The organism is Campylobacter parajejuni, from assembly GCF_046764905.1.
Taxonomy (GTDB): Bacteria; Campylobacterota; Campylobacteria; order Campylobacterales; family Campylobacteraceae; genus Campylobacter_D.
In genome coordinates, this window is the sequence record NZ_JBKORB010000003.1 from 112,505 (window position 1) to 168,962 (window position 56,458).

The 56,458-nt window shown below is 33.9% G+C and carries 59 protein-coding genes (2 of these 59 cut by a window edge); 27 read left to right on the forward strand and 32 right to left on the reverse strand.

Going from position 1 to position 56,458, the window contains the following annotated elements; genetic code table 11:
* On the forward strand, nt 1-193 hold the 3' portion of the coding sequence (locus ACLL8X_RS03850; protein WP_411989623.1) for an enoyl-ACP reductase. Its footprint begins 587 nt before the window's first position; only the last 193 of its 780 coding nucleotides appear in the window; its start codon lies beyond the left edge, outside the window; the stop codon is at nt 191-193.
* Between the two features lie 23 nt (nt 194-216).
* Here ACLL8X_RS03850 and ACLL8X_RS03855 read toward each other — a convergent pair whose 3' ends face one another.
* The 3 genes from ACLL8X_RS03855 to ACLL8X_RS03865 all read right to left on the reverse strand — a co-directional run bounded on the left by ACLL8X_RS03855 (nt 217) and on the right by ACLL8X_RS03865 (nt 1,477).
* On the reverse strand, nt 217-522 hold the full coding sequence (locus ACLL8X_RS03855; RefSeq protein WP_411989624.1) for a hypothetical protein: 306 nt from the start codon (nt 520-522) through the stop codon (nt 217-219).
* A gap of 9 nt (nt 523-531) precedes the next feature.
* Nucleotides 532-1,128, reverse strand: a complete 597-nt coding sequence (locus ACLL8X_RS03860; RefSeq protein WP_411989625.1) for an MBL fold metallo-hydrolase — start codon at nt 1,126-1,128, stop codon at nt 532-534.
* 130 nt (nt 1,129-1,258) lie between these two features.
* Entirely contained in the window at nt 1,259-1,477 is a 219-nt protein-coding gene (locus ACLL8X_RS03865) for a hypothetical protein (RefSeq protein WP_411989626.1), read from the reverse strand.
* 198 nt (nt 1,478-1,675) lie between these two features.
* Here ACLL8X_RS03865 and ACLL8X_RS03870 point away from each other — a divergent pair, with 198 nt between their 5' ends.
* The 7 genes from ACLL8X_RS03870 (at nt 1,676) to ACLL8X_RS03900 (ending at nt 7,656) form a co-directional block, all read left to right on the forward strand.
* Entirely contained in the window at nt 1,676-2,419 is a 744-nt protein-coding gene (locus tag ACLL8X_RS03870; protein WP_411989627.1) for an NAD+ synthase, read from the forward strand.
* Nucleotides 2,409-3,344, forward strand: coding sequence for a tetraacyldisaccharide 4'-kinase (locus tag ACLL8X_RS03875; protein ID WP_411989738.1), 936 nt, complete (start codon nt 2,409-2,411; stop codon nt 3,342-3,344). Before ACLL8X_RS03870 ends, ACLL8X_RS03875 begins: the two co-directional genes overlap by 11 nt.
* Complete coding sequence (gene thrC / locus ACLL8X_RS03880; RefSeq protein ID WP_411989628.1) at nt 3,331-4,743, forward strand: threonine synthase; 1,413 nt, start codon at nt 3,331-3,333, stop codon at nt 4,741-4,743. The genes ACLL8X_RS03875 and thrC overlap by 14 nt, the downstream gene beginning before the upstream one ends.
* Nucleotides 4,740-5,459 carry a 3-deoxy-manno-octulosonate cytidylyltransferase gene (gene kdsB / locus ACLL8X_RS03885; protein ID WP_411989739.1) on the forward strand — a complete coding sequence of 240 codons (720 nt, stop codon included), beginning with the start codon at nt 4,740-4,742 and terminating at the stop codon, nt 5,457-5,459. The genes thrC and kdsB overlap by 4 nt, the downstream gene beginning before the upstream one ends.
* A gap of 60 nt (nt 5,460-5,519) precedes the next feature.
* On the forward strand, nt 5,520-6,482 hold the full coding sequence (locus tag ACLL8X_RS03890; protein WP_411989629.1) for an alpha/beta hydrolase fold domain-containing protein: 963 nt from the start codon (nt 5,520-5,522) through the stop codon (nt 6,480-6,482).
* 79 nt (nt 6,483-6,561) lie between these two features.
* Nucleotides 6,562-7,332 (forward strand): transporter substrate-binding domain-containing protein, encoded by a 771-nt coding sequence (locus ACLL8X_RS03895; RefSeq protein ID WP_411989630.1) that lies wholly within the window; start codon nt 6,562-6,564, stop codon nt 7,330-7,332.
* 99 nt (nt 7,333-7,431) lie between these two features.
* Nucleotides 7,432-7,656 carry a hypothetical protein gene (locus tag ACLL8X_RS03900; protein ID WP_002780361.1) on the forward strand — a complete coding sequence of 75 codons (225 nt, stop codon included), beginning with the start codon at nt 7,432-7,434 and terminating at the stop codon, nt 7,654-7,656.
* Here ACLL8X_RS03900 and fliP read toward each other — a convergent pair.
* Nucleotides 7,653-8,387 carry a flagellar type III secretion system pore protein FliP gene (fliP, locus tag ACLL8X_RS03905; RefSeq protein ID WP_411989631.1) on the reverse strand — a complete coding sequence of 245 codons (735 nt, stop codon included), beginning with the start codon at nt 8,385-8,387 and terminating at the stop codon, nt 7,653-7,655. The genes ACLL8X_RS03900 and fliP overlap by 4 nt on opposite strands.
* 139 nt (nt 8,388-8,526) lie before the next feature.
* Between fliP and glmU the strand changes: the two genes are divergently transcribed.
* Genes glmU through truA form a run of 7 tightly spaced genes read left to right on the forward strand, consistent with a single transcriptional unit; the run spans nt 8,527 to nt 14,750 of the window.
* Complete coding sequence (gene glmU / locus ACLL8X_RS03910) at nt 8,527-9,816, forward strand: bifunctional UDP-N-acetylglucosamine diphosphorylase/glucosamine-1-phosphate N-acetyltransferase GlmU (protein WP_411989632.1); 1,290 nt, start codon at nt 8,527-8,529, stop codon at nt 9,814-9,816.
* The gene (gene coaBC / locus ACLL8X_RS03915) at nt 9,813-10,967 is read left to right on the forward strand and encodes a bifunctional phosphopantothenoylcysteine decarboxylase/phosphopantothenate--cysteine ligase CoaBC (RefSeq protein WP_411989633.1); all 1,155 of its coding nucleotides are present in this window, start codon (nt 9,813-9,815) and stop codon (nt 10,965-10,967) included. Before glmU ends, coaBC begins: the two co-directional genes overlap by 4 nt.
* Entirely contained in the window at nt 10,964-11,581 is a 618-nt protein-coding gene (locus ACLL8X_RS03920; RefSeq protein WP_411989634.1) for a hypothetical protein, read from the forward strand. The genes coaBC and ACLL8X_RS03920 overlap by 4 nt, the downstream gene beginning before the upstream one ends.
* Nucleotides 11,582-11,583: 2 nt before the next feature.
* A complete protein-coding gene (uppS, locus tag ACLL8X_RS03925; RefSeq protein WP_411989635.1) occupies nt 11,584-12,252 on the forward strand; it encodes a polyprenyl diphosphate synthase in 669 nt (222 codons plus the stop codon).
* The gene (locus ACLL8X_RS03930; RefSeq protein ID WP_411989636.1) at nt 12,249-13,019 is read left to right on the forward strand and encodes a prepilin peptidase; all 771 of its coding nucleotides are present in this window, start codon (nt 12,249-12,251) and stop codon (nt 13,017-13,019) included. The genes uppS and ACLL8X_RS03930 overlap by 4 nt, the downstream gene beginning before the upstream one ends.
* A complete protein-coding gene (locus tag ACLL8X_RS03935; protein WP_411989637.1) occupies nt 13,009-14,028 on the forward strand; it encodes an LptF/LptG family permease in 1,020 nt (339 codons plus the stop codon). Before ACLL8X_RS03930 ends, ACLL8X_RS03935 begins: the two co-directional genes overlap by 11 nt.
* On the forward strand, nt 14,025-14,750 hold the full coding sequence (truA, locus tag ACLL8X_RS03940) for a tRNA pseudouridine(38-40) synthase TruA (RefSeq protein WP_411989638.1): 726 nt from the start codon (nt 14,025-14,027) through the stop codon (nt 14,748-14,750). The genes ACLL8X_RS03935 and truA overlap by 4 nt, the downstream gene beginning before the upstream one ends.
* Here the strand turns inward: truA and ilvA are convergent.
* Entirely contained in the window at nt 14,747-15,958 is a 1,212-nt protein-coding gene (gene ilvA / locus ACLL8X_RS03945) for a threonine ammonia-lyase (protein ID WP_411989740.1), read from the reverse strand. The two genes, truA and ilvA, sit on opposite strands and share 4 nt — an antisense overlap.
* Nucleotides 15,959-16,257: 299 nt before the next feature.
* Between ilvA and ACLL8X_RS03950 the strand changes: the two genes are divergently transcribed.
* Nucleotides 16,258-16,677 carry a copper resistance protein CopD gene (locus tag ACLL8X_RS03950; protein ID WP_411989639.1) on the forward strand — a complete coding sequence of 140 codons (420 nt, stop codon included), beginning with the start codon at nt 16,258-16,260 and terminating at the stop codon, nt 16,675-16,677.
* Here the strand turns inward: ACLL8X_RS03950 and trmA are convergent.
* Genes trmA through ACLL8X_RS03975 form a run of 5 tightly spaced genes read right to left on the reverse strand, consistent with a single transcriptional unit; the run spans nt 16,664 to nt 23,944 of the window.
* Nucleotides 16,664-17,707, reverse strand: coding sequence for a tRNA (uridine(54)-C5)-methyltransferase TrmA (trmA, locus tag ACLL8X_RS03955; RefSeq protein WP_411989640.1), 1,044 nt, complete (start codon nt 17,705-17,707; stop codon nt 16,664-16,666). The two genes, ACLL8X_RS03950 and trmA, sit on opposite strands and share 14 nt — an antisense overlap.
* Nucleotides 17,707-19,416: a Na+/H+ antiporter NhaC family protein gene (locus ACLL8X_RS03960; protein WP_411989641.1), complete on the reverse strand. Its 1,710-nt coding sequence runs from the start codon at nt 19,414-19,416 to the stop codon at nt 17,707-17,709. Before ACLL8X_RS03960 ends, trmA begins: the two co-directional genes overlap by 1 nt.
* Nucleotides 19,416-20,162 (reverse strand): SDR family NAD(P)-dependent oxidoreductase, encoded by a 747-nt coding sequence (locus ACLL8X_RS03965; RefSeq protein ID WP_411989642.1) that lies wholly within the window; start codon nt 20,160-20,162, stop codon nt 19,416-19,418. Before ACLL8X_RS03965 ends, ACLL8X_RS03960 begins: the two co-directional genes overlap by 1 nt.
* Nucleotides 20,159-21,385: an ankyrin repeat domain-containing protein gene (locus ACLL8X_RS03970; RefSeq protein WP_411989643.1), complete on the reverse strand. Its 1,227-nt coding sequence runs from the start codon at nt 21,383-21,385 to the stop codon at nt 20,159-20,161. The genes ACLL8X_RS03965 and ACLL8X_RS03970 overlap by 4 nt, the downstream gene beginning before the upstream one ends.
* Before the next feature lie 18 nt (nt 21,386-21,403).
* Entirely contained in the window at nt 21,404-23,944 is a 2,541-nt protein-coding gene (locus ACLL8X_RS03975) for a bifunctional aconitate hydratase 2/2-methylisocitrate dehydratase (RefSeq protein ID WP_411989644.1), read from the reverse strand.
* 53 nt (nt 23,945-23,997) lie between these two features.
* On the opposite strand from ACLL8X_RS03975, the gene ACLL8X_RS03980 reads away from it, so the two are divergent.
* The gene (locus tag ACLL8X_RS03980; RefSeq protein ID WP_411989645.1) at nt 23,998-24,450 is read left to right on the forward strand and encodes a methylated-DNA--[protein]-cysteine S-methyltransferase; all 453 of its coding nucleotides are present in this window, start codon (nt 23,998-24,000) and stop codon (nt 24,448-24,450) included.
* Here the strand turns inward: ACLL8X_RS03980 and ACLL8X_RS03985 are convergent.
* The 5 genes from ACLL8X_RS03985 to mobB are packed head-to-tail and all read right to left on the reverse strand — an operon-like array spanning nt 24,442 to nt 28,801.
* The gene (locus ACLL8X_RS03985; RefSeq protein ID WP_411989646.1) at nt 24,442-25,383 is read right to left on the reverse strand and encodes a hypothetical protein; all 942 of its coding nucleotides are present in this window, start codon (nt 25,381-25,383) and stop codon (nt 24,442-24,444) included. The two genes, ACLL8X_RS03980 and ACLL8X_RS03985, sit on opposite strands and share 9 nt — an antisense overlap.
* Before the next feature lie 2 nt (nt 25,384-25,385).
* Entirely contained in the window at nt 25,386-27,266 is a 1,881-nt protein-coding gene (metG, locus tag ACLL8X_RS03990) for a methionine--tRNA ligase (protein WP_411989647.1), read from the reverse strand.
* A 9-nt stretch (nt 27,267-27,275) separates the two neighbouring features.
* Nucleotides 27,276-27,473 (reverse strand): hypothetical protein, encoded by a 198-nt coding sequence (locus ACLL8X_RS03995; RefSeq protein ID WP_411989648.1) that lies wholly within the window; start codon nt 27,471-27,473, stop codon nt 27,276-27,278.
* Entirely contained in the window at nt 27,466-28,308 is an 843-nt protein-coding gene (locus tag ACLL8X_RS04000) for a class 1 fructose-bisphosphatase (protein ID WP_411989649.1), read from the reverse strand. Before ACLL8X_RS04000 ends, ACLL8X_RS03995 begins: the two co-directional genes overlap by 8 nt.
* Before the next feature lies 1 nt (nt 28,309).
* Entirely contained in the window at nt 28,310-28,801 is a 492-nt protein-coding gene (gene mobB, locus ACLL8X_RS04005) for a molybdopterin-guanine dinucleotide biosynthesis protein B (RefSeq protein ID WP_411989650.1), read from the reverse strand.
* Nucleotides 28,802-28,899: 98 nt separating this feature from the next.
* On the opposite strand from mobB, the gene ACLL8X_RS04010 reads away from it, so the two are divergent.
* Nucleotides 28,900-29,385, forward strand: a complete 486-nt coding sequence (locus ACLL8X_RS04010) for a hypothetical protein (protein WP_411989651.1) — start codon at nt 28,900-28,902, stop codon at nt 29,383-29,385.
* Here ACLL8X_RS04010 and ACLL8X_RS04015 read toward each other — a convergent pair.
* From ACLL8X_RS04015 to gltX, 3 genes are read right to left on the reverse strand one after another with little or no spacing between them, the layout of a single operon-like run.
* Nucleotides 29,282-30,907 (reverse strand): lytic transglycosylase domain-containing protein, encoded by a 1,626-nt coding sequence (locus tag ACLL8X_RS04015; protein WP_411989741.1) that lies wholly within the window; start codon nt 30,905-30,907, stop codon nt 29,282-29,284. The two genes, ACLL8X_RS04010 and ACLL8X_RS04015, sit on opposite strands and share 104 nt — an antisense overlap.
* Entirely contained in the window at nt 30,901-31,182 is a 282-nt protein-coding gene (locus ACLL8X_RS04020) for a YggT family protein (protein WP_411989652.1), read from the reverse strand. The genes ACLL8X_RS04015 and ACLL8X_RS04020 overlap by 7 nt, the downstream gene beginning before the upstream one ends.
* Before the next feature lie 2 nt (nt 31,183-31,184).
* Nucleotides 31,185-32,480, reverse strand: a complete 1,296-nt coding sequence (gltX, locus tag ACLL8X_RS04025; protein ID WP_411989653.1) for a glutamate--tRNA ligase — start codon at nt 32,478-32,480, stop codon at nt 31,185-31,187.
* Nucleotides 32,481-32,567: 87 nt separating this feature from the next.
* Between gltX and ACLL8X_RS04030 the strand changes: the two genes are divergently transcribed.
* Nucleotides 32,568-33,689 (forward strand): metallophosphoesterase, encoded by a 1,122-nt coding sequence (locus tag ACLL8X_RS04030; protein ID WP_411989654.1) that lies wholly within the window; start codon nt 32,568-32,570, stop codon nt 33,687-33,689.
* A complete protein-coding gene (locus ACLL8X_RS04035) occupies nt 33,686-34,486 on the forward strand; it encodes a phosphatidylserine decarboxylase (protein ID WP_411989655.1) in 801 nt (266 codons plus the stop codon). Before ACLL8X_RS04030 ends, ACLL8X_RS04035 begins: the two co-directional genes overlap by 4 nt.
* Here the strand turns inward: ACLL8X_RS04035 and ACLL8X_RS04040 are convergent.
* From ACLL8X_RS04040 to ACLL8X_RS04070, 7 genes are read right to left on the reverse strand one after another with little or no spacing between them, the layout of a single operon-like run.
* Nucleotides 34,476-34,757: a FlhB-like flagellar biosynthesis protein gene (locus ACLL8X_RS04040; protein ID WP_411989656.1), complete on the reverse strand. Its 282-nt coding sequence runs from the start codon at nt 34,755-34,757 to the stop codon at nt 34,476-34,478. The genes ACLL8X_RS04035 and ACLL8X_RS04040 overlap by 11 nt on opposite strands.
* Nucleotides 34,754-36,955 carry a flagellar hook-length control protein FliK gene (gene fliK / locus ACLL8X_RS04045; RefSeq protein ID WP_411989657.1) on the reverse strand — a complete coding sequence of 734 codons (2,202 nt, stop codon included), beginning with the start codon at nt 36,953-36,955 and terminating at the stop codon, nt 34,754-34,756. The genes ACLL8X_RS04040 and fliK overlap by 4 nt, the downstream gene beginning before the upstream one ends.
* Nucleotides 36,948-38,135 carry an MFS transporter gene (locus ACLL8X_RS04050; protein WP_411989658.1) on the reverse strand — a complete coding sequence of 396 codons (1,188 nt, stop codon included), beginning with the start codon at nt 38,133-38,135 and terminating at the stop codon, nt 36,948-36,950. Before ACLL8X_RS04050 ends, fliK begins: the two co-directional genes overlap by 8 nt.
* Nucleotides 38,113-38,610, reverse strand: a complete 498-nt coding sequence (locus tag ACLL8X_RS04055) for a hypothetical protein (protein ID WP_411989659.1) — start codon at nt 38,608-38,610, stop codon at nt 38,113-38,115. The genes ACLL8X_RS04050 and ACLL8X_RS04055 overlap by 23 nt, the downstream gene beginning before the upstream one ends.
* Complete coding sequence (locus tag ACLL8X_RS04060; protein WP_411989660.1) at nt 38,610-38,921, reverse strand: AtpZ/AtpI family protein; 312 nt, start codon at nt 38,919-38,921, stop codon at nt 38,610-38,612. Before ACLL8X_RS04060 ends, ACLL8X_RS04055 begins: the two co-directional genes overlap by 1 nt.
* Complete coding sequence (gene hemL / locus ACLL8X_RS04065) at nt 38,918-40,192, reverse strand: glutamate-1-semialdehyde 2,1-aminomutase (protein WP_411989661.1); 1,275 nt, start codon at nt 40,190-40,192, stop codon at nt 38,918-38,920. The genes ACLL8X_RS04060 and hemL overlap by 4 nt, the downstream gene beginning before the upstream one ends.
* Nucleotides 40,189-40,536: a c-type cytochrome gene (locus tag ACLL8X_RS04070; protein ID WP_411989662.1), complete on the reverse strand. Its 348-nt coding sequence runs from the start codon at nt 40,534-40,536 to the stop codon at nt 40,189-40,191. Before ACLL8X_RS04070 ends, hemL begins: the two co-directional genes overlap by 4 nt.
* Before the next feature lie 77 nt (nt 40,537-40,613).
* Between ACLL8X_RS04070 and folD the strand changes: the two genes are divergently transcribed.
* Nucleotides 40,614-41,462, forward strand: coding sequence for a bifunctional methylenetetrahydrofolate dehydrogenase/methenyltetrahydrofolate cyclohydrolase FolD (gene folD, locus ACLL8X_RS04075; RefSeq protein WP_411989663.1), 849 nt, complete (start codon nt 40,614-40,616; stop codon nt 41,460-41,462).
* 9 nt (nt 41,463-41,471) lie between these two features.
* A complete protein-coding gene (lepB, locus tag ACLL8X_RS04080) occupies nt 41,472-42,320 on the forward strand; it encodes a signal peptidase I (RefSeq protein WP_411989664.1) in 849 nt (282 codons plus the stop codon).
* A gap of 13 nt (nt 42,321-42,333) precedes the next feature.
* Here lepB and ACLL8X_RS04085 read toward each other — a convergent pair whose 3' ends face one another.
* The 6 genes from ACLL8X_RS04085 to ACLL8X_RS04110 all read right to left on the reverse strand — a co-directional run bounded on the left by ACLL8X_RS04085 (nt 42,334) and on the right by ACLL8X_RS04110 (nt 50,986).
* Entirely contained in the window at nt 42,334-43,494 is a 1,161-nt protein-coding gene (locus ACLL8X_RS04085) for a molybdopterin molybdotransferase MoeA (protein ID WP_411989665.1), read from the reverse strand.
* The gene (gene murA, locus ACLL8X_RS04090) at nt 43,491-44,747 is read right to left on the reverse strand and encodes a UDP-N-acetylglucosamine 1-carboxyvinyltransferase (protein ID WP_411989666.1); all 1,257 of its coding nucleotides are present in this window, start codon (nt 44,745-44,747) and stop codon (nt 43,491-43,493) included. Before murA ends, ACLL8X_RS04085 begins: the two co-directional genes overlap by 4 nt.
* Before the next feature lie 208 nt (nt 44,748-44,955).
* Complete coding sequence (locus ACLL8X_RS04095; protein WP_411989667.1) at nt 44,956-47,157, reverse strand: autotransporter family protein; 2,202 nt, start codon at nt 47,155-47,157, stop codon at nt 44,956-44,958.
* Nucleotides 47,158-47,590: 433 nt separating this feature from the next.
* Complete coding sequence (locus ACLL8X_RS04100; RefSeq protein ID WP_411989668.1) at nt 47,591-48,157, reverse strand: anthranilate synthase component II; 567 nt, start codon at nt 48,155-48,157, stop codon at nt 47,591-47,593.
* Nucleotides 48,154-49,932 carry a chorismate-binding protein gene (locus ACLL8X_RS04105; RefSeq protein WP_411989669.1) on the reverse strand — a complete coding sequence of 593 codons (1,779 nt, stop codon included), beginning with the start codon at nt 49,930-49,932 and terminating at the stop codon, nt 48,154-48,156. Before ACLL8X_RS04105 ends, ACLL8X_RS04100 begins: the two co-directional genes overlap by 4 nt.
* A complete protein-coding gene (locus ACLL8X_RS04110; RefSeq protein WP_411989670.1) occupies nt 49,922-50,986 on the reverse strand; it encodes a tyrosine-type recombinase/integrase in 1,065 nt (354 codons plus the stop codon). Before ACLL8X_RS04110 ends, ACLL8X_RS04105 begins: the two co-directional genes overlap by 11 nt.
* Nucleotides 50,987-51,629: 643 nt before the next feature.
* On the opposite strand from ACLL8X_RS04110, the gene ACLL8X_RS04115 reads away from it, so the two are divergent.
* From ACLL8X_RS04115 to ACLL8X_RS04135, 5 genes are all read left to right on the forward strand, one after another.
* Nucleotides 51,630-52,292 carry a thiol:disulfide interchange protein DsbA/DsbL gene (locus ACLL8X_RS04115; protein WP_411989671.1) on the forward strand — a complete coding sequence of 221 codons (663 nt, stop codon included), beginning with the start codon at nt 51,630-51,632 and terminating at the stop codon, nt 52,290-52,292.
* A complete protein-coding gene (gene dsbI / locus ACLL8X_RS04120) occupies nt 52,289-53,032 on the forward strand; it encodes a protein-disulfide oxidoreductase DsbI (RefSeq protein ID WP_411989672.1) in 744 nt (247 codons plus the stop codon). Before ACLL8X_RS04115 ends, dsbI begins: the two co-directional genes overlap by 4 nt.
* Nucleotides 53,033-53,149: 117 nt before the next feature.
* A complete protein-coding gene (locus ACLL8X_RS04125; RefSeq protein ID WP_411989673.1) occupies nt 53,150-55,012 on the forward strand; it encodes an aryl-sulfate sulfotransferase in 1,863 nt (620 codons plus the stop codon).
* 83 nt (nt 55,013-55,095) lie between these two features.
* The gene (locus tag ACLL8X_RS04130; protein ID WP_411989674.1) at nt 55,096-55,731 is read left to right on the forward strand and encodes a thiol:disulfide interchange protein DsbA/DsbL; all 636 of its coding nucleotides are present in this window, start codon (nt 55,096-55,098) and stop codon (nt 55,729-55,731) included.
* A 169-nt stretch (nt 55,732-55,900) separates the two neighbouring features.
* A complete protein-coding gene (locus ACLL8X_RS04135; RefSeq protein ID WP_411989675.1) occupies nt 55,901-56,041 on the forward strand; it encodes a hypothetical protein in 141 nt (46 codons plus the stop codon).
* On the opposite strand, the gene ACLL8X_RS04140 is transcribed toward ACLL8X_RS04135, so the two are convergent.
* Nucleotides 56,029-56,458: the 3' portion of a hypothetical protein gene (locus ACLL8X_RS04140; RefSeq protein WP_411989676.1), read on the reverse strand. 203 nt of this gene lie beyond the right edge of the window; 430 of the gene's 633 nt are visible here — the last part of the coding sequence; the start codon falls outside the window, past its right edge; its stop codon occupies nt 56,029-56,031. The two genes, ACLL8X_RS04135 and ACLL8X_RS04140, sit on opposite strands and share 13 nt — an antisense overlap.

Sequence of the window (56,458 nt, forward strand, 5' to 3'; positions counted from 1 at the left end):
CATTGAAACGGATGCTTTAAGAGCTTTTACGAATTACGAAGAGGTTAAACAAGCTACTATTAATTTAAGCCCTTTAAATCGTATGGGACAGCCTGAGGATTTAGCTGGTGCCTGTCTTTTTCTTTGTTCAAGTAAGGCTAGTTGGGTAACAGGACATAGTTTCATCGTTGATGGTGGAACGACATTTAAATAAAAGAAAAATCTTGTAGATTTTTCTTAATCCAGCTTGAGTTTCCAGCCTAAAAAGGCACTTAAAAGTGTAAGTAAAAAGATAAAATTTAAAGTTAAATTGCCAAAACCTATAAATCCTATGGATAAAACACTATAAAAAAATCCCCCCACAGCCGAATAAATGCAAATCGTGCTTAAAGAGCCATTTTCTGCCATTTTTTTACATGGGCAGATTTTATAAAATTTTTTTTCATTAAATTGCTTTTTGTTTTTGTTTCCTAAAAATAAACCCAAAAATGCAAAGAGATTTAAAAAGATAAAGGCATATAATAAAATTCTATCTAAATCCACGCCCTATCCTTAGAAATATCTAAGCCAAGAAGGCAAATGGATTTGCTCTTCTTTTAAAGTAGTTTCTTGTCCGTGTCCGGGTAAAAGTCTAAAATCATCTTTATAAGCCATAACCTTTTCTAGACTTTGTTTCATTAAATTGGCATCAGAATAAGGAAAATCCCATCTACCTATACTTCTATAAAACAAAAAATCCCCGCTAAACATTAAATTTTCGCCCACAAGTTCTATCATAGTGCAACCGGGTGTGTGTCCGGGCAGGAAATGGAATTTAAAATCGCACCCTGTGATATTTAGCACCTTTTCATTCTCAATCAAAACATCAGCTTCGCTTACTTCAAAGCCGTAAGAAAAAGGGTCTTTTAGCATAAATTCATCGTTTTTATGGATATAAAGGGGGACGCTAAATTCCCTTTTGATTTTGGCATTATCCCAAATATGGTCAAAATGCCCGTGAGTATTGAGAATGGCTAGGGGATTTTTGACATTTTGCTTGACAAAATGAAAAGCTTCTATGCCCGGGTCTATAATAAATTCCCCCTTCCTTGTAAATAAAATATAGCAATTTGTCTCATATGCCCCGCAAGACTGTCTTAAAATATCCATAATTAAAACTCCCTAAAGTAAAAATTTTAAAATTATATATTTTTTTCCTATGCTTTGCAAATTTAGAAGATAAAGAATGAAACTAGAATTTAAAAAATATTTAAAAAGGGGAAAATTCCCCTTGTAAATTTTAAGCGGATATATCCACTAGCTTAGAGCTTTTATAGCGGTCTTTTTTAGCATTTGAAGCTGTATTTTCATCGCTTTCATTAGTAGCTTCATTTTTGTTTTTACTCTCTTTACTTTCTTTTTCTTCAGCCTCTAAAGAAAGTTTTAGCACATTTTTACCCATTTTGGTTCTACCATAATTTTCAGTTTCAAAAGTGCCACAATCAGTTACCATTATCATACAAACTCCTTTTTGTAATCTTTGAGCTTAATTCGCTCATAAAAATCATAAAAAAAGAAAAATAAATTTATTATAAATATATTTAAAAATTCAAACTTTTTTATTTTGTAGTTTCATTTTTACACAAATTTTTATAAGATTTAGAATTTTTAAAAGAAAATAAAATATAATTTAAGCATTCATTTTAAAGGCACATTAATGGATGATAAAATTAAAAAAATTGAAAATTTCATACAAGAAAAAATAAAAAATTCTCAAACTCAAGGTGCGATTTTAGGACTTAGCGGGGGTATTGACTCAGCCTTAGTTGCAATGCTTTGCAAAAGAGCTTTAAAAGATAAGGTCTTTGCTCTTTTAATGCCCACTCAAAGCTCAAATAAATCCCATTTTCAAGACGCCTTAAGGCTTTGTGATAGCTTAGAACTTGAGTATAAAATCATAGAAATTCAAAACATTTTGGACGCTTTTTTAAAGCAAAGTGAAAATACCACCGCACTAGCCTTAGGAAATTTTGCGGCTCGTATTAGAATGAGTTTGCTTTATGATTATTCTTCTTTGAAAAATTATCTTGTAGTCGGCACTTCCAATAAAAGCGAATTAATGCTAGGCTATGGCACTATTTATGGGGATTTAGCTTGTGCTTTTCAGCCTTTAGGCTCTCTTTATAAAAGCCAAATTTACGCCTTGTCAAAACACCTTCATTTGCATGAAAATTTCATCACAAAAACTCCCAGTGCTGATTTGTGGGAAAATCAAAGCGATGAAGCGGATTTGGGCTTTAGCTACGCACAAATTGATGAAGGGTTAAAAGCCTTAGAAACAAGAGATGAAAAAGTTCTTGCAAGGCTAAATCCTGCTTTAATCTCAATGCTTCAAACAAGAATGCAAAAAAATGCTTTCAAAAGAAAAATGCCTGAAATTTTGGAGCTTGATAATGGATGAAAAAAAATACACCCTGTGGCTGGATAATTATTTTTTTAAGCCCAGTTTTTTGCAAAAATGCCTAGCCTTAGTGCTTTTGCCCTTAAGTTTTATTTATGCTTTTTGTGCGATTTTAAACACTTTTTTTCGCAAGAAAGTTGATTTTAAAAGACCTATTATTAGCGTGGGAAATTTAAGTTTTGGTGGCAATGGCAAAACCCCGCTTTGCAAGGCTATTGCAAGGGAATTTGAAGGGGTTTTTATCGTGCTTAGGGGCTATAAGAGAAAAAGCAAGGGCTTAGTGCTTGTTAAAAAAGAAGATAAAATACTTTGTGATTTAAGCCAAAGTGGGGACGAGGCTATGGAGTATGCCTACGAAAAGAGCATTAAGGGCGTTTTGGTAAGCGAAGATAGGATAAAGGGCATTGAAAAAGCCTTTGAGTTGGGAGCAAAAATCGTCTTGCTTGATGATGCTTTTTCTAAATTTCATATTAAAAAAATGGATATTTTGCTTCAAAGCAGTATCAAGCCTTATTTTAATTTTACCCTGCCAAGCGGGGCTTATCGTTTGCCTAAATTTTATGAAAAAAGGGCTGATTTTATCGCTTTGGAGGGCAGGGATTTTGTGCGTTATTCTTACACTAAGGAAAATCCTAAGGCTATCTTAGTTACAGCCATAGCCAAGCCTTTTAGGTTGCATGAACATTTTATTAAGGCTAGGGCTTGTTATTTTTTTAAAGACCATTATGAATTTAAAAAAGAAGAGCTAGAAAATTTGCTTAAAAAACATCATTGCGATACACTTATGCTTACTTTTAAGGATTTTGTTAAGGTTAAAGACTTTGGCTTTAAAACCCAGCTTATAGAATTAAATATAGAATTAAAATCCCCATTAAGACAAAGCTTAAAAACTTATATCAAGGAGTTTGAATATGCACTTAGTTGAAAGCACAAATGCGAATAACAAAATAGATTTTAAACAAGCACTCATTAATCCCAATGCCCCGCAAGGTGGGCTTTACTCGCCTTTAACCCTGCCTCTTTTTGATGGAGAGAAATACTCTGCTTTGTCCTATAAGGATTTTGCTTTGAAATTGATTGAAAGCTTTGGTTTTGGCTATGAAGATTTGTTTAAAAAAGCCTTAAAAAGCTATGAAAATTTTGACGATAAGCACTGCCCTATAAGGCTTAGAAAAATCAAGGATAAGCTTTATATCAATGAGCTTTATCACGGACCCACTCGTGCCTTTAAGGATATGGCTTTACAGCCCTTTGGAGTGCTTTTGAGTGAATTTTCAAAGGATAAAAATATTCTTATTATTTGTGCTACAAGTGGCGATACAGGACCTGCTACGCTTAAAAGCTTTGAAAAGGCGAGTAATGTTAAGGTGGTTTGTATATATCCAAAGGGTGGCACAAGCAGGGTTCAAGAGCTACAAATGAGAGCCCTAGATAAGGATAATTTAAAGGTTTTTGCTATAAAAGGCGATTTTGATACAGCCCAGGGCACCTTAAAACAATTGCTTCATTCTAAGGATTTTCAAAATAAAATTAAGGCTTTAGATTATGAGCTTTGTGCGGCAAATTCTGTGAATTTTGGTCGTATTTTATTTCAAATCATTTATCATTATTATGCGAGTTTAAAGCTTTATGCTGAACTAAAAGAAAGTGCTGAAATCATCATTCCTAGCGGGAATTTTGGCAATGCTTTGGGGGCTTTTTATGCCAAGCAAATGGGGGCTAAAATTGCAAAAATCAAAATCGCTTCAAATGCCAATAATATTTTGAGTGAATTTTTTAACACAGGCATTTATGATTTGCAAGGCAAAATTCTTAAAAAAACCCTTTCTCCAGCTATGGATATACTTGTTTCTTCCAATGTTGAGAGGCTTTTGTTTGCCAAATTTGGCGATAAAAGAACCCATGAGCTTATGAGTTTGCTCAAAAATAAAAGGGTTTTTAAGCTTGAAAAAGAAGAATTGCAAAGCCTGCAAGAAGATTTTGAAGCGGATTTTTGCACAGATGAAGAAGTTATAGAATTTATAAGAGCCAATAAGCTTTTAATAGACCCGCACACCGCTACTTGCTTTAAGCTTGTAGATACTACTAAAACGCAAATTATCACAGCCACAGCCGAGTGGAGTAAATTCACTCCTAGTATGATAAAGGCTCTTTATGATAGAGAATGCGTAGATGAAAAGAGTGATTTAGAGCTTATTGCTAGGGATTTTGACTTAGAAGCTAAGGAGGATATTTTGAATTTATTTGATATGAAAAAAGAAAATGAGCAAGTTTTTGACCCAGCTAAAATACAAGAAGCCATTTTAGAATGGGTGCAAAAATGATTATCATCCCTGCAAGATTGAAATCAAGCCGTTTTAGTGAGAAAATTTTGTGCGACATAGGGGGGCTGCCTATGTTTATCTTCACGGCTAAACGCGTGAGTGAAATTGATGAGCTTTGTATAGCTGTGGATGATGAAAGGGTGCTTAAAATCGCTAGGGATTATGGTTTTAAGGCTGTGCTTACAAGTTTAGAGCATAAAAGCGGCACGGATAGGATTAATGAAGCTTGTGAGCTTTTGGGACTAAATGAAAATGAGCTTATTATCAATGTTCAAGCTGATGAGCCCTTTATTGAGCTTGAGAATTTGGCTAAATTTAAGGACTTTGCTAGTTCTTGTGTAGGCAAGGATGCCTTTATGGCGAGTTGTTTTAAAAATATAAGTGCTAAAGAAGCTAAAGATTCCAATTTAGTCAAGGTGGTGTGCGATGAATTAGGCTTTGCCTTATATTTTTCTCGCTCAAAACTTCCCTTTGAAAGAGAGACTTATACTAAAAATTTCAAAGGACATTTGGGAATTTATGCTTATAGAGTAGGGGCTTTAAAGGAGTTTTGCTCTTTTGCAAGTTCAGCCTTAGAAAATGCTGAAAAACTTGAGCAATTAAGAGCCTTAGAAAACGGCAAGAAAATCAAAATGCTAGAGCTTCAAACTAGGAGTATAGGTATAGATACTAAAGAGGATTACCAAAGAGCTTTGGAATTTTATAAGAAATTCTAATTTGCAAATTGTTTTTTTCGTTAAAATGCTTTTTCAATTTTAAATTTACAAGGAGAAAAGATGAAAAAAGTAGTTGTGTTAGCAAGTGTGCTTGGAGCTTTATTTGCAAATAGTATTGATAAAAATGTGCTTTATGAAGGTGCTAGGGTGCTTGAAGTCAGTAAAAAGAGTGATAGGATTGATGAGTTTAATGACATAGTTTATAAGCAGGTTAAAACAAGAGATTCTGTAAAAGAACTGCACTTAAGCATACTCGCACCCCAAAACGATACCCTTAAACCTGCTATTATTTTTTATACAGGCGGAGGTTTTCAAAGTGCTTCATATCACCGCTTTATCCAAATGCGTATGGCTTTAGCCGAAGCAGGTTTTGTGGTGGTTTCAGCGCAATACCGTGTGATACCTGATACCTTTCCTGCACTCATAGAAGATGCTAAAGCGGCGATTCGTTATGTGAAGGCTCACGCTAAAGAATACGGCATAGATTCTAAACGCATAGGAATTTTAGGCGATAGTGCAGGTGGCTATGTCGCCCAAATGATGGGACTGGCTAAGGATAAAAAATACGATGTGGGAGAAAATCTTAATCAAAACTCACAAGTGCAAGCTGTGGCGACTCTTTATGGAATTTCAAATCTTTTAAGCATAGGCGAAGGTTTTTCTAAAGAAGTGCAAGAAGTGCATAAGTCTAAGGCAGTAACTGAAGCTTTAATGCTTAATGGTGTAGCGTTTAAAGATTTTAGCGGAGCTGCCATAGATGCAGATGAGAAAAAGGCTTTAGCCGCTTCGCCACTTGGAAATTTAGATGGCAAAAAACCGCCCTTTTTGATTATGCACGGCGATAGCGATACTTTGGTCTCTCCTATGCAGAGCAAAAGACTTTATGTTGCTTTAAGGGCTAAAAAAATTCCTGTGGATTATGTGGTGGTAAAAAATGCTGAACACGCTGATGATTTATGGTATCAACAAGTAGTTTTTGATGAAGTGATACGATTTTTCAAGCAAAACTTGACTAAAAAATAATTTTTTCCTTTAAAAGGGCTTAAAAAATTTAAGCTAAATTTTGATATTATTTTTCAATTTTTAAAAAAAGGGTGGAAGAATGAAAAAAATTACATTTTTTTTGACTTTGTTTTTTGCTCTAAGTTTAGTAGCAAAAGATTTGGTAGTAGGTATGGAGCTGGGTTATCCTCCTTTTGAGATGAGTGATACTAAGGGTAAGCCAAGCGGAGTGAGTGTGGATTTTTTAGAAAAATTTGCTAAAGAAAATGGCTTTAATTTAGTGGTGCAAAATATAGCTTGGGATGGACTTATCCCGGCTCTTAAGACCAAAAAGGTTGATTTGATTATGTCTTCTATGACCATTACAGATGAAAGAGCTAGGGTGGTGGATTTTACCAAACCTTACGCACAGGCGAATTTGGCGATTTTAACCCCTATAAATTCAGGCGTAAGTTCCATAAAAGATTTGGATGAAAAGGGTAGAATTTTAGCCTTAAAGCGTGGTTCTACGGGTCATTTGTATGCAGTTAAAAATCTTAAAAATGCGACTTTGCATTTATTTGATAAAGAAAATGCGGCAATTTTAGAGGTCATTCAGGGCAAGGCAGATGGCTTTTTTTATGACCAACTTAGCATTTACAGGGCTTGGCAAAAACACCAAGACAGCACCAAAGCTATTTTAAGTCCTTTTCAAGAAAAACCAGAATTTTGGGGTATAGCTGTAAGAAAGGGCGATGAAGCTTTGAAGAATAAGCTTGACAATTTCATCGATGAGAGCAAGAAAAATGGCTTTTTAGATTCTTTGGGTGATAAGTATTTAAAAGACATTAAAGAAGTTTTTAAGCAAAATAATATCACTTTTTTCTTGTAGGCTTAAATTTTGATATAGAGCTATACTCTGTGATAGCAGTTTAAATTGATATGATAATCACAACTTGGCACTAAGCTTAGTTTTTGGGTGTGTTTTACAATGTTGGAATTTATTTTTACTCTTATTTTAGATTTTACTTTTTATTCTATCAAGACCCTAGAAAAAGTCTTTCTAGGGCGAACAGCCTTAGTAATTCTTTTTGTTGTTTTTATAGCTCTTTTTTGCGTTAAAGGCTTGTTTTTGTATATACTTTTAGCTTTAGAATTATTTTTGCTTTTGTATCTTTTTCTTGGAATTTTGTTTTTAAGATTTTATAAATCTTAGCTTACAAAGCTTTCTACCAGTCTTTGCACGAGCAAATTCCAGCCATCAACCAGCACGAAAATCAGTAATTTAAAGGGCAGTGAAATCATTACAGGGGGCAACATCATCATACCCATAGCCATCAAAACCGAACTTACAACCATATCAATAACCAAAAAAGGCAAATAGATTAGAAAACCTATTTCAAAAGCAGTTTTGAGCTCTGAAATCATAAAGGCAGGCACTAGCACACTCAAAGGCACATCATCTATACTCTTAGGATTGGGTAAATTGCGTATGCGATAAAAAAGGGCTAAATCTTTTTCACGCGTGTTTTTAAGCATAAAATCCTTAAAGGGCTTTACTCCACGCACAAAGGCTTCTTCATAGCCTATTTGCTCGGCTAAATAGGGTTTAATGCCTTCATTATAGGATTTTGTCGCCACAGGCTCCATAATAAAAAAGGTCAAAATCAAAGCTAGGGTTACTAAGATGGTATTAGGTGGCATACTTTGCGTTCCCATAGCTTGTCGCAAGAATGAAAATACCACAATAAGACGCAAGAAAGAAGTCATCACAAAGATAATGCTAGGAGCGAGTGCAAGTATGGTTAAAACGATGACGATGTTGAGCGTGGTTACGAGTTGGTTGGGTGTATCAGGAGCGCTTAAGCTTAAATTTACCGTGGGAATAGTCGCTTCTGCAGCAAATAAACTCATATTTAAAAATAAAAATAATAATATTTTTTTCAAATTTCCAAAACCTTTTTTGTAGCTTTATAAAGCTTAAATTCTATCTTTTAATGACTAAAAACTAGTTTAAGGGCTTAGAATTTTAACTTTAAACTGCTAAAATAGCATTCTAAATTTCTTAAGCAACAAAGGTAAAATAATGAAAACTTCTATTTTGATTTTAGCAGCAGGATTAGGCACTAGAATGAAATCACAAAAGCCAAAGGTTTTGCAAGAGCTTTGTCAAAAAAGTATGATTTTACACATTTTAAAAAAGGCTTTTGCAATAAGCGATGATGTGAGCGTGGTTTTAGCCCATCAAAAAGAACGGGCCCAAAAAGAAATTTTAAAGCATTTCCCCAAAACGCAAATTTTAGAACAAGATTTACAAAATTATCCCGGAACTGCTGGAGCTTTAAGGGACTTTGAGCCTAAAAATGATAGGGTTTTAATCCTTTGTGGCGATATGCCTTTGGTAGAGCAAACAAGTTTAAAAGCTTTGTTAGACAATAACGCAAAATTAAATTTAGCAGTTTTTAAAGCAAGAGATTCTAAGTCTTATGGTAGGGTTATCATAAAAGATGATAGGGTTGAAAAAATCGTTGAATTTAAAGACGCAAACGCCCAAGAAAGAGAGATAAATACTTGCAATGCAGGCGTTTATGTGATTGATTCAAAGCTTTTAAAGGAGCTTTTGCCTTTGATTGATAACCATAATGTCGCAAAAGAATATTATTTAACCGACCTTGTAAAATTGGCAAAAGAAAAAGATGTGATGATTAAAGCGGTTTTTGTGGATGAAGATGAATTTATGGGGATAAATGATAAATTTGAGCTTAGCGTGGCTGAAAATTTTATGCAAGAAAAGATTAAAAAATACTGGATGCAACAAGGCGTGATTTTTCATTTACCCCAAAGCACTTTTATAGGCGTGGATGTCGAATTTGTAGGCGAGTGTGAAGTGTATGAAAATGTAAGGATTGAAGGTAAAAGCAAGATTATAAACTCCATCATTAAAAGTTCAAGCGTGATAGAAGATTCCACCGTAGAAAATAGCGATGTAGGACCTTTGGCACATTTGCGTCCAAATTGTGAGCTTAAAAACACTCATATAGGTAATTTTGTTGAGTGTAAAAATGCGAAGCTAGATGGAGTGAAGGCTGGGCATTTAAGCTATTTGGGCGATTGTGAGATAGATAAGGGGACTAATATAGGCTGTGGGACTATCACTTGTAATTATGACGGGCTTAAAAAGCACAAAACCCTTATAGGAAAAAATGTTTTTGTAGGTTCAGATACACAATTTATCGCCCCTGTAAAAATCGAAGATGAAGTGATTATCGCAGCTGGAAGCACGGTCAGTGTCAATGTAGAAAAAGGCGCTTTGTTTATCAACAGAGCAGGGCATAAGATGATAAAAGATTATTATTACAAGAAATTTCAAAAATGAAAACCATACTCTTAGCCATTAGCGGTAGCATAGCTTTTTACAAGGCTTATGAGCTTATTTCTTTATTCAAAAAAGAAGGCTTTAGGGTGAAAGTTTTGCTTTCTAATGGAGTCTTAAAATTTGCTAGTAAAATGAGCTTTGAAGCCTTAGCTGATGGGGTGCTTTGCGAAGAAAATGAAAATTGGCAAAACTCGAACAATCACATAGCTTTTAGCAAGGATGCTAATCTTGTTTTGTTTGCCCCTGCAAGTGTGAATTCCATCAATAAACTCGCACTTGGAATTGCGGATAATCTTTTTATCCAAACTTTAATCGCATCAAAAGCTCCACTCATCATAGCTCCTGCAGCCAATTCGGCTATGTATTTGCACTTTAGCACACAAAATTCTTTAGAGCTTTTAGCTAAAAATGGTGCTTTCATCATTCCTCCCACTCAAAAAATTCTAGCTTGTAAGGATGAAGGTGTGGGAGCTTTAGCTGAAGTTAAGGATATTTTTAATATCAGCAAAAGAGAGCTTTTAAAAGAAAAATTTTGGCAGGATAAAAGCGTCATCATCACAGGTGGAGGCACAAGAGAAAAGATTGATGAAGTGCGTTGTGTGAGTAATTTTTCAAGTGGAAAAATGGCAAAAGCTCTAGCTGATGCTTTTTATTTTTTAGGAGCTAGGGTAAAATTTTTAAGCTCTGTGGATTTTGATACGCCCTATGAGCTTTGTAAATTTGAAAGCTCTAAGGATTTAAAGGCATTGTTGGAACAAAATTTAGAATGCGATTTTTTGATTATGGCAGCAGCGGTGAGTGATTTTGTGCCTAAATTTCATCAGGGAAAAATTAAGAAAAATGACTATTTACAAGGCTTTGATTTGCATTTAAGCTTAAATGAAGATTTGCTTAAAACTTGTCAATTTAAGGGCAAAAAAATAGCTTTTAAGTTGGAATTTGAACCTCAAAATGCCTTAGAAAATGCTAAAAAAGCCTTAAAGGACAAAAAGCTTGATATGGTTTGTCTTAATATAATGAATGAAAAAAATTATTTTGGAAGCAATCAAAATGAGCTTTATTTCATCACTTTGCAAAATGAGTATAAAAGTGCTTTGCAAAGCAAGAAAAATTTGGCTTTTGAGCTTATAAAAGAGTGTGAAAAATTATGAATAAGATTAATGCAACCTTGCCCATACATATGAAAGTTTTGGCTAAATCAGGCTTTTCGCACTACACGCTTTTGCTTAATCAGAAAAAAATTCAGACCAAAAGTATGATAGAACTTGAAATTGGTGCTGAGTATTTGGCTGAACTTTATATGCAAAATGGCGGGGTTATACAATTTAAACATCTTTCTAAATGTCCTAATTTTAAGCCTTTTGAAGAGGGACTTGCTTTGATTGTGGGTATTTTGGAAAATAAAATTAACTATAAGAGTTTCATCTTAGAAAATCTTTTAGAATGCAAAAACCCAGAGCGTTATCAAATTTTAAAAGAAATGCTCTTTGCAAGTTTTGAAAATATTTATCATATACCCTTTGTTTTTGAGAATAAATCCTGCTTGTTTCAAATGCGTAAAAAGGCGAAATATTTGGAAATTTATTTATATTTTGGCGTTTTTGGGGCTTTAAAAATTCTTATGGATAATCACGGCGTTAGTATCTTCACTCCTTTTGCCAAGGTGCAAAAATTCTTAAATGAGCATTTGGATTTTAATGTAGAGCAAGAAAATAAGATTGAGCCTTTATTTGTTTTTAAGAAATTTTTTGATTTTAAGGGGTGAAAATGAATGAATTAAAACATCTTGCTGTTGTGATGGATGGCAATAGGCGTTGGGCTAGGGCTAAGGGCTTTTTGGCAAAACTGGGTTATTCGCAAGGGGTTAAAACTATGCAAAAACTGATGGAAGTTTGTATGGAAGAGGGCATTTCAAATTTAAGCCTTTTTGCCTTTAGCACGGAAAACTGGAAGCGTCCTAAGGATGAAATAGACTTTATTTTCGAGCTTTTAAATCGTTGTTTAGATGAGGCTTTGGAAAAATTTGAGAAAAACAATGTGCGTCTAAGAGCCATAGGAGCTTTATCGCTTTTAGATGAGCCACTAAGAGAAAAAATCGCTTGGGTGGAAGAAAAAACCAAGCATTGTAATAGCCTTTGTGTGAATTTAGCTATTAGTTACGGAGCAAGAGATGAGATTATAAGAGCGGCTAGGCGTGTGCTTGAGAAAAAACTTGAGCTTAATGAAGAAAATTTAACGCAAAATTTAGATTTGCCTTTAGATGTGGATTTGATGCTTCGTGTTGGAAATGCTAAAAGGCTTTCAAATTTCTTGCTTTGGCAGTGTTCGTATGCGGAAATTTATTTTAGCGAAACCTTGTTTCCATCACTTACTAAAAGGGAATTTAAAAGGATTATTAAAGAATTTAGAAACAGAGAAAGAACCTTTGGTAAATGATAGTTTTTTTGATGATTTTAGGAGCGGCGTTGGGTTCTTTTTGTGCGAGTTTAGCCACTAGGATAAGTCAAAAAAAAGCCCTTTTTACACGGCGTTCTTTTTGTTTTTATTGCGAGAGAAAATTAAAATTTTATGAGCTTATTCCTATTTTTTCGTATATTTTTTTAAGAGCAAAATGCAAAAGTTGCAAGCATACTTTGCCCCTTTCTTTGCTTATAAGTGAAATTTTAGGAACGATTTTGCTTGTTTTAGCGTATTTTTTAAGCCATAATTTTTATGAATTTTTATTTTTGTCTTTGTTTTTATTTAATTTATTCTTGCTTTCTTTGATTGATATAAGACTAAAAGCCGTGCCTCAAGCCTTGCTTTGGAGTGCTTTTTTATTTGCCTTTTTTTATGCTTTTAAAGAGAGTGAAATTTTATATCTTTTTATTTTTAAAGAATTTAACGAAGGCTTTTTACTCAATGCCTTTAGTTTTGCTGGCTTTGTTTTTTTGCTTAAAAGTTTTGTGTTTTATTTGACGCATTTAAAAAATAAAAATGAAATTTTTGAAAATTTAGGCGATGCGGATATTGTCATAATGGCGTGTATGGGTGGAATTTTAGGTTTTAAATACAGCTTTTTAACGCTTTTTTTGGCTTCGCTTTTAAGCTTGCCTTTTTTCTTAAAAATTAAAGGGCGAGAATTAGCTATGTTGCCTTTTTTAAATACCGCTTTTGTAGCCGTTTTATTTTATAAAAACTTAGGATATTTTTATGAAGCTTAGTTTAAGATATGTTTTAAATCAATTTTTAAGCACGAATTTATCTATATTTTTCGTGCTTTTTGCCATAGTTTCTATGGTGTTTTTTATTCAGCTTGCCAAACTTACTTCGAGCATAGAAATCAGCTTTTTAGACCTTTTGAAGCTTTATGGGTTTATGCTGCCTAGAATTTTGATTTTTACCCTGCCTATATCTTTTTTTATTTCTTTAACTTTGGCTTTATTTAGACTTTCTAAAGAAAATGAAAGCATAGTGCTTTTTACCTTGGGATTTTCTCCTATGATTTTGGCTAAATTTTTTCTTAAAATAGCAAGTTTAATCAGTGCTTTAATGCTTGTTGTAGCCTTAGTGATGATACCCATAGTATTTGAACTTCAGGATAATTTTGTAAATTACAAAAGCACTCAGGTAAAATTTAATTACAAAACAGGGGAATTTGGGCAGAAATTTTTAGATTGGATGATTTTTATAGAAAAACAAGATAATGACAAATATGAAAATATCATTATGTATCGTCCTAAGCATAAAGCAGATGATAAAGAACAGCTTATCATAGCCAAAGAAGCACAGGTGCAAAGAAAAGATGATAGCTTTGCTTTTCGTTTAAATCAGGGCAGAATGTATGATTTTGAGCAAAGTATTTTTAGTGGGGAATTTGATGATTTGGTGGTAAATACTGAGTTTAACGCAGCCAATCTTCAAATAAAAAAATTCTATGAATATTGGAGTGATTTAAACGAAAATCCCCAAAGAGCAAGGGAATTTGTGATTTATGTAACCATAGCCTTGTTTCCATTGGCTAGTGCCTTGTTTGCTCTTAGTTTTGGTTTGGTTACTTATCGTTATGAAAAGGGCTATGTGTATTTGGGTATGTTTGGAGTGATTGCCATATATTTTGGGCTTTTAAGCTCAATATCCCAGCCTCCGATTTTAGCTTGTTTGGGAATTTTTTCTTTAAGTTTGCTTAGCTCAGCTTTTTGTTTTAAAAAGATGATTTTAAGTCGTTATTGATGAAGCTAAAATTCATTTTTTCTTATGATGGTTCGGCTTTTTGGGGTTCGGCTACCCAGCCTCATCAAAAAAGTGTGCAAGATAGTTTGCAAAAGGCATTGGCTCATCTTGGGATTTTTTCATCTCTTTTAATGGCTTCAAGGACAGATAAGGGCGTTCATGCTAGTTTTGCAGTGGCTAGTGTGGAATGCGGGGAGCATTTTAAGGATTTGACTTATTTGCAAAAGCAAGTGAATAAATTTTCTCATCCTTTTATTCATATTAAAAAAATTGAAAAAGTTAGAGCTGATTTTGAAGTGAGATTTGATGTAAAAAGCAGGGAATACCGCTATATCTTTTCTCACTCTAGCTACAATCCTTTTATGGCAAATTATGTATATTTTTATCCCAAATTTGACCTAATTAGAGCAAATGAGCTTTTAAAACTTTTCGTAGGCAAGAAGGATTTGAAATTTTTTTGTAAAAGCGGAGGGGATAATAAAACAACTTTAAGGGAAATTTTCACTGCTAAAGCCTATGCTTATAAAGATTTTAGCATTTTTCATTTTAAAGCCAATGGTTTTTTAAGGGGGCAAATAAGATTAAGCGTAGCTAGTATTTTAAAGGTTTTAGAAGGAAAAATGAGTGAAAAAGAGCTTAAAGAGCAAATAGCTGCTAAAAAAAGACATAATCATTTCTTAGCACCACCCAATGGACTTTACTTAAGTCGCATTCATTATTAAAAACTTTCATAAAAATTAAAAGCCTTTTGGCTTAAAATCTTTCTTACTTCTTCTTGGTGTTCTTTGCTCTTTGTTTCTAAGGTGATTGAAATCATAGCATCGCCATAATCAAGCTTAGTAGAAAATCTATCATAGTCGATTTTAACTATATTGGCATGGGCTGATTTTAAGCTATCTGTAAGACTTAGCAAGGCTCCGGGCTTATCGATGAGAGTTACATGGATTTGCATTTTTCTGTGTGCCTTAAAAAGCCCTTTTTCTATGATGATATTTAGCATTTGCACATCGATATTTCCCCCGCTTAAAACCACGCCGATTTTTTTATGATTTTGGGTATTTATTTTTTGATGAAGTAGGGCAGCTACACTCGCAGCTCCGGCTCCTTCGACTATGATTTTATGTTTTTCAAGCAAAAACAACACAGCCTCGGCAATTTCTTCATCATCGACTTGAACAAAATCATCAACGCATTCTAAAATAATATTAAAATTAATAGGATTTACATCACGAACCGCAATTCCATCGGCTATGGTGCGAACGCTTTTGGAATTTTTAATTTTTTTAGCGTGAAAACTTTCATACATTGCAGGAGCGCCTTTGGCTCCAACTCCTATGATTTTAATATAAGGATTGATTTGTTTAGCCGCACTAGCAATGCCACTTATCAGCCCCCCACCTCCTACTGGCACGATAATCATATCAAGGTCGTTTATCTCATCAAGCATTTCAAGCATTAAAGTCCCTTGCCCTGCTATTACAAATTCATCTTCAAAAGGATGAATGAAACTAAGCCCTTTTTCTTTAGCGTAAGAAGTTGCAAAAGCGTAAGCTTCATCGAAATTATCGCCTTTAAGCAAAACTTCAGCCCCCAAAGCCTTAGTCGCAGAAACTTTTAAGAGTGGGGTAGATTCTGGCATTACGATGATGGCTTTGATGTCAAATTTCCTTGCGCTAATGGCTACACCTTGAGCGTGATTACCCGCACTAGCTGCAATCACTCCGCATTTTTTTTGCTCCTTGCTAAGATGGGCTATTTTATTATAAGCACCTCTGATTTTATAAGCTCCTGTTGTTTGCAAATTTTCATTTTTGAGATAAATTTCACTTTTGCAAAATTCACTTAAAAAAGAAGAATATATAAAGGGGGTTTTGTTTATAAAATTTGAAATTTGTTGCTTGGCTTTGTAAATTTTACTCAGTTCTAGCACGATTTTTCCTTTGTTGTGTGATTGGCGTATTCTAGCATAATTTTTCACATTTTGCTTTTTGTGGGTTTTAAACTTTATTTTTATTCTGTTTTGTCGTTTTTGTATTTTTTAAAAAAAATTTTATAAAAAATAAAACTTTGCTTATTTTGGGGCAAAATTCTCCTCAATGAGAGCTAGTAATAAAATAAAAATCAGGCTTTTAAAAATTTAGTTTTTGATTTTTTATTTATTTTTAATTTAATTTTATTTAAATAAACAGAAAAAGTGTTATAATTTATCTAAAAAAGGGGGATATAAAAATGGAAGAATTTTATCCATATACTTTAATAATCATTCATCTGCTTTGTGCTATTTTGTTTATAGGTTATTTGTTTGTTGATGTATTTATCTTAAATGCTATCAAAAAGAAAAATCCTCATTTTGACACAAGCCTTTTTGGCACTATGGGTGTTAAAATAATGCCTTTTGTGGTTCTTTTGCTTTTTTTAAGCGGGGGTGCTTTGGCGGGTTTTCATTTTAAACCCTTAAATTTACTTTTTGCTGCAAAAATAATCCTAGCTTTTGGTATTTTGTCTTTGGTTATTTTTTCTTTATTTTGTCATTTTATTTTGAAAAAGAAAAACCCCTTAGGTGCCTTTATCCATCCTTTTGTATTTGTGCTTTGCATTATGATAGTTATACTGGCTAAATTAATGAATTATTTTTTCATAGCTTCTTAAGTATTACTCCGCATTCAAGGTGCGGAGTATGAACAAATTGGTCAAAAAGAGCAAAATTTTGCACTCTATGCGTTAGGCTTAGTTCTTTTAAATTTTCTTTTAAAGTGATAGGATTGCAAGAAATATAAATAATATTTTCATATTTTTTTATCAAATCAATCACGCTTTTATCAAGTCCTGAACGCGGAGGATCCACTAAAATATGGGAGAAATTAAAATCATCTAAGCAAATATCTTTTAAGCGAAAAAATTCTCTTTCTTTTTTAATAGCTAAGCTTAATTCTTCACTTGAAAGTCTTACGAAATTTATATTAGATATTTTATTAAGAGTGCAATTTTTTAGGGCAAAATGAATATTGCTTTTTGAAAGTTCAGTGGCTAAAACTTTAGAAAAAAGTCCTGCTAAGGCTAGGGTAAAATTCCCATAACCACAATAAAGCTCTAGCAAATCACTTCTTTTTTGAGTGTGCAAAATTCCACTTACCCATTCAATCATTTTTTCATTGATGGCGGTATTGGGCTGGATAAAGCAGTCGTTATTAAACTCATATAATATTTCTTTGCCTTGTATATTAAGACTTTGTCTTAAATTTTCCCTTCCAAAAACAAGCTTTTTACCCTTACTTCTAGCTATGAGCTTTATTTTTAGTTCCTTGCTTAGGCTTTGCAAGTTTTTGCTAATATCTTCTATGTTTTTATGATAAAGCAAGGTTGCACTAAGTTCTTCTTTTGTAGCCAAAAACTCAACGCCAAAAAGTTTTTCTTTTAATTTGTCACTTTTAGCTAAGTATGCTAAAAGTTTTGGCATAAAAGCACAAATTTTTTTATCAGCAAAAGCTATTTTGTGGGTGATAATCTTCTTTTTGCCTTCAAACATCGCATAAAAAAGTTCGCCCTTTTCATCGCGGTAAAAGCTAAGTTCCGCCCTTGTTCTAAAATGTTCTAAGGGCGAGGCAAAAAGTTCAAAGTCTTCTTGCCAAAAGTCCTTAAAAATATCCCTTGCTAGGGCGATTTTCTCATCAAAAAGCATTAAACTTTTTTACCTATGAATCTCAATAAAAGAGCGATTAAGATAAGATTTAAAGGCAAAACAAGCCAAACACTCACGCCCAAAGCCACAGGTAAATAGCCTGCAAATAAAGACACAGCACAAATAAATATAGCATAAGGCATTTGGGTTTTAACATGGGCTAATAAATCACACTTACTTGCCATAGAAGAAAGTATGGTCGTATCTGAAATGGGCGAGCAATGATCGCCAAAAATGGCTCCTGTTAAAACGGCTGAAATGCTAATAATCATATAATGGTGCAAATCCAAGCCACTTAACTCATTAAAAGAACCTATGCCAAGGGCTAGGGGTATGGTAAGGGGCATTAAAATTCCCATAGTGCCATAGCTTGTTCCTGTCGATAAGGAAACTAAAGAAGCGAGTAAAAATACGGCTAAAGGCAGTAAATAAAGCGGAGTCTTGCTAGAGAGTAAATCCACCAAATAAATAGAAGTGCCTAAGTCTTTAATCGCCGAAGAAAGTGGCCAAGCACACATAAGTATGATAACCGTGATAACCATCATTCTCCAACCATAAGTCCAAGTTACAATGCCTTCTTTGACACTAAAGATTTTATGATAAACGCCTAGTGCTATGGCTACTACACTGGCTAAAAGTGCCGCTTGAAAAAGCACGGTGGCTGTATCGGCTGAGGAAAAGGTCTCTCTAAGGGCAAAAAGACCAAGCGGTGCTTCTTTGATAGCTGCTAGTGTCGCTTCGTCTTCTATATTGCCAAGACCACTAAAATAAAAGCCCACAAAGGCAAAGATTATTAAAATAAAGAGCGGTATGATAGCATTAGAACTTCTTAGCTTGATATTATCCTTAGGTTCGAGTAGCTTATCTTCTAAATTTTCACTTTCGCTTTGCAAGTCTTCAAAACTCTCTACCTTTTTAGCCCTTCTTTCAGCCCTTAGCATAGGTCCAAATTCCCTTTCTTGCAGTATGGTAAAAAGCACAAAGGCAAGCATAAAGATATTGTAAAAGCGGTAAGGTAGGGTTTGGATAAAAACATCAAAGGCATTGATGTTTTCTCTAGTGGTTTGCAAAAAGCCAATTTGCTCATCGCTAAGCAAGTCATAGCCGCTTTTTATCACAGAAAGTTCAAAGCCTATCCAAGTAGAGATAATGGCAAGTCCTGCAATGGGTGCGGCTGTGGAGTCCATAATGAAGGCAAGTTTTTCTCTAGAGACCTTAAATTTATCCGTAAGCGGTCTCATAATGGGACCTACAATAAAAGAATTCGCATAATCATCAAAAAAGATAAAACAACCCATGAGCCAAGTAACAAGCTGGGAGCTTTTAGCCTTTTTTGCCTTAGTCGCAAACCAAATCGCTACTGCTTTGGCTCCTCCTGTTTTGGTGATGAGAGCGACCATACCGCCTATGGTAAGCATTTGTAAGATTATGCCAGCATTGCCGGGGTCGGCTAGGGAATTTACCGCCTTAGAAACAAAGGTTGAAAAGCCCACTACAAAGGCAGTTAAAACATTATGCTCAACCAAAGCTAACATAAAGGTCCCACTTAAGCTTCCTATGAAAAGTGAGAGTATGACATCCTTGGTTAAAAAAGCCAAAACTATGGCGATGATGGGTGGTAAAAGGGTAAAAAAACCAAAAAATTCCGCATTAGTCTTAGCATCGCCAAAAAGAAATAGCGGAGTGAATAAAAATAATAAAATTTTCATTAAATCCTTTCTATGTGAAATCCAGCCCAGCTTTGGGTTACGGGCATAAGCTCGATTTCATTGACATTGATGTGAGAAGGCAAGCTTATAAGAGCCATTACCACTTTAGCTATATCACAAGCACTGATAAATTGGGTATTTTCATACACAGCTTCAGCTTTTTGAATATCTCCTTTAAAACGCACTTCGCTAAATTCAGTCTTGCAAAGTCCGGGTGCTATATTGCTTACTTTGATATTTGAGCCTCTTAAATCATTGCGTAAAGCCTTAGAAAATTGGCTTACAAAGGCTTTAGTTCCACAATACACATTGCCTCCAAAATAAGGATTACGCCCGGCTACTGAGCCTAGATTGAAGATATAAGCACTCTTTTGCTTTCTTAAAAGCGGGATTAAGGCTCTTGCTACATAAACTAAACCCTTAATATTCGTATCTATCATAGTGTCTATGTCTTCAAGGCTGAGTTTGTCAAATTCATCAACTCCAAGGGCTAAACCTGCGTTATTAAAAAGCACTTCAATATTTTTAAAATCTTCAGGCAATTTTTCCACAGCTTCAAAAATAGCCTTTTTATCCCTTACATCAAGAGCTAAAATGTGAATTTTATCCCCATAAAGAGCCTTTAATTCTTCTAATTTCGCCTTGCGTCTGGCAAGAGCTATGACCTTATAATCTTGCCCAATAAAAGCTTCAACGCAGGCTTTGCCAAAGCCTGAACTGGCTCCTGTGATAAATGCACTTTTCATTCTAAACTTCCTCCGTAAAATAGATTTTCATTTGCCTTTAAGCCTAAGCTTTTCAAATAATCAGCATTTTCTTTTTTGCCTGCTGCTAAAGCAAAATCAAGGGCGTTAAAACCCAAATCATCTCTAGCATTGATATTGGCTCCTTTAGAGACTAAAAGCCTTAGAATTTCCACATTCCCATAAGCTGCTGCGTGCATTAAGACATTTTTTGAAGTGTGTTCTAAGGCACAAAAGGTAATAAAATAGGGCGTGTTTGAACCTATGTTCGCACTTAGGGCTAATTTTTCGTTATTGTTGATATATTTTTGATTGACATCGGCTTTATTTTCAAGCAGGAGTTTTATTATATCAAGATGGTTAAATTCTATGGCGTAAAAAATAGGGGTTTTACCAAAGGCATTGGCTTCATTGACATTGGCTCCTTTTTGGATTAAAAAATTTGTATTGTCATAATTTTCTAATGCGTAAAAAATAGCACTTTCATAACCTTCATCAATCCTAGCACCCAAGCGAATTAAAAGCTCTAAAATTTCTTTTTCTCTTTGATTTAGAAGGGCAGCCTGTAGGGCTATGGTAAGTTCATCTTGACTTGGATTGTTTGAAAAAATAAAATCTTGTATATAAGATACTGAATAATTTTTATTCGATATGATTTTTGCTAAAGGACTAATATCTTTGTAAATTTTTGTTTCACCCACAGCCCAATTTAAAAATTCATTCAAAGCATTACTAGTATAGTAAATATTGCTTCCCTTGTCAAAATTAAAATTATTTTCAAAATACTTTTCTAAAGGCTCTATGGCTTCATTGTATTCTTTCCAAAAAGCTTTGTAAAGCCTGAAATTCCCTATACTTTGATAAGCCCAGTATCGAAAATAGGATTTTAAAATATCGTATTTTTTTTCTAAATTCTGTGGGCTATCTAAGCCCTTTTGATAAGAAAGGGGATTAAGGGCGATTTTTAAAAGTAGCAAGTCAAATTCTTGTAATTTTGGCAAATAACTAATGCCATTGCAAGAGCTGTTACTGCCACGAATTTCATTAGCAAGAGTGTAAAGCTTCTTTGTGAAAGCTTGATTTTTTAGGGATTTTTCACAATTTGAAACAAGGGGAGTATAAACACCTTGTAAAAAATTCTTATCATTTTTTAATCCATCGCAATTTTGAAGCTGCTCTGCTATTAAATTAAGCAAAAAGCAGAGCAAGATAAATAATAATCTCAAATTTCTTCCTTTAGAAAATCAATCCGCTAAAGCGTAATTTTCAATCTCATTAAAATTTAAATACCTATAAATATTTGCTTTGTCATTGAGTTTATTACTGACAATTTGCAAATATTCTTCTTGGCTTGGAATTTTACCTAATATCGCACAAACTGCGGCAAGTTCGGCACTTCCTAGATACACCTTAGCTCCCATACCCATTCTATTATCAAAATTCCTTGTAGAAGTAGAAAAAACCACAGCGCCGTCATTAACTCTAGCTTGATTACCCATACACAAAGAACATCCGGGCACTTCTATCCTAGCACCCGCCGCACCAAAGATACTATAATAGCCCTCGCTAATAAGTTGAGCCTTATCCATTTTAGTCGGCGGCACGACCCAAAGTCTGGTTTTAAGTATGCCTTTATCTTTTAAAATTTCGCCTAAAGCCCTATAATGCCCTATATTTGTCATACAAGAGCCTACAAAAACTTCATCTATATTTTTAGGACGCTTATCATCATTTAAAATTTCGCTTAAGGTAGCCACATCATCAGGGTCATTTGGACACGCTAAAATAGGCTCTTTAATCTCATTTAAATTTATTTCTAAGACATAGGCGTATTTAGCGTCTTTATCTGCTCTTAAAAGGGTAGGGTTTTTAAGCCATTCTCTCATTTTTTCAGCTCTTCTAGCAAGGGTGGCTTTATTTTCATATCCTGCTTCTATCATCGCTTCAATCAAAGCGATATTGGATTTGATATATTCGCTCACACTCTCTATACTTAAATCCACATTACAAGCTGCAGCACTTCTTTCAGCACTGGCATCGCTAAGTTCAAAGGCTTGTTCGACTTTTAAATTTGGCAAACCTTCTATTTCTAAAATTTTCCCCGCAAAAATATTTTTCTTATTTTTCTTTTCCACAGTGAGTTGTCCTTGCTTGATAGCATAATAAGGTATAGCATTAACCAAATCTCTTAGGGTGATTCCGGGTTGTAATTCTCCGCTAAAACGCACCAAAACACTTTGAGGCACATTTAAAGGCATAGAGCCTGTAACCGCAGCAAAGGCTACAAGTCCGCTTCCTGCAGGAAAAGAAATTCCAATAGGAAAACGCGTATGCGAATCCCCACCTGTGCCTACACTATCAGGCAATACAAAACGGTTAAGCCAAGAGTGAATAACCCCATCACCGGGCTTTAAGCTTACCCCGCCACGACTTGTCATAAAATTGGGTAAGGTTTTATGTAGATTTGAATCGCTAACCTTAGGATAAGCAGCCGTATGACAAAAGCTTTGCATTACAAAATCAGCATTAAAGCCCAAACTGGCTAATTCTTTAATCTCATCTCTAGTCATAGGACCTGTGGTATCTTGAGAACCCACAGTAAGAGTAATAGGCTCTATATACATACCCGCACGCACACCCTCAACCCCACAGGCACGCCCTAGCATTTTTTGAGCTAGGGTATAGCCTCCGCTTGAATTTTCAGGCTGAATAGGCTTGATGAAAATCTTTTCATTTTCCATTCCTAAAAATTCCCTAGCCTTAGCACAAAGCCCACGACCTATGATAAGGGGTATTCTCCCGCCAGCTCTGACTTCATCTAAAAGGGTATTGGGACTGAGTGTAAATTCGGCAATAACAGAGCCATTTTTGATAATTTTGCCTTCATAAGGATGAATTTCAAACTCATCTCCCATTTCTAAATTTGACACATCGCAAATAATAGGCAAGGCACCGCTATCTTGAGCGGTATTAAAAAAAATCGGTGCTATGGTTGAGCCTATAACTATACCGCCACTATGTTTATTAGGCACGCCTTCTATTTCTTTGCCCAAGTGCCATTGTATGGAATTAATAGCTGATTTTCTACTTGAGCCTGTGCCTACCACATCGCCTACATAAACAACCTCGCGACCGCTTTTTTTAAGCTCTTTAATCTTTTCTAAAGAACCTGCTTGACGCACCTTTAACATAGCATTGGCGTGAAGGGGAATATCACTTCTTGTAAAAGCATCTCCAGCAGGGCTTAAATCATCGGTATTGGTTTCGCCAGCTACCTTAAAGACTATGCACTTAATGACTTCGGGTAATTTTGCTTTTTTTTCAAACCACTCCGCATTCGCCCAGCTTTGTAAAACTTCTTTAGCATAAGGATTGCTTTTGCTAAGTTCGGCTAGGGTGTGAAAATTTTCATGCACGAAAATAATATTTTTTAACTCATCAGCGGCATCTTTGGCTATATTTTTATCTTTTAAAGCAGTTATTAAAACTTTTACATTGTATCCTCCTAGCATAGTGCCAAGCATTTTTAAGGCTCGTTTTTTATCAATGCTAGGAGCTTTAAGCTTATCTTTTAAGATTGCGTCTAAAAATTCGCATTTAACCAAAGCACCATCATCTACGCCCGGACTCACTCTGTTTTCTAAAAGCCCTGCAAGTTCTTCGTTATTTTCTTTTTCAAGTAATTTGCAAAGTTCTTTAGTTTGTTCTGCGTTTAAGGGAAGGGGTGGTATATCCAAAGCGGCTCTTTCTTTAACAAGTTTTTCGTATTCTTGCATAAAAGACATTTTCTGCTCCTTAAAAATTTTTGCTATAATTATAGCTTTTCAAAGGATAAAAAATGTTTAAAATTTATTATAAGATGGCTTTGTGTTACTTATCTTTACACAGCGATGGAAAATTTTTAACTAGAGTGGAATTTTGTGAAAATAAAGAGCAGGATGAAAATTGTGCTTTGCTTGACTTGGCAAGAAAGGAGCTTGATTTATATTTTGCCCATAAGCTTAAAAAATTTAGCGTTCCTGTTTTAATGCAAGGCACAGCTTTTGAATTAAAGGTTTATAAGGCTTTAAGAGAACTTCCCTATGGCAAAATAGTTACTTATAAAGAAATAGCAGAAAAAATTAAGCATCCAAAAGCTTTTAGGGCTGTTGGGAATGCCAATGCTAAAAATCAAATTCCCATCTTCATACCCTGTCATAGAGTGGTTTCAAATCATAAAATAGGCGGATATAGTGGCGGAGTGGATTTAAAAAGATTTTTGCTTAAAAATGAAGGGGTGGATTTAAAATAAGCTTGGAGTTTGATTTTCTTTGTTTTCAAATTCTTGCTCAAAAATATCATAATTTTCAAGAATTAAGCAATATTTAAAATTTTTTATTTTTCTTAAATCTGAAAGCTGATTATAGGAAAAATCGCAAAATAAAGAATTTTTAGAAGCGATTTTAAAGCCCTTTATATTTTTAAATTTATCCTTCCAAAATTCAAAGGTATTTTGATTGTTACTTACGATAAAAGCTCTAGAACTTGAGCCAAAAGCAGTGATTTCAAATTTATCATCAATAAAATAAATCTTAAAATCATCAATTTTGTTAAAATCAAAAACTATTTTTTGTTTTTTTTCTTTTAAAAAAGAAACAATTTTTGCAAAAGCATTGGCATAAAAAAAGGGTAAATTTAAATTTTTAAAGTATAAATTCTCGCAAATTAAGGTTGTAAAAAAGAAGCTAGAGCGTGATAATAAGGTAAAATTAGCCTCTTTTAAACTATGAGAATAAGCACAAAGTTTAGAAAGATAATTCTCTTCGCCATAGCAAAAAATTTCGCCCCTTTTTGCATGGATTAATTTTTCAAAATCAGCAAAAATATTGCCCCTTAAGATATTGAAATAAAAAGCCTTGCAAAGACTTAATTCATAGGATTTGAAAAGTAAAAATTCACACTCTTTCTCTTCGCAAAAAAAGCGTAAAAATCGAATAAGGGCTAATTCTAAATTTTCCACCTTAAAATAAAAAATTTCTTTATCTTCAACAGCAATATCATTTTGCGTTATTATCGCGTAAGCTCCTTTTTCTACAGCCCTAGCGATTTCTTTTTTGTCATTGTTGAAAAAAGCAAAGCCTACTTTAAGTTCATTTAAATTTAAGGCAAAACCTTCTACGCTTAAAACACTGCCTTCGTGAATGAGAGTTGCGTTTAGAAGTTCGCCTAAATTACTAATTTGCATATTTAACCCACCAAAGAGCCATTTTCTACAAGTTGTTCAGGAGTGATTAAAACAAGTTTATCGCCACTTTTTGCTGAAAGTATCATACCATCGCTTTCATGTCCAAAAATTTTAGCTTTTTTAAGATTGCTTATAACACAAACTTGTTTGCCAATCAATTCGCTTGGCTCATAGTATTTTGCTATGCCTGAAAGCACCTGTCTTTTTTCTTTATTATCAAGTTCAAGCTCAAATTTTAAAAGCTTTTCACTGCCTTTGATATTTTGACAATCAAGCACCTTAGCGACCTTGATTTCAATCTTAGCAAAATCATCGATTTTTATCTTAGGGCTTTGTTCTTTTTGTGCTATTTTTTCTTCTTGAACACTCTTTTTTTCAATCCTAGGAAATAAAGCCTCATAAGCTCTTACTTCAAAATCCAAAAGCTCATCATTGAAAATAAGACTTTGATAATTTTGGGGACTAAGGGCGTAATTTAAAGCTTCAGCTACTCTTTTACAGGACTTTGGCAAAGCAGGGCTTAGGAGTAAATTCACTCTTGCTAAGATATTCGCACAAAGGGCTACTAGAGCATTTGCCTTTTCTTTTTCGCCATTTTTGACTAAATTCCAAGGCTCGTATTTTGTAATAGCTAAATTAGCTACACTTAAAGCCTTAAAAAGCTCTTCTAAATAACGGTTAAATTGTAAATTTTCTAAAAATTTCAAGCCTTCTTTTAAATGAAGTTTAACCTCTTCTAGCTCGGCACTAAAAAATTCCAAAAGCCTATCTTTTTTAATGCTTCCGCTACTATATTTTAAACTCATTCCTATAATGCGACTTAATAAATTGCCAAATTCATTGCCAAGCTCTGTATTAACGCGGTTTATAAGCATAGCTTCGCTAAAATCCCCATCATTGCCAAAAGGCACTTCTTTAAGCAAAAAATAACGCAAAGGCTCTAAACCATAAGTATCAGCCATTTCTTTAGGTTTTACAACATTGCCCTTAGACTTACTCATCTTTTCTCCATCCTTAGTCCACCAACCATGTGCGGCTATGAATTTAGGCAAGGGCAAATCCACACTCATCAAAAAAGCAACCCAATAAATCGCGTGAAAACGCAAAATATCTTTGCCTACCAAATGCACATGGGCAGGCCAAAATTTAGCATTTTCTCCCTTATTTTGAAAATCAAGTGAGCTTATATAGATAAAAAGCGCATCAAGCCATACATAAATAATGTGTTTATCATCTTTGATTTCCTTAGGTAATTTAATCCCCCAATCAAAACTCGTTCTAGTGATAGAAAGGTCCTTAAGTCCGCCTTTAATGAAATTGATAAGTTCGTTTTTTTTGTTTTTTGGTAAAATAGGGTCTTTTTCTTCATACCACTGCAAAATTTTATCTTGATATTTTGAAAGTTTAAAAAAATAGCTTTCTTCTTTTAAAATTCTAGTTTGCTTACCACAATCAGGGCAACAAACTTCCTTTACAAGCTGACTTTGAGTAAAAAAACTCTCACAAGAAACGCAGTAATGTCCTTCGTATTCATCCTTATAAATATCGCCTTTTTGCCACATTTTTAAAAACATAGCCTTAACAAAATCAATATGCCTTTTATCTGTGGTTCTTGCGTAAATATCATAGCTGATTTCAAATTCATCCCAGAGCTTTTTAAATTCCAAACTCACCTTATCAGCGTATTCTTTTGGGCTAAAATTTCTAGTCTTTGCGGCTTCTTCTATTTTTTGTCCGTGCTCATCTGTTCCTGTTAAAAATTTTGTTTCGTGTCCTTGCAAACGATAAAATCTTGCTAAAGTATCAGCGATTATGGTAGTATAAGCGTGTCCTAAATGAGGCACATCATTTACATAATAAATCGGTGTTGTAATATAACGCATTTTTTTCCTTTAAAAGTCAAATCCGCCTTCGGTTTTACCCTTAGACATACTATTATAAACTGCATCGACATAATTTTTTCGAGTTTGGCAGTTAAAAATTTCATCACAATTATAACAAGAATTGTAATTTTTCGAACTTTGGCAAGAAAGTAAAATTTCCTTCTTTTTATCCATATCTTGCTCAAATTCATCTCTAATTTCACTCATTATAAGCCCTTAAAAGTTTTTCAATTTCATATTCAGAACCAAAAAAGCAAGGAGTTGTCGAATGAATAGCACTAAATTCAAGCTCAAGCAAGGAAGAGTTTTTTCCATCTGTTGTTTTGCCTCCAGCTTTTTCTATGATATAGGCTAAGGGAAAAACCTCAAAAAAAGCCCTTAATTTACCCTGTGGGGCGTCTTGAGTCGCTGGGTAGCTAAAAAGCCCCCCGCCTTTAAGCAAAATTTGATTAATATCGCTTACCATAGCCCCGCTATATCTTAGACGGTAACCCTCATCAAAAAGACTTTTGATAAATTTAGCGTGCTTTTCTTCCCAGAATTTTTGGCTAGCTCCTGTGGCGTTAATCTTGCCTTTTTTATCCATAACAAGCTCTTTAATAAAAACAAAATCATTCTTTGCATTAAGTCGGTAAAGCCTTGGCACATCTTCACAAATCACAAGCTCTAAACGCGCTCCATACATACTATAAAGTGCGGCTTTTAGGTTTTTAGCACTTGGCTTTTCTTCATAAATAGCAAAGATAGAGCCTATGGCAAAATTCACATCCATCAAGCTTGAACCATCAAGCGGGTCGTAAGCGACTATGAATTTTGCATCTTCATTGAGTGTTAAAATTTCTTCTTTTTCTTCGCTGATAAGAGCTTTTATATCCTTACACTCACTTAGAACCTTCGTGATAAGCTCATCGCTTAAGACATCAAATTGAAGCTGGGTATCACCTGAAAAATTATGATTTTGACTATAACTAGTATCTGGGAATTTCAAAGCTTGTGAAATTTCTAAAACCGCTTTTTGTATATAGCTAAATACTTCTTGCATTTTATAATTCTCCTTGTAAATTTTTAGCGTTTTTTAAGATATAGGCACAAATGCCTTCTATATCGTTTAAATCAAGCCAAGTTAAATTTTCGTGCGAAATTTTTTCATAACTTGCAATGGCTTTTGAAAAGGCAAAATAACTATCATCAATTTCCTTGCAAAACACGCTAATGCGTGGCAAATCAAGAGTTTTTAAACCTTCAATCAAGCAAAGGTCAAAGTTTGGATTTAATTTTAAGGCTTTTAAAATATCCCTGCCTTGATGTGAAAAAAAGGTAGTTCTAGTAGGACTTAGCACCATCACTTCAGCACCGCTTTGAAAGAATTTAAAGCTATCCTTGCTACTAAAATCAAACTGAGCCTTATCGGCTGGGTCGTGCTTGACGATAAGAACCCTTAGTCCTTTTTTGATAAATTCCCCCGCAATTTTAGTGATAAGGGTTGTTTTGCCTGAATTTGAAGGACCGCTAAAAGCCATAATTAATTGTCGCATTTGGCACACTCTTAAAAAAAAAATTTGAAGATTATACCTTTTTAAATCAAAAAATAGGATTAAAAGGTTACAATAACGCTAAAAAATATGGAAAAATAATGAAGATTTATAATTTAATTTTAAGTGCTTTTTTACTTGGGGCTTGTTCTTCTAAAGATTTGGCACTTGTGGATACGAATTTAAAAACCCAAACCCTAATGTTCACCCAAAAATACAAAATCACTCAAAATGAGCTTAATGCCATCATCACTATGTCTTATTTAAATCCTATTTTAGATGAGAATAGCAAAGATGATATTTTAGCCCTGTCTTTTACTCCAAACAGCTTTGAAATTCAAAAGCTAGAAGTTTTTGTCAATAACAAAAAAGCTAGGGTTGAGAAGCTAGATGCACTCTATTTAAAATATCTCATACAAAATAATTATACTCATTATTTTAAGGTAAGTCTTCCTAGCATCAAGGAAGAGAATAAGCTTGTAGCTAGGATTTGCTTAAATCATCTGCCTTGTTTTGAATTAAATTTTCAAAAATATCCCAAATCTTTATATTATCGTTCAGAAGATGTCGATACACAATATAATTAGCCAAAACCTTTTTTCCATAAATTCTACTTTCTTGATAAGGCACAAGCTCCATAGATAAAAAAGGCTCAAATTTACCCGCTTTAAACATATCATTCCTAGCTAACATTCTATTGGTAAAGCCTATGCCTCCATTATAAGCATAAGCGACAAAGAGCGGAGAGTTTAGACGGCTTTCTAGGTAATTTAAATGATGATTTCCAAAATAAAACGCTAGTTCTGGTTTAAACATAAAATCTTGGTCAAAATTAGGAATTTTTAATTCTTTTTGACCTATGTGATTAGCCAAAAAGGGCATAAACTGCATTATACCCAAGGCATAAGAAGTAGAAATAGCTGTGGGGATAAAACGGCTTTCTTGTCTTGCGATAGCTAGGATTAAAGCCTGTCTTGGAATGCCATAATCCTTTAAATTCTCATAATAAGGCATTATAAAATAATGTTTTTTAAAATTATTCTTTCGTTCTAGTATATAAGCATAAATAGGCAGGGTTTCTTGGGTGTCAAATTCTTTTGCTAAAGCCTCTAACTCACTTGCATTAGCATCGCGAATTTGTTTATTGAGTTTTTGCCACGCAAAAGGATTTTGCATATTAAAATTGCTTTTTTCCTTGCTGGGATTTAGGCTTTCTATTTTTGGAAAAGCTGTGTGGGTTAGCTCCTTTGCATAAAGGCTATAAATATTTAAAGCAGGGCTTTTGGCTAAATTTTGCAAATCTTTATCGTCCTTTTTTATCATCCACATCCAAAAAAGGGCATTGTCTTTAGTATCTTGAATTTTAAAGCTTTCATACGCCTTTTTAAAAAAATCAAAAGCCAAATTTTCCTTATCAAAAACAAGGGCATTAACACCCAAATAAAACGCAACATCATCGCTCACTCTAGCAGGGTCAATATGTAGCATAGAGGCTCTAAATAGGGGATTTTCTTTTTTGATGATGATATTTTGGGCAAAATTTTTAAAAGCTATGTGGCTAGTAAGCTTATTTACAAAGCTAGGACTTAGGGTTAAATCGTATTTTTTAGAATAATTATAAAGCTTAAAAAACCCGCCCACATCTTCTTTTTGTGCTATATACTCCATGGGATTTGGGCTATTAAAGGCTAATAACAAATGGCTTAAATCTACTCTTTGCTCTTTAAAATTTTGTGCCAAGCTTGTTCTGTCCTTTGAAGTTAAACTCGCTATAAAAACTAAGGAATTTAAACGCACAGCCTGACAGCTTGCATTCGCGTCTAAAATAGTATTTTTTGTATAATTAAAACAAGGGGCGTATTTGGGGTCTATGTAAGGCTTTGTGGGGATAAATTTCTCAAGCTCGGTTTTGATTTTGCCTACATAGCGAAAGATATGAGAACTTAAATTTTGCATATCCTTTTTAGCTATAGCCTTGCTTTCTAAAAGCCTATAAATATAATAATCCTTAGCCAATGAATTTTCTTCTTTTTTCAGGCTTTGTAAATCATAAGGGGCTGAGTAACAAGCAAGATTTAAAAACAAAAGAACTAAAATTCGCTTCACAATATACTCCTTAAAACATTTCCAAGAAAAATGCTAAGAAACTGCAAAGCCAAAACTATAATCAAAGGGGCTAAATCAATGCTACCTATGCGGGTTGGAATTTTACGCACCAAAGCATAAGCAGGATAGCTTAGTTTGTATAAAATTTGCACTATGGGATTGTAGGGGTCTGGATTTACCCAAGTTAAAAGTGCTGTGATGATGATAATCCAAGTGTAGATATTAATGACAATTTGCAATACCTGAAAAACCGAAATGATAAAAGAATCCATAACCATATTTATATCCTTGCTAATTCGTGAATGAAAGTTTTTATATGTGTGTAAAGCTCATTAAGCTCAGGTCCGTGTTGGCTTCCTGTTAAAACTATCCTTAAAGGCATAAAAAAGTTTTTACCCTTAAGCTGACTTTTTTCTAGAAGATAATTTTTAAATTCTTCATAATTTTCAAAGGGCTCTATATCTTTTAAAAGTTCTTTTAAAATTTTGCATTCTGCTTCGAATTTTGTGCAGTCTTTTTCGCTAAAAATGGCTTGTATTTTTTCTCTAAGTTCTTTTATGGTGCTTGCTTCTTGGGTGTAAAATTTAGCCAAAGCCGCCACATCTTTATCTAAATTTAAAAGCTTATTGAGTTTTTCATCTTCCATTCTTTTGATATGCTCTCTATTGATTTGCAAGAGTTTTTTAAAATCAAATTTCGCAGGAGATTTAGAAATCTTACTTATATCAAACCATTTTATCGCTTCTTCTAGGGTAAAAATTTCACAAGGGGTTTTATTGCCTAAGAGTATGAGATAATTGCTAATCGCACTGGGTAAAATTCCCATTTCAAGTAGCCATTTTACAGAAGAATGGGCTTCTCTTTTGCTCATCTTTACCCCATCTTCATTTAAAATGATAGGCAAGTGTGCATAAGTCATTCTTTTTTCATAGTCCAAACTTGCACGAATATGCTCTTGTTTAGGGGTATTAGACACATGGTCTTCTCCTCGTATAATACAACTTACCCCCTCAAGCATATCATCTACCGCACAAGCAAAATTATAAGTAGGAGTTTTATCCTCTCGCATAATGACAAAACTATCGATATTTTCAGGCTCAAAGCTTAATTCGCCCTTGATAAAATCTTTAAATTTCATAGTATGCGTAGGTTTTTTAAGACGAATAACAAAGGGCTTTTGGCATTCTAAAACATCTATATCTTCTAATTTTTCGCAAGTGCCATCGTAACGATAAGGCTTATTTTGCTTTTTGGCTAATTCTTTTTTTGCCTCTAATTCTTCTTTGGTGCAAAAACAAGCAAAAGCCTTTTTTTCACTTACAAGCTTTAAAGCCATTTGTCGGTGGAATTTCAAATTTTGACTTTGTATATAAAAATGCTGCCACGAAAGATTAAAAAGCCTTAAAATTTCTTTGATTTCTTCTTCTTTTCCCTCTATATTTCTTGCCTTATCCGTATCTTCAATACGCAGGATAAAATCGCAATTTTTTGCTTTAGCGCAAAGATAATTAAACAAAGCCGCACGCAAATTTCCTATATGCATGTCGCCCGTGGGAGAAGGTGCAAAACGGTACATAATACAACCTTTAGTTTTATTAAAAGCAAGAATTATAACAAAAAAATTCTAATATATATTTAATCTTTTTTGGTTACAATTTCGCCTATGAAATTTTTAATTTTTGTTGTAGTTTTTTTACTGATTTTTGGTTTGGCAAATCTTTATGTTTATAAAAGATTGATTAAAAAAATCCTTCTTTTTAAGTATTTTCATAAATTTTTTGCCCTTGTTTTAATTCTGCTTTTCTTAGCTCAAGCAGGATTTTTATTAGTCCGTAAGGATGAGTATTTAAGTGATGCGTGGTATGAGTTTTTAGCTATGCTTTATGCGCCTACTTATTGCTTGTTTTTCCTTTGTTTGATACTGGATTTTTTTAGACTTATTTTAGACTTAATGGGTAAAGAGCTTAAATTCCATCTTGCTTTTGGCTTTGTCTTTGAACTGGCTTTAATTGCCTTGAGCGGATTTTTAATCTTTATGAGTGTGAATAATGCCTTAAGAATCCCTGAGGTAAAAGCCCTTGAACTGCCTTTAGCAAAGCTTAAGCAAGATGTAAAAATCGCTGTGCTAACAGATATTCATTTGGGTAAAAATTTGCACGAAAACTTTTTAGACGCACTCATTGCTAAGGTGAATTTAGAAAAGCCCGATATGGTCGTAATCGTAGGGGATTTAGTCGATACCACTCCTAAGCATTTGCAAAATTATATTTCAAAGCTTAATGATTTAAAGTCTAAATACGGCACCTTCTATGTGGTGGGCAATCACGAGTATTATCACGGCATAGAAGAGGTTTTAACCCTGCTTAAAAATCATACAAATATGAAAATTTTAATGAATGAAAGCCAGAGTTTGGAATTTTTTAATATAGCTGGACTTGGGGATTTAGTAGGAGTTGAAATAGGACTTTATGCTCCTGATTTAGCTAGAGCGAAAGTGGATTTAGACCCAAGTAAGCCTAGCATTTTACTTGCTCATCAGCCTAAAACTGCCTTGCTTTATGATGTGAATGATTTTGATTTGATGATAAGCGGACACACACACGCAGGGCAGGTTTTTCCTTTTATGTTTTTGGTTAAACTTCAGCAAGGCTTTATACACGGACTTTATGACTTAAGCGAAAAAACTAAGCTTTATGTCAGTAGCGGGGCGGGTTTTTGGGGACCTAGTCTTAGAGTCTTTGCACCTAGTGAGATTGTGATTTTAAATTTAAAAGGCGAAAAATGAGTTTTTCAAGGACTAGCTCAAGGATTTTTGGACTTTTAGCCGCTTTTCGCTTTCCTAAATTCCTACAAAAAATCATCAATGAAAATTATGTAAGATATTTTAAAATCGATATGAGTGAGTTTAAAAACCCTTGCGAATATGAAAGCTTAAACGCTCTTTTTACCAGAGCTTTGGAAAAAAAACGCCCCATAGCTCAGGGCTTTATTGCACCCAGTGATGGCAAAATTTTAGAGTGCGGAGAAGCCTTTTTAGCCAAAGGGGAGTATTTTGCCTTTAGCATCAAAGGACACACTTACAGCTTAAGTGAGCTTTTAAGAGATGCTTATGAGAAAAATGAGCTTGAAAACGCACTTGATTTTGCTAATATTTATCTCGCACCCAAAGATTATCACCGCTATCATAGCCCTTGTGATATGCAAGTTCTAAGTGCTACTTATACAAGGGGAGAGCTTCATAGTGTGGCAGAAAAATATCTGGCTAAAATAGCCAATCTTTACACAAAAAACGAAAGAGTGTGTTTAAAATGCAAAAACGAAAAAGGGCTTTTTTGGTTGGTTTTTGTGGGGGCACAAAATGTGGGAAAAATGCGTTTTCATTTTGATAAAAGCATTAAGAGTAATGCCAAAAATTCGCATAATTTCACGCATAAATACGAAAAATTATTTTGCAAAAAGGGCGAAGAACTAGGCTATTTTGAGTTAGGTTCTACTATAATTTTAATCTCTCAAAAAGGACTTTTAAATTTCAATTTAAAAGTAGGGCAGGATATAAAATTTGGAGAACGACTTAGTTTTTAGGCGTTTGATTAGCCATTTGATAAATAAAGGCAAAAACTTCAGCCACAGCCTTATACATATTTGGCGGAATTTCATCGCCCAAATCAAGTTTGCTTAAAATTTCGATTAAATCTTCATCTTCTTTGATAGGCACTCCGTGTTCTTTTGCTAGGGATATAATCTTAGCCGCACTTTCACCCTTACCACTTGCAAGAACCTTAGGTGCTGAGTGTTTTTCTTTTTGATAGCCTAGTGCTACTGCCTTTTTGATGGATTTTTTAATCTTACTCATACCTTTTTATCCATTCCCATTTCAAGGTCAAGATTTTTCATATTTCTTGTATCAAATTTACTTCTTATAATATCGCCAACAAAAAAATTCGCACTCAAAAGCCCTGCTTTATTGATATTTCTCTTAAGCTCGTGAGCGTTTTCATAAATCTTTTTTCTAAATTCCTTATTTTCCGCCATAATATTAATATCAATGTATTTTTCATTATTAAGAGAAATAAGAATTTCCAAATCCCCGAGCTTGGCAAATTCGAGCTTAATTTGAGCAAAAAATTTATCCTTTTTGCCCCGTCTAAACATAAGCTTAGAATCGCTTAAATCATCCCAAGAAAAAGGCAAATAGCTATTGATAGAGTCATTTGCTAAGGACATAAGCTGATTAAGCTCAATCTGTGCTAAAAGACGGTTAGCTTGATTATACACGGCTTCATTGCCTTCGTTTTTTGCTAAATTAGCAACTTGTAGCAGAGTAGATTTTACATCGTGGTTTAAGGAATCTGCTATATCTTGTTCGGTTTTTGGCTTAATGTAGGCTAAATCTTTAAGCGATACATCAAGCTTATGCTCAAGTGTTTTTAACTCCGCTTGATTTAGTTTAGCCATTTGGGTGCGTGGCTCAAGCTCTTTAAGGCTTTCATTTAATTTTCTTGCAAGATTGTTTAAATTTTTACTCAAATCCTGCACTTCTTCAAACTCTAAATTTTCAGTGCTAAAGGCTAAATTTTTTGTTATATTTTGCTTGATAAAGTCTTGTTCTTTCACTAAAGAGCTGGGTTTAAGGGTATTTTCAACGGCTTTATCTTGCTTATTTTCATAAAATTTATCGTTTTCTTTAAGAGGAATTTTTTCTTTTAAATTTTCTTTAATGTTATCTTTTAAATTCTCTCTAATATTCTCTTTTAAATTCTCTTTTGAACTTTCTTTAAGGCTTTCTTTAGTATTGAAATTTTCTTTTACGCTTTCTTTTTGTTCTTGTGTTTTTTGCTCTTGTTTGAAATTTTCCTTTAAATTTTCTTTTAAATTAACTTTTAAATCTTCTTTTAAATTTTTTTGCTCTTGCCCCTTTTCTTGTTCTTTGTGGCTTTGCGTTTTTTCATCTTTTAACAAGCTCTTGCCATCTTTTTCTTCTAAAGTATTTTGCTTATTTTTTTCTTGTCCTGTTGTGTTTTTTTCTTCCTTAAAATCTTTAGAATGTGAAATTTTATCTTTCTCTACAAACTTATTTTGAAGCAAGTTTTCTAAAACGCCTTGTTTGTGCGGCTTATTTTCTCCTAAAATATTTTTTAAACTGCTTTCTAGTTTTTCAAAGGCACTAGCTGTTTGTTTGAGTATATTCGTATCCTTTATCATCAAATTTTCTGGCTTATGCAGTGCTTTGAAAAAATCATTTTTTATGGAGTTTAATTCTTTTAAGATTTTATTAGCGAGTGGAATGATTTTTTCTTGAGCCTGACTTGGATTTTTACTGATATAATTTTTAAAATTTTCTAGTTTAGAAGCTAAATTTAAAAGAGCCTTAAAAGAACTTTGACTTAAAATTTGTTTATTTTCATTTTTGTTTAAGTCTATGATGGCTTTTAATTCTTTTAAACTTTCTTTTGGACTTAAATCAATCTGAGCTAATTTAGCAATTTCAAGGCTTAGTTTTTCATTTGAAAGACCCTTTATGGTGCTTAAAAGCGAATGAAAGCTTTTAGGAAGCATTTCTTCATTTAAAGCGTCTTTAAGTTTTGCTTCGAAAAATACCCCTGAATTTTTAAACAAAGGAGCAAGATTTGCTTTCATCTCGCTTGCAGGTTTTAAAATTTGATTTAGCCTTTCTAAAACTTGAGCAAAAACATCATTCTTTGCAAGTTCTGCACTAAGGGTTTTTAACTCATTGGCAAAATTAGGAGCTAGGTTTAAATTTTTTCCTTGTTTAAGCACAGGAGAATCAGGGTTTTTTTGAGCATTGATTTGCTCTAAGAGCTTATTAACCAGTTCTTTTAACTTTGTGCCTGTTTCATTTTGGATAAATTTAGCTAAGACCTCTTCACTACTTGCATCCTTGCTTAAGCCTAAATTTTGTCTTAAGGCTTGTGAAAGGGCAACTTTAGGGCTATCTTTTAAATTTAACTTGTCTTTAGGAGTGTTATTATCAAGTTTTAAATCATTTCTTTGTGCGTTAGCAATTTGACTTGTAAGCTGGGGATTAATCATCGAGCATCACCATATTTCCGGGCTTTTTCTTAAATTTTTTGCTTAAAACATTAGGCTTATTTATAGCAAATAAAATTAAAAAAGCAAGGCAAAAAAGATAAAAATACACAAAGCCACCTTGCCCAAAATATTGTATAAGCATTCCTAAGATAAGGGGACCAAACAAAGAACCTAAGGAATAACAAAAAAGCACCCCACGACCTAATTCCACATTTTTACCCTTTTCTTTTAGCATATCACTTGCCCTAGCCAAAGCCAAAGCATAAAGACAAAAAATGCCAGCACCCAACAAAAAGGATAAAACATACTGCCAATGTAAAGCCAGTGTAAAAAAAGCAAAAATCAACATAACAATGAAGGCTAAAGTGGCACAAGTGATGATAGCAAATTTCCTACCCATTTTATCAGAAAGCACCCCTATAACAGCGTGTGCAAAGAAGCCTCCTAAAACTCCGCAAAATATAAAATAAGAAACAGCCCTAGCATCAAAGTCTTGCAAAAGTATAAACAAAGACGCCATAGAATAAAAGCCATTAATCAACATTCCTGCAATAAAGCTAGTTACTATGGCTAGGGGTGCAATGTCAAAAATTTTAGGTATGGAGATAGGATGGGGTTTGGGCAAAATAGGCTCTTTGATTTTGATTAAATTAAGCGGCAAGGATGAGAGTAAGATAAGGGCTGCGCTGAGTATGAAGATACTGTGTTTGCTTAAATTTAAAGCAATGATTAAAACACCAATACCAAAGGATAGGTTATAAACAATTTCATAAAAGCCCAAAACCCTTGAACGAATGGTATTTTTGCTTTTTTCATTCAGCCACGATTCAATCACCATCAAAAGCCCATAATAACAAAAACCCATAAAAAATCTTAAAATCGACCAAAAAATAAGATTTTCACTCAAGGTATGCGACATAGCACAAATTCCAAAAACCGCACTAAAAAGCCCAAAAGAACGAATATGCCCCACACGAGAAATGATTTTGTGCGCACTAATGGTGCCTAGCATAGCTCCTATAAAAAAGCAAGAGCTTATTATCCCCACAGCCAAAGAGCTTTCGTTGTTTTCTTTTAAAATCACTCCTATGGAACTTACTATCAGAGCATTTCCAGCAAACATAAAAGACATTCCCGCGAACAGGGCTGTCATAGACCTAATAATTCTTGTTAAACTCATATCTTTTAAGGTATAAAATAAAAATAAAAACACAAACAAGCAAGGATGAAATTCCACACAAATAAGCAAAAATATCTAAGTATTTTTGACGGTGTAAAAATAAAAATCCCGCAACCAAAAGCCCATAAGCTACCATTTTAAATAGGGTAAAAAATAGGGCAAAAATATACATTTTATCTTTAAAGGCTATATCGTCTTTTAAGGCTTTAAAATGAATAATTTTTGTATCCTTTTGCTTTTTTTTAATGAAAATTAAAGGAAGGGTTTTAAAATCTTTTTCGTAGAATTTAGACCTTTTGAGTATGATTTTTTTGTAATTAAAATAAGAAGCCAAAACAACAAGCAAAGCACTCAAAAAAGCCATTTCATAGCTTAAAAAGATATTTAATTTAAAAGCACTCAAGCTTAAAAAAACCAAGCAAAAAATCACTTGAATGAGAATGAAAATACTAAGTAAAGCCTTTTTGTGTTGCATTATTTTTTCTCTTTTTGAATTTTTTCCTTGATAAGAGCGTCTCTTTTTTCAAATTCTTCATAGCTTTTTACTTGCATTTTATAAGCCTTATAGACATTTAACGCAGCGGCACTAAGACCCCAAAAAACCCCCAGCCAAAAAAGCCAAGGATAGGGCGTGAATTTTTTTAGTAAATAGCCTATGCCTAAGCCTATGAATACCGCAACAACCATAGAAATACCAAGACTTAAGCCATCAGCTGCTTCAAGGGTTTTGCGAATGATTTTTTGCTTTTTTGTAGAGCTATTTTCTTCTTTTAAATTTTCACTCATATTCTTTTAAAACTTTCCCTTACCGCTTCTAGGGTAAAAGCTATCATTTTATCGTTCATTTTAGAGCAGATAAAGGCTGTTTCAAACTGAGAAGGAGCCAAATAAACACCCCTTTGAAGCATATGTTTGTGAAATTTAGAAAATAATTTTAAATCCGATTTTAAAGCGTCTTCGTAATTTAAAACAGGCTTTTGAGTAAAAAAATACCCAAACATAGAACCCACATAGCAAGTTTGCAAAGGCAGGGCTTTTTCCTCGGCTAATTTTTTCATGCCCCCAGTGAGTTTTTTGGCTAGTTTTCCTAGCTTTTCATAGAGTTTTTTACTCTTTTTAGCCTTAGTGATGCTTGCTATTCCTGCAGCCATTGCTAAGGGATTTCCACTAAGCGTTCCTGCTTGATAAACCCCGCCTAAAGGACTTAAAATATCCATAATTTCAGCCCTAGCAGCAAAAGCAGCCGCAGGCAAGCCCCCGCCTATAACCTTACCAAAAGTAACTATATCAGCTTTAATACCATTAATCCCATAAGAACCCAAATAAGAAGCCCTATATCCACTCATCACTTCATCAAAAATCACTAAGCTTTGATTAGCCTTACAAAGTTTAACAAGCCCTTCTAAAAATTCTTGTCTAGCAGGAACTAAGCCCATATTTCCTGCAATAGGCTCTATGATAACACAAGCTATATCTTTGTGTTTTTCAAAAAGCTCTTCAACACTTGCTAAGTCGTTATATTTTGCAACTAAGGTATATTTAGCCACATCTTCTAAAACACCCAAAGAACTAGGAGAATTAAAAGTAGTCGCACCGCTTCCTGCACTGACAAGCAAAGAGTCTGAATGCCCGTGATAACAGCCTTCAAATTTTAAGATTTTATCTTTTTTGGTAAAGCCACGAGCAAGGCGAATAGCACTCATAGTTGCTTCTGTGCCGCTGCTAACAAAGCGGATTTTATCCAAGTGGGGAAAATCACATAAAACAAGTTTAGCAAGTTCTGTTTCTAGTAGGGTTGGAGCGCCAAAACTTGAGCCTTTTTTCAAAGCTTTTTGACAAGCTTTTTGTATGTCTTTATCACAATGCCCAAAAAGCAAGGGTCCCCAGCTTTGGACATAATCTATATAAGAATTCCCTTCTATATCGAAAATATAAGCGCCTTTGCCCTGTGAAATAAACCTAGGCTCACTCCCTACATTTGCAAAAGCACGCACGGGCGAATTCACACCCCCTGCTATAAACTGAGTGGCTTCTTTGAAAGCTTTTTTATTTGTCATTTTTCTTCCTTGCTAAATTGCTTGATGTAATTGTATAAAGTTGCAATTTCATCATTGGTTAAAGAGTAATTTGGCATTATAGATTTTGCGTCCTTACTCTCATTAAGAGAATTTTTAAAATCCTCGAAACTAAGATTTTGAATACTAGGAACCTTATAAGCTGTTTTAACGCCATTTTTCGTATAATACCCCAAAATTTGCTCCCTGCCATCACTTCCGTGGCATTCTTTGCAGCTAATGCCTCTAGGATTTTCATAAAGCATTTTAGAATACTCTTTAAGAGTGATAAAATCAGCCCCTAAAAGACTTGCGTTTAATAAAAAAAACATTAAAACAATTTTCAAAGTTTTACCCTGTTAATGAAATTTTAATATGATACAATTTTTACTTTAAAAAAGCGATAAATTTACAAAGGAAAAGAATGGTTTTACTTGATGGTAAAGCTTTAAGTGCAAAAATTAAAGAAGAATTAAAAGAAAAAAATCAATTTTTAAAAAACAAAGGAATACAAAGCTCTTTAGCCGTGATTTTAGTAGGAGATGATATGGCTAGTCAAGCCTATGTAAATTCTAAGGCTAAAGCTTGTGAAGAATGTGGTATTAAATCCTTAGTTTATCATCTTAATAAAAACACGACTCAAAATGAGCTTTTAGCCTTAATCCATACCCTAAACCACGATGATAGCGTTCATGGAATTTTAGTGCAGCTTCCTTTGCCAAGTCATATTTGTAAGGATTTGGTGCTTGAAAGCATTATAAGCAGCAAAGATGTCGATGGGTTTCATCCTATTAATGTGGGCTATTTAAATTTAGGCTTAGAAAGTGGTTTTCTACCTTGCACTCCGCTTGGTGTTATGAGACTTTTAAAAGCATATGAAATCAAGCTAGAAGGCAAAGACGCCGTTGTCATAGGTGCTTCAAATATAGTAGGGCGTCCTATGGCTACTATGCTTTTAAATGCTGGAGCTTCGGTAAGCATTTGTCATATTAAAACCAAAGATTTAAAGCTTTACACCCAAAGGGCGGATTTGATAGTCGTAGCAGCAGGTTCTGTAAATTTGCTAGGTAAAGATGGGGTTAAAGAAGGTGCTATTGTCATAGATGTGGGGATTAACCGCCTAGAAAATGGCAAGATAGTAGGCGATGTGAATTTTGAAGAAGTATCCCAAAAAGCAAGCTATATTACCCCAGTTCCGGGTGGAGTGGGACCTATGACCATAGCTATGCTTTTGGAAAATACCCTTAAATCTGCTAAAAATAGACTTCATTAGGAAAAAACTATGGAATTTTTAAAGAAATTATACAAATTTTCGCAGTCTTGGACGGGGACTATTGTTATCGTTCTTTTAGTGATTTTTTTCTTTATACAAGCCTTTGTTATACCTTCAGGTTCTATGAAAAATACTTTATTGGTAGGGGATTTTTTATTTGTTAAAAAATTTAGCTATGGAATTCCTACTCCGCATATTCCTTGGCTAGAACTTCCTGTTTTGCCTGATTTTGACAAAGACGGACATTTGATTAGGGGCGAGGGTCCAAAAAGGGGCGATATAGTCGTTTTTAGAAATCCCCGCAATGAAAAAGAGCATTTTGTAAAGCGTTGCGTAGGCGTGGGTAAGGATAGAATTGTTTATGCAAACAAAACCCTTTATGTGAGAATGCACGAAGGCGATGAGTATATGAAAGAGCATTATCCAAATGACCTTATCACGCTAGGCGGTCAAATTTATGTGAAAGAACCTTACAAACAAAAAGGCATCCACTACGACCCACAAAGAGACATAGAAAGCGATATTTTGCGTTATCTTAGCATAGGCGATTTTGCTATGGCACCGACTTATTTTAAAGAACTTGGAAATCATATGGGTTTTAGCGGGGGCAATGCTTATGTTTTTGATGTGAGCGAGAATGAGTATTTTATGATTGGTGATAATCGCGATTATTCTTATGATAGTCGTTTTTGGGGTTCTGTGCCTTATTCTCTTATCGTAGGTAAGCCTTGGTTTGTGTATTTTTCTTGGGATAAGGATAAAAATGTGCGTTGGGAGCGAATAGGTCGTTTCGTTGATACCCTAGAAAATGACGAAAAATACATTCACGACCACGATGATGAAGATAAATTGAGCTAAATTTATAAAAAACTTAGATTTTTAGAATTTTTATTAACTCGTCTTTTTTCAGCTCACTTATATTTTCATCACTGATAAGCAAAAACTCGCTTTTTACGAGCGGAAGTATCATACCTGAGCCGAATTTATTTTCATTAAAGGGTATGAAAATATCTTTTTCTAAATTTCCTAGTATGAGATTATTCCTTCCGCTTTTAATTTTTAAATCCATACCCATTTTTGCATACAAAAGCGAAGAATTTTCCAAAGCCCCGCTTAGTAATTTTACAAGTTTTTTTCCAAAAATAAAGCAAGATAAATAAGCCGCCATAGGATTTCCCGGTAAAATAAGCACTAAATTTTTACCCTTTTGATAAAGTTTAGTAGGTCTTGCAGGGCGTGCTTTTAAACCCTTAAAAAGCGGATGAAAACCAAGCTCATCTAAAGCTCTTTCCATAAAGTCAGCCTCTCCTACACTCGCACCGCCTGAAGTGATTAAAAGGTCGAAATTTGTATTTTGCAAGGCTTCTTTTGTATTTAAAAAATCATCTTTAATAATACCCAAATAACAAGCTTCTTCAAACATACAGAGCAAGGGCAGGGCATTAGCATTGTAAATGCTTTCTTCATCGCATTCTTGCCAAGGCTCTTTTAACTCATCGCCACTTGAAAAAATTCCAACACGAATTTTTCTTATCACTTCTATTTTATAAAATCCTTGAGAAGCAAGCAAGGCTATATGCTTGGCATTAAGTTTTGTGCCTTGTTTGAGTAAAAGTTCATTCTGGCTTAATTCTTCGCCCTTATAGCGGTAAGCATTATGCTGTTTTGGAGCTTTTTTGATGATGAGCTTATTTTCTTCTATACACTCATCTTCTAGCATTAAGATAGTATCGGCATTTTGGGGCATTTTAGCCCCCGTCATAATCTTATAACATTCTTTTTCGCCTAGCGTGTAAGGGTTTTTATCCCCTGCAAAAATAGTGCCTTTGATACTTAAGGCTTCATTCTTATCAGCGTAATTAAAAGCATAGCCATCAAGGGCTGCATTATCAAAACTGGGTAAATTTTTTCTCGCATAAAAATCCCTAGCCAAAACACGCCCCCTAGCATTTTCAAGGCTTACAAGTTCAAATTCATTCAAACTTGAAATTTGCTTTTCTAAATCTTTTAGGGTTTCAAAGATATTTTTCATTCTTCAAGCCTTGTGATTTTGACCCCTAAGGCTCTAAATTTTTCTTCTAATTTTTCATAGCCCCTATCAAGATGATAAATTCTATGCACCTTGCTCGTGCCTTTGGCTGCAAGGGCTGCTAAAATCAGGGCTGATGAAGCTCTTAAATCCGTTGCCATCACATCAGCAGCATTAAGCTCTTTGCCTCCGACTATGGTCGCAATATGCCCATTAAGCTTAATATCTGCACCCATTCGCAAAAGCTCACTTACATGCATAAAGCGATTTTCAAAAAGCCTTTCATCGATAATGCTAGTGCCATTTGCCTTTAATGCTAGAGCCATAAACTGCGCTTGCATATCGGTTGGAAAACCCGGATATTCACTTGTCATAATCTCCACAGGCTTAATTTCTTTAGCTGGAAGTAGGGTAATGCTATTCTCTTCAATCAAGCTTTCAAAGCCCATTTGACCTAGCTTTGCCAAGACCGCACTCAAATGCTGGGCATTGATTTTATTTAAGGTGATTTTTGAATTACAAATCGCTCCCGCACAAAGATAAGTCCCCGCTTCTATCCTATCGGGTATGACGCTAAATTCTTCAAATTCCAAAAGCTCCCCATCGCTACCATAAATTTCAAGCTCATCACTAGCTATGCCTTTTATATCAAGTCCAGCTTTAGCTAAAATTTCGCAAAGCTGAACGACTTCAGGCTCTTTTGCGACATTTAAAAGTCTTGTTTTGCCTTTGGCTAGGGCTGCAGCCATAATGATATTTTCACTGCCTGTAACCGTGATTTTATCAAAAAGAATTTCATTTCCTTTTAATCTATTACTCGCTACTACATAGCCTTGTTTGATTTGTATATTCGCACCCATTTTTTCTAGGGCTAAAAGGTGTAAATCTATGGGGCGTTGTCCTATGGCACAGCCACCGGGCAGGGACACTTCACAATGCCCAAAGCGAGCAAGTAAGGGTCCAAGGCTTAGTATGGAAGCTCGCATTTTTCGCACTATGTCGTATTTGGCTATGGTTTGATTAAGTGTGCTTGTATCTAGCAAGGCGGTATTGTTTGCAAAACTTACCTTAGCTCCTAAATTTTCTAGTAAGGATATGAGAGTTTTAATATCAGCAACTGCGGGGACATTGGTTATTTTAACTTCATTTTTTGCTAGTATGCTTGAAGTGATTAAGGGCAGGGCGGCATTTTTTGCTCCACTTATGCTAACGCTTCCACTTAAGTGATTTGTTCCTTCTATTTCTAAATAAGTCATTTTAAACCTTAGCTTGAATTTCTAAAGCTTGATTATAGCTTTATTTAACTTTATGAAAGTTTATTGTTTTTGATTTTTCAAGCTTCAAATTTGTATTTTTAGGGTATTGGTTTGAGAATGATGGGGGTTGATTTTTGTGATTTTGAATTTTTAAGGGTGCAAAGCCAAAAAAGGCTTTGCGAAAAAGAGAACTCTCATTGTGTATGAATTAAAACTGATATTTAAGACCTACATTACCGCTTAAATAAGTTTCACTTTCATCATTGATTTTTCCACTTAAAAGATGTTTAACACCCGCTGCGAAAGTGAATGCCCATTGGTCTTTGATATTAATATCTCCACCTACTATAAACGAACCATAAGTTTTTTTCTTATCGCTTCCATTGATAGTAAATGAAGTAGGGCTTCCTAAGAATCTCGCTGTATAATCATCTCCAGAAGTGATAACATATTGTTCGATTTTTGGTGTAGCATAGACATAGCTTTCTTTAGAAAGATATTTTCTAAATTCAGCACCCGCTTCTATACTTGCGTCAAAATTAGTTTGAGAACGAACATGTTGAGCGTATGCACCATTTTCATTATAATCCGGTGTGAAAGAATAATAAAGATTAAGTCCCGCTAAAGGCTTGATATACAAATCATTTCCCATATCAAATACATAGCCATAAGTTCCACTAGCACCTAAGAATTTTCTAGTAAAATCAGAGGAGTTGGTTGTTCCAGCTATGAATCTATCTTGGTCAGTCCAGCCAAATTGTGCGTAAGATTTAAAATCAAATTCGCTATTACCATAAAGCGTTCTTGTGTATAAACCTAGTTGCAAGTTATCACTTTCTTGGTTTGCTAGGCTTGTTTTAACTTCTGAATTAGCATAAGTTAAATAAGCACCTAAAATAGTATCTTCGCCTACTAAGCGGTCATATCCCGCACTCACACCATATAAAGCACCGCTGTTGCTATCGATGATATTTGCACCGCCAATTACATTTGCCCATACATTATCATCATAGCTTCTTGCACCATAAGCGTAAGTTGAATCACTAGCAATTCCATTTCCTGCGGCAAATTTTTCTCCTATACCCATAGTAGAATAAGGATTGCTAAATTTCGCCAAACGATTTGAAATAGCCATATCATTAGACATATTAATAGCACCCACAGGTGAATTTAAGGCTGAATTTCCAGCAGTAGAACGGGCTGATTTTTCTATATCGTTAATCACTCTACCATCATCAAAGATATAATTTGCCGTTCCAGCTATTTTACCGCCTACATTTGAAGTGGCTAAAGAAGCAAAAATTTGTCCCTTTTGACCCGCTGTGATGTCATAATTAGCATCAAGTTTGGTATTTAGGCTAGTTGTTTGGTTTTTGATTTGTGCGATAAGGCTGTTGTATTGCGCTAAGCGATTGTTAAGTTCATTAAGAGTTTTTTTATCGCTTTCAAGCTTTTGTGTGGCTTTATCGTAAGTTTCTTGAGCTGATTTGATTGCATTTTGGTCGCTGCCTTTGTTTGCTTCATCAAGCTTAGCTTTTGCTGCATCTACGGCTTTTTGAGACGCAGCGATAGTTCCACCTTCTTTTGTGTATTCAGTGATTTTAGTATTTACTTGTTGTTTGTTGGTTGCAAAAAGACCGGTTTCTGTTTGGTTGGCACTATCGTATTTATAAAGACCTTCTAAGGCTGTTTTTTGAGTTTGAAACTCTGTTTGGATAGCTGCGTTTAATGCTTTAGCGTCAAGAGTTTTATTTGCGTTGATAAATTTAAAGCTTCCATCCACATAAAGAGCATTGCCTTTTTCCACTAGTTTAGCATCATAAAGAGTATTTAAATCTTGATTTTCAAATAGCTGATGTAAATCGCTTCTATTGATAGTTCCAGTTCCACCCGCATAGTTCGAATCTAAAAGATTAGACGAAACATTTACAAATTGCTTATGGATAATCAAATCCGCTATATTCCCTGCTGCGTCCTCTGTGATTTTTTGTTTATCGTTAGAGCCTTGAAAACCTTTACTAGCACTCATAATATAAAAACCATTACTGGTTACACGACTTAAATCAGACACACCTGCGACAAAAGTCGTATTAGTAGCACTGACCTTACCATTTACATTAAAATTGGCTTGTCCATCATTTACAATCAAGCTATCTGTAAGGCTTAAGTCTCCATTAACAGACAAAGAACCATTGAAATTTTCGCCAAAAATGTTTGTATTCATAAGCTGAATGGTTGCCTTATCTAAACTCACTCCATTTGTAGCTGTGATAGTGCTAGAGCCACTGCTTACATTGATAAGAGTGTCCCCTAGGTTAGGATTAGTAAGCGTAGGCTGAGTTGTTCCTGTAAAAGAAAGCTTATCGGCAGTAATATCAAAGCTATAACCTTCATTTGTAAAATCTGCCATATCGAATTCTCCACCCAAAGAAGCTTTGTTTTGATTACTTCCTTCGAATTTTAATTCGCCTGATTGTCCTGCTCCTGCTTTGATGGTAAGATGTTTGAGTTTGTCTTCGTCTTTTTGAGAAACTTTAGTATTTCCTAGCTCAGTTTTTACAACATCGTTAGTTTGAAATTCGTAGGTATAAGAATTTTTATTATCTTTTCCTTGTGTTAGCTTATTGTCATCGCTGACATCAGCTGCATAAAGCCCCCCCCCCCGTGAGCAACTAAAAAGCTCGCTGCAATGGCAGAAAGCACTACTTTTTTATGATATCTCATAAATAACTCCTTCTTTTTTGATTTAAATTGCGTTCGAATTCTAGCATATCGCAAAGAAAAAAACAAGGAATTCTTGCATAAATTAATATTTTTTTAACAATTGGGGGGGGGGGGAATGCCTAAAGCTTCATAAAATTTTTAAGCATTTTTTTACCCTTTTGGCTTAAAATCGCTTCGGGGTGAAATTGCAGTCCATAGATGGGGTATTTTTTGTGCTTGATAGCCATAATGATATTTTGCGAATTATGGGCTAAAATTTTGCATTTTTTAGGCATTTTGCTAATGTGCAAGGAATGATACAGGCTAATTTCAAGCCCTTTTTTTATGCCTTTGAAAATAGGGTCTTTTTTAAAATAAAGCGTAGAGGTTTTGCCGTGCATGGGACTATGCATTTTAGAAATTTTTCCACCAAAAACTTGGGCTATGCACTGATGTCCTAGGCAAATGCCTAGAATTTTTTTATGCTTTTTAAAATGCTTGATGGCTTTTAGGCTGAGTTTAGATTCTCTTGGAGAATTAGGACCCGGAGAGATGATTAGGTGGGTGAAGCTAAATTTTTCCAAATCCTTAGCCCTTTTAAAAGCGTCATTTTTTATCACTTTACATTCAAAACCAAGCTCTTTAAGATAATAGATGATGGTATAGCTAAAAGAGTCGTAATTATCGATAAATAAAATTTTTTTCATTGTAATTTTACCCTTTTTAAGCCACGCACAGAATTGATACAATAAATTCTCTCAGCTTCGAATAAATCGTGCTTGAAAAGCGTTTTTTTTTCTATAAGTTTAAGATGGAGCAAAAAAGTTCTATAAATACCCTTTAGCATACCGCTTTGAAGCTTGGGGGTGTAAAAATGGGCGTTTTTTTCTAGAATGAGATTTGTCCTTGTTCCTTCGCAAAGCTCGTTTTTTTCGTTAAAAAAAGCTAGGTCATAGCATAAATTTTGCTGCCATTTAACTGAGTATCTATCATACAAAGTCCGCAAAGAACTCTTATGATAGAGCTTATCACTTTTTGAATCTAGCCTTTCATCGCTTAAAAGCAAAATATCGCTTGAGCTTTGTTTTAAGGTGCTTTGCTGGAGTTTAAAAGTCCCATCTTTAAGCAAGATAAGCTTTAAAATCCCTTCTTCATAAGGGCTTTTAAGCTCAAAATCATAAAATAAAGAATGTTTTTTGTGAAAAATTTTCTCATTAAGCTTTAAAAGGCTAAGGTTTTGATACGGCTTGTAAGAGTTTTTTTGATTTAAAATAGTATGAAAACTTTTAAGTATATTATGGACTTTGAAATTTAATTTGAGTGCTGATTTTATCAGTCTTTGTAGATGTTCTTTTAAAAATAAAATTTGATTATTTTTAAAATACATAGTTTCAAATAAATAAAAATCACAAGGATTTAAAATTGCACTTTTAAGCTTTAATTCTTCAAATTCATCTTCAAAATTAGAATCCCAAACCAAACCGCTGCCCGTGCTGTAAGTATAGCTTTTGCCTTGTTTTTCTAGGGTGCGAATAGCAACGCTAAATTGGCTTTTATCTTTATAAACAAGCCCTATGGCTCCGCAGTAAATTCCACGCTTTCTTTGCTCTAATTCCTTAATGAGCTTCATACTTTCAAGCTTTGGCGCACCTGTTATAGAACCACAAGGAAATAGGGCTTTAAAAATGCGATAAAGAGTAGTATTTTTTTTAAGCTTTCCTTGTATGCTTGAAGTCATTTGGTGCAAAGTAGGGTGGCTTTCAATTTCAAAAAGCTTGGTTTTTAGGCTGTTTTTTGTGATGATTTTTGAAAGGTCGTTGCGTAAAAGGTCGCAAATCATAACATTTTCACTGCGATTTTTTAAATCCTTTTGCAAGAAAAGCTTGTTTTCTTTATCTTTTATGGGGTCTTTGTCTCTTTTTATGGTGCCTTTCATAGGTTTTGTGAGTATTTTTCTTTTTTTGCTTTTGAAAAACAATTCAGGCGAAAAAGATAAAATTTCTCTTTCGCTATCTCTTATAAAAGCCTTAAAATCCGTATCCTGTCTAGAAAGTAAAAGTTTAAAAAGTTTAAAAGTATCCATTTTGCTTTGAAAATTAAAATTTTGAGTGAGATTGAGCTGATAAACCCTGCCTTTTGAGATGGCTTTTTTGACCTTTGTGAAATTTTCTCTGTATTTTTCTTGATTTAAAAAGCTTGTAAATTCAGGGAGAAAATTTTCTTCGCTCAAGGTTTCGCTTTTAAATTTTTTTCTTTTTTTAAAGGCAAATGCTGATAAATAAGCCTTTTTGCTTGTGAAATTTTTATCTTCAAAATATTTGTAGAATTCATAATCTACAAGCACTAAAAAATAAAAATCATTTTTGTGCTTTTGTATGAATTTAAAACATTTTTTGCTTTCATTGTGATTATGGGCTTTTAAAATGTATTTTAGCTTGTGATAAATATGCCGTCCAAATACCGCAAATTTCTCATCTTTCATTTAATTCCTTTGCAACTTGTGCGGCAAGTTTGAGCTTGTCATTGTCAAAATGCGTGTAAATTCTTGAAGTGTTTAAACTCGCATGTCCTAGGGCTTCTTGAACTAAAACCAAATCTTTTTGTTTTTTGTAAAGTAGGGTGGCAAAGGTATGACGCAACATATGAGCGCCGTTTTTTTGCTTGCGAATTCCCGCACGAAACAGAAGCTGTTCGACTATGCGACTCACATAGGATTGGGTTAGGGGGGTTCCTTTTTTATTGACAAAAAGCAAAGCATCCTTACTCATATAATTAATGCTGAAATTTTGAAGCAAATCAAAAATGAGTTCTTTTTTTATCATTACTACGCGATATTTGTTGCCTTTGGCGCGAATTCTAATGATATAAAGGTCGTTTTCTTCGCTAATATCTCCCATTTTTATGTGAATGGCTTCGCTAACGCGTATGCCTGTGAAAATGATGATTTTGATGATGAGCTTGTTGCGTAGGGTGTTGCTTTTGAAATCTGCATTTTCGATAGCATCAAGAAATTTCTTAAGCTCTTCTTCACTCATAAATTCAGGCAGTTTCACTCCCTTTGCACCCGAAATTCCTGCCCAATTCTTAAGAGTGATGTCAAAAATATGTGCCTTTTCTTCTTCTTCATTTTGCCTATCTAAAAAATCAAAAAAATTAATCACAGCAATGCGGTAATTTTTTTTACTCGCATCCGATAAAGCCCCCGTGATACTGGCTAAAACTTCCACAATCAGCTCTTCATCAATTTGTTTTAAAGAATAAAGCTTGTAAAAATTTAAATACTCAAATACCTTTTTCAAAGGGTTAAAATAAGTATTTACTCCATTTAAACCCGCATTTCTTGCTTTTTTGGCTAAAGCGTCAAGCTCTTCTATGTTTTTAACACCCTTTGTAAGAGTGAAATTAACCTCTGCTAGAGCTTGGGGATTTTTTAGCTCTTTATTGGATAGGGAGTTGAGTTTAAATTTTATGTATTTTGCTAACCAAAACAAAAAGGATTTTTCAAAATTTTCTTCACAATCTAAAGGGTATTTCATAAAAACTTTTCCTAGAATTTTAAAATTTTAGCTTTTTTCTTTGAAAAAGGCATTTTAGTATTAACTTGGTAAAAAAAAGCTTTTTTTGAAAAATAAAGCTTGGAAAATAAATTTTAAAAACCTTCAATAAAAAATATTAAATAAAACTTATATACGTATGTATGAAGATATGATAAAAGGTAAAAATATGTAAAAATTTATAATTTTGTATTGAAAACTATAATTTTCAAACTTTTTTATATATACTCAAAATACAAAGCTTTATTCCCTATCAAACCATCTGTATTTAATATTTTTATGATTTTACTTTTTGTATATTTTAAACTTATCCATAAAATATAATGTAAAAAAATGATTATTTTGTTTTGTAATTTGAAAAGTATAATTTAACTTTTTTGAAAATTGTAAAAATATTATTGAGAAAGCTGATTTTATTTTATTATCAAAACATATATAAAAATGATAAATTTTGAAGATTAAATTTTCTCCCCTATTTTTGATTTTTTATGAGATAAAAATATTTTTCTGTGTTAAAAGGATTAAAAATTTTTAAGAATATTTTTATATTAATAGTTTTATAATAATTTTTATACAAAAGCTTAATAAAAAGTTTTATTGGCTTTAAAATTTCAAGGAGAAAATGATGAAAATTTTAAGAAATTTTACAAAATGTGCTGTCGTGTTTGCTTTTTTAGCTGGTGTTAATGCAAGTGCATTGAGCGAGGATAAAGAATACATAGTCCTTAAAACTCCTATTGCTGATGCAGATAATTCGCTGATTGAAATTTTTTCTTATCGTTGTACGCATTGTTATGACCATCATAAATTTAATACTATGGGTAAGGTTAAGGAAAAATTGCCTAATTTAACTTATAAATTCTACCCTGTAAGTTCGATGGGGGATTATGGAAAACAGGCAAATGAAATTTTTGCTTTTGCTGTGTTTAAAGATAAGGCCAATAAGACTGATTTTACAGATAAAAATAGCTTCACTCATAAAGCCGCACAAGCTTATTTTGATGCTTATTTTAAGAAAAAGCAAAGATGGGAAAATGGTAAAAATCCAGAAGCTTTTTACGCAGTAGGTTTAAATGCTATGGGTGCGAATAAGGCTGATTTGGAAGCTTTTTTAAAAACTCCTGAGGCTAGTGAAATTTTAAAAGCTTATGAAGTGGCTAACCCTATTTCGCAAAATTACGGCACCCCTGCTTTTGTGGTTAATGGTAAATACCAAATCATTCCAAGTGCTATTAGCTCTCCTGAAGCTTTGATTGAAATTGTTGAAGAGCTTAGTAAGCAAAAATGAGTTGTAAGATGAAAAACATGGATTGCTTTAAACTTTCTAAATGGCAAGACACACGTTCGCCTTGGCTGATTATGATTGTAGTAACTCTAGGGCTTACTTTTGTGGCACATTTTTTATTTCAAGAATATCTTTATATGGAGCCTTGCGAACAATGTGTTTATATAAGATTTGATATGTTTGTTATGGCTTTGGGCGGTCTAATTGCTTTGATTAATCCTAAAAACAATGTAATTAAAATTTTTGCTTATACTTTGGCCTTTTATGGAATTTGGCTAGGTTTTGAGCATTGTTTAACCTTAAATCATATCCATGAAGTTGTTCATTCAGAAAATCCTTTTGGTGGAGTTGATGGGTGTCGTGAAATTCCTATTTATCCCTTTAACTTGCCTTTGCACGAGTGGTTTCCTTCTTGGTTTAAACCAACAGGAGAATGTGGAATGGATATTCCAGTAGTCCCAGAAAGTGCTAATCTCAATGCTTTTCAAAAATTCTTCATAGGCACTCCACCTAATTTTGAAGATGGACTTTATAGCGAGGGGTGGTATTTAATCCCTAGTTTAAAATTTATGAATATGGCTATTTGTTGTTTTATAGCATTTTTATGTTGTTTTATTGTGCTTTTTGGAATGTTTATGGCTTATATTTTAGATAAGAGCAAGGCCGGGTCTAAAATTTTTGCCTTAATTATACTTGTTTTGGTTTTAATACTTAAATTTACAGGCGAATTAAAAATTAGCTAGTATTAAATGGACCATTTCAAGATAAATTTAGAATGTAGCAGTTTAAAATCTGCTACATAGTTTTAAAATTTTATTAAGCTATTTTAGGATGGCTTAAATAATTTTAAAGGATAAATAATGAGACTTAGCAAAACTCTTTGCCTAGCGTTACTGGCGGGTTCTACCCTACTTGCACCCAATGCTTTGATGGCTATGGGCGGTCCTAGCGGAACAAAAATAGATTGGCAAATTCAAGGACAAATAGGTGCGGTTAAAATAAACCCTTATGGACTAGCTCCTTTAACAGCTGTGATTATGGATAATGGGTATGTTTTAAGCGATATACAAGTAAGTATTCTTCCTAAGCCAAATGGTCAAACTATCTCTTATAGCGTGGATTCTAAAATGGCTAAGACTTATGGCGGAATTCCTGTATTTGGACTTTATCCTTCTTATTTAAATACGATAAAAGTAAGCTATACAAAAACCGCAAACGGAAAAAGTCAAAAAGTTACTGATGAGATATATAAGATTGCCGCTTCTGGAGTGAATATAGAGCCAAGCGGAAGCACTGAGCAAAGGGGAATTCCTTTTGAGAGTGTTAAAGTATTAAAAATGGACCCAAAATTTTCAGATAGATTGTATTTGGTAAATAATGCTCCCGGAAAACAATCAGGCAAAGGTTCGCAATCTGTTTGGAATAACCCCACAGGTGGTGCTATGGAGTGGGATGAGAATTCTAATGTGTTTATCATAGATACTAAGGGCGAGATTCGATGGTATTTTGATAATAGTAAATTGATGGATTGGGATAATATTTATAATCGTGGCATTATGATGGGTTTTCATCAAAATAAAGATGGGGCTTTAACTTGGGGTTTTGGTCAAAGATATGTAAAATATGATATTTTAGGAAGAGAAATTTTTAACCGCAAGCTACCCCCTGCCTATATAGATTTTTCTCACGCTATGGACAATATGCAAAATGGACATTATCTTTTAAGAGTGGCTTCGGCAAATGCTTTGCGCCCAGATGGCAAGCACGTTCGCACAGTGCGTGATACGATTGTAGAAGTAGATGAGAATGGCAATGTAGTTGATGATTGGAGATTGTATGATATTTTAGATACTTATAGAAGCACTATTATCAAAGCTTTAGACCAAGGTGCAGTATGTTTAAATATCGATGCGAGTAAAGCAGGTAAAACTTTAAGCGACGAAGAGCTTGCTAAAATGGACGAGAGTGATAAATTTGGAGACATAGCAGGCACAGGTATAGGTAGAAATTGGGCGCATGTAAATAGTGTTGATTATGACCCGAGTGATGATAGCATTATCATTTCAAGTCGCCATCAAAGTGCTATTGTTAAAATCGGTCGTGATAAAAAAATCAAGTGGATTTTAGGAGCACACAAGGGTTGGGGCGATAAATTCCAAAAATATTTATTACAACCTGTTGATAAGAATGGTAAAAAAATAATTTGCGATGATGATTATAGTAAATGTCCGGGCTATGAAAATGAAAATGGTGGATTTGACTTTACTTGGACTCAACATACAGCTTGGAGAATTGATAGCAAATCCAATAAACGTTATATTTATATAAGTGTTTTTGATAATGGCGACGCAAGAGGGGCTGAGCAACCCGCATTTGCAAGTCAAAAATACTCTCGTGCCGTAATTTATAAAATCGACCAGCAAAATAAAACTGCAGAGCAAATTTGGGAATACGGCAAGAATCGCGGGAACGAATGGTTCTCTCCGGTAACTTCTTTAACTCAATATGCAGCAGATAAGAATTCTATCGTAGTTTATAGCGCTACAGCTGGAATGGGTTTTGACCTTAGTAAGGGTGTGAGTCTTGGAGAGCCGAAGCCTGAAATTGATGAATTTAAATGGGGCGCGAAAGAACCTTCGGTTCAAATTCAATTTATCGGTTCTGGAACAGGATATCAGGCAATGCCTTTTAGCGTCGAACAAGCTTTCAGTCCTAAAAAATAATTCTAAGCCCAAATGATTTGGGCTTGTTTATTTTTTTTCAATAGAATTGTCTTTTTAAAATTTTTATTGAAAAAGGATGTGCGATGTGTAAATTTTTTTACAAAATTTTTATACTTCTTGCGTTTTGTTTTAGCTTTGTATTGGCAAAAGATAGCTTTATTACTTTAAATCCCGCTGTGCCAAATTCCCAAAATTCAGTGATTGAAGCCTTTTCTTATAAATGCATACATTGCTATCATCATCATAAATTTGGGACTTTGGAAAAACTAAGAGAGGCTTTTCCTAATTTACATTTTAAGCTTTATCCTGTAAGTTTGATGAATGGGGACTTTGCTAAGGAAATGAATGAGCTTTTTGCCTTTGCTCAATACCAAGATGAGCAAAATGGCAAAGACGCAAGTTATAGTGATTCTCTTACGCATAAACTTGCTGATGTTTATTTTGTTTCTTATTTCTTAAACAAGCAAAGCTTTTCAAACTCAAATGATTTTTACGAAGTGGGTTTAAAGGCTATGGGTGTGGATAAAAATGAAGTGTCAGTTTTTTTAAACACTACTAAAGCTAAAGAAATTTTAAACGAATTTCAAAGAGCTAATGACATAGCTAAAACCTACGGCACCCCTGCTTTTGTGGTAAATGGAAAATATCAAATCAATCCAAGTGCCATAGGCTCCATGCAAGATTTGCAAAATTTGGTTAAAAAACTAAGCGATATGTAAAATTTAGGCATTTTGCCTAAATTTATTTTTTAATATCAAGCTATTATCTTTCAAAATATAAAAATGTAAATTTTTTAACAATAAAATACTTAAAACTTGAAAAATTAATACAAAAATAAAGTTTTTTTAGCTAAAATCACAGACTGCGATATTTTTAAAGGTTAAGCTAATGAAGAATTTAAGCATACAAGAAAAAAAAGATTTGGATAATTGCGTCTTTCAAAAACTTGGAAGAAAAGATACTATAACTTTCATTGCTGTTTTAAAGAATTTTCTAAAGAAAATCAGAGTGTTTGTTTATTCTAAATAATACCACTTAAAATCTTTTTGCGTATAAGAAAGCTCCTTAAAAGAAGGAGCTTGGATAAATAATTTGCATTCTTTGTCTAAATTTTCTATCCCATAGACTTTCATAGCCATTTTAGAATTATGTTCTTTAAGTTCTATACCCACACAGGCTTGATTGTTGATTTTATAAAGCAAGATTCCACCCTTTTTTTCATCTATATTTAAGATGCTTAAATTTTTATCCCTACTCATATCCCCTATATCCTTGCTAAAGGAATAACGCAATTTATAATATATCATAATATCTTGCATAGCCTTTTTCAGCTCTTGTAAATTTTTATTTACAAAATATCCATCATTTTTATATAGCCTTAAAAAATCCTCATTGAGAAAATTTTGAAAATTTTCATCTTTGGCTAAGGCTTGGCAAGAATTATAG

Coding starts and splice junctions, on each gene's coding strand:
- murA (WP_411989666.1), bottom strand. CDS start 44,747: ATGACTTATTTAGAAATAGAAGGAACAAATCACTTAAGTGGAAGCGTT.
- metG (WP_411989647.1), bottom strand. CDS start 27,266: ATGCGTTATATTACAACACCGATTTATTATGTAAATGATGTGCCTCAT.
- fliK (WP_411989657.1), bottom strand. CDS start 36,955: ATGATTAATCCCCAGCTTACAAGTCAAATTGCTAACGCACAAAGAAAT.
- hemL (WP_411989661.1), bottom strand. CDS start 40,192: ATGACAAATAAAAAAGCTTTCAAAGAAGCCACTCAGTTTATAGCAGGG.
- ACLL8X_RS04030 (WP_411989654.1), top strand. CDS start 32,568: ATGAAATTTTTAATTTTTGTTGTAGTTTTTTTACTGATTTTTGGTTTG.
- ACLL8X_RS03975 (WP_411989644.1), bottom strand. CDS start 23,944: ATGTCTTTTATGCAAGAATACGAAAAACTTGTTAAAGAAAGAGCCGCT.
- ACLL8X_RS04020 (WP_411989652.1), bottom strand. CDS start 31,182: ATGGTTATGGATTCTTTTATCATTTCGGTTTTTCAGGTATTGCAAATT.
- ACLL8X_RS03920 (WP_411989634.1), top strand. CDS start 10,964: ATGAATAAGATTAATGCAACCTTGCCCATACATATGAAAGTTTTGGCT.
- ACLL8X_RS03895 (WP_411989630.1), top strand. CDS start 6,562: ATGAAAAAAATTACATTTTTTTTGACTTTGTTTTTTGCTCTAAGTTTA.
- ACLL8X_RS03930 (WP_411989636.1), top strand. CDS start 12,249: ATGATAGTTTTTTTGATGATTTTAGGAGCGGCGTTGGGTTCTTTTTGT.
- ACLL8X_RS04130 (WP_411989674.1), top strand. CDS start 55,096: ATGTGTAAATTTTTTTACAAAATTTTTATACTTCTTGCGTTTTGTTTT.
- ACLL8X_RS03890 (WP_411989629.1), top strand. CDS start 5,520: ATGAAAAAAGTAGTTGTGTTAGCAAGTGTGCTTGGAGCTTTATTTGCA.
- ACLL8X_RS03995 (WP_411989648.1), bottom strand. CDS start 27,473: ATGAGTGAAATTAGAGATGAATTTGAGCAAGATATGGATAAAAAGAAG.
- ACLL8X_RS04035 (WP_411989655.1), top strand. CDS start 33,686: ATGAGTTTTTCAAGGACTAGCTCAAGGATTTTTGGACTTTTAGCCGCT.
- ACLL8X_RS04010 (WP_411989651.1), top strand. CDS start 28,900: ATGAAGATTTATAATTTAATTTTAAGTGCTTTTTTACTTGGGGCTTGT.
- lepB (WP_411989664.1), top strand. CDS start 41,472: ATGGAATTTTTAAAGAAATTATACAAATTTTCGCAGTCTTGGACGGGG.
- ACLL8X_RS03965 (WP_411989642.1), bottom strand. CDS start 20,162: ATGAAAAGTGCATTTATCACAGGAGCCAGTTCAGGCTTTGGCAAAGCC.
- ACLL8X_RS04115 (WP_411989671.1), top strand. CDS start 51,630: ATGAAAATTTTAAGAAATTTTACAAAATGTGCTGTCGTGTTTGCTTTT.
- ACLL8X_RS04060 (WP_411989660.1), bottom strand. CDS start 38,921: ATGAGTGAAAATTTAAAAGAAGAAAATAGCTCTACAAAAAAGCAAAAA.
- ACLL8X_RS04085 (WP_411989665.1), bottom strand. CDS start 43,494: ATGAAAAATATCTTTGAAACCCTAAAAGATTTAGAAAAGCAAATTTCA.
- ACLL8X_RS03870 (WP_411989627.1), top strand. CDS start 1,676: ATGGATGATAAAATTAAAAAAATTGAAAATTTCATACAAGAAAAAATA.
- glmU (WP_411989632.1), top strand. CDS start 8,527: ATGAAAACTTCTATTTTGATTTTAGCAGCAGGATTAGGCACTAGAATG.
- ACLL8X_RS04125 (WP_411989673.1), top strand. CDS start 53,150: ATGAGACTTAGCAAAACTCTTTGCCTAGCGTTACTGGCGGGTTCTACC.
- ACLL8X_RS03980 (WP_411989645.1), top strand. CDS start 23,998: ATGTTTAAAATTTATTATAAGATGGCTTTGTGTTACTTATCTTTACAC.
- dsbI (WP_411989672.1), top strand. CDS start 52,289: ATGAGTTGTAAGATGAAAAACATGGATTGCTTTAAACTTTCTAAATGG.
- ACLL8X_RS03950 (WP_411989639.1), top strand. CDS start 16,258: ATGGAAGAATTTTATCCATATACTTTAATAATCATTCATCTGCTTTGT.
- ACLL8X_RS03860 (WP_411989625.1), bottom strand. CDS start 1,128: ATGGATATTTTAAGACAGTCTTGCGGGGCATATGAGACAAATTGCTAT.
- ACLL8X_RS04105 (WP_411989669.1), bottom strand. CDS start 49,932: ATGAAAGATGAGAAATTTGCGGTATTTGGACGGCATATTTATCACAAG.
- ACLL8X_RS03960 (WP_411989641.1), bottom strand. CDS start 19,416: ATGAAAATTTTATTATTTTTATTCACTCCGCTATTTCTTTTTGGCGAT.
- ACLL8X_RS03900 (WP_002780361.1), top strand. CDS start 7,432: ATGTTGGAATTTATTTTTACTCTTATTTTAGATTTTACTTTTTATTCT.
- ACLL8X_RS03985 (WP_411989646.1), bottom strand. CDS start 25,383: ATGCAAATTAGTAATTTAGGCGAACTTCTAAACGCAACTCTCATTCAC.
- ACLL8X_RS04095 (WP_411989667.1), bottom strand. CDS start 47,157: ATGGCAGATTTTACAAATGAAGGTTATAGCTTTGATATTACTGCCGAT.
- folD (WP_411989663.1), top strand. CDS start 40,614: ATGGTTTTACTTGATGGTAAAGCTTTAAGTGCAAAAATTAAAGAAGAA.
- ACLL8X_RS04050 (WP_411989658.1), bottom strand. CDS start 38,135: ATGAGTTTAACAAGAATTATTAGGTCTATGACAGCCCTGTTCGCGGGA.
- ACLL8X_RS03935 (WP_411989637.1), top strand. CDS start 13,009: ATGAAGCTTAGTTTAAGATATGTTTTAAATCAATTTTTAAGCACGAAT.
- ACLL8X_RS04135 (WP_411989675.1), top strand. CDS start 55,901: ATGAAGAATTTAAGCATACAAGAAAAAAAAGATTTGGATAATTGCGTC.
- ACLL8X_RS03865 (WP_411989626.1), bottom strand. CDS start 1,477: ATGATAATGGTAACTGATTGTGGCACTTTTGAAACTGAAAATTATGGT.
- trmA (WP_411989640.1), bottom strand. CDS start 17,707: ATGCTTTTTGATGAGAAAATCGCCCTAGCAAGGGATATTTTTAAGGAC.
- mobB (WP_411989650.1), bottom strand. CDS start 28,801: ATGCGACAATTAATTATGGCTTTTAGCGGTCCTTCAAATTCAGGCAAA.
- coaBC (WP_411989633.1), top strand. CDS start 9,813: ATGAAAACCATACTCTTAGCCATTAGCGGTAGCATAGCTTTTTACAAG.
- gltX (WP_411989653.1), bottom strand. CDS start 32,480: ATGTACCGTTTTGCACCTTCTCCCACGGGCGACATGCATATAGGAAAT.
- ACLL8X_RS04100 (WP_411989668.1), bottom strand. CDS start 48,157: ATGAAAAAAATTTTATTTATCGATAATTACGACTCTTTTAGCTATACC.
- ACLL8X_RS04040 (WP_411989656.1), bottom strand. CDS start 34,757: ATGAGTAAGATTAAAAAATCCATCAAAAAGGCAGTAGCACTAGGCTAT.
- ACLL8X_RS04110 (WP_411989670.1), bottom strand. CDS start 50,986: ATGAAATACCCTTTAGATTGTGAAGAAAATTTTGAAAAATCCTTTTTG.
- uppS (WP_411989635.1), top strand. CDS start 11,584: ATGAATGAATTAAAACATCTTGCTGTTGTGATGGATGGCAATAGGCGT.
- thrC (WP_411989628.1), top strand. CDS start 3,331: ATGCACTTAGTTGAAAGCACAAATGCGAATAACAAAATAGATTTTAAA.
- ACLL8X_RS04055 (WP_411989659.1), bottom strand. CDS start 38,610: ATGCAACACAAAAAGGCTTTACTTAGTATTTTCATTCTCATTCAAGTG.
- kdsB (WP_411989739.1), top strand. CDS start 4,740: ATGATTATCATCCCTGCAAGATTGAAATCAAGCCGTTTTAGTGAGAAA.
- ACLL8X_RS04000 (WP_411989649.1), bottom strand. CDS start 28,308: ATGCAAGAAGTATTTAGCTATATACAAAAAGCGGTTTTAGAAATTTCA.